49 protein-coding genes and 1 pseudogene (2 of these 50 running past the window's edge) are annotated in these 57,414 nt (G+C 73.2%); 29 read left to right on the forward strand and 21 right to left on the reverse strand.

Annotated features, from left to right (window positions below):
• On the reverse strand, positions 1-285 hold the 5' end (the start) of the coding sequence (locus tag AB0927_RS27165; RefSeq protein ID WP_366670391.1) for an FAD-linked oxidase C-terminal domain-containing protein. The gene continues 2,742 nt to the left of window position 1, outside the view; 285 of the gene's 3,027 nt are visible here — the first part of the coding sequence; its start codon is at positions 283-285; the stop codon falls past the left edge of the window.
• A gap of 194 nt (positions 286-479) precedes the next feature.
• Here AB0927_RS27165 and AB0927_RS27170 point away from each other — a divergent pair, with 194 nt between their 5' ends.
• Both AB0927_RS27170 and AB0927_RS27175 read left to right on the forward strand, forming a co-directional pair.
• Positions 480-917 carry a MarR family transcriptional regulator gene (locus AB0927_RS27170; protein ID WP_366670343.1) on the forward strand — a complete coding sequence of 146 codons (438 nt, stop codon included), beginning with the start codon at positions 480-482 and terminating at the stop codon, positions 915-917.
• Positions 918-1,031: 114 nt separating this feature from the next.
• Positions 1,032-1,616: an isochorismatase family protein gene (locus AB0927_RS27175; RefSeq protein WP_366670344.1), complete on the forward strand. Its 585-nt coding sequence runs from the start codon at positions 1,032-1,034 to the stop codon at positions 1,614-1,616.
• A 140-nt stretch (positions 1,617-1,756) separates the two neighbouring features.
• On the opposite strand, the gene AB0927_RS27180 is transcribed toward AB0927_RS27175, so the two are convergent.
• From AB0927_RS27180 to AB0927_RS27190, 3 genes are all read right to left on the reverse strand, one after another.
• Entirely contained in the window at positions 1,757-1,942 is a 186-nt protein-coding gene (locus tag AB0927_RS27180; protein WP_366670345.1) for a hypothetical protein, read from the reverse strand.
• 131 nt (positions 1,943-2,073) lie between these two features.
• On the reverse strand, positions 2,074-2,442 hold the full coding sequence (locus AB0927_RS27185) for a DUF6479 family protein (protein WP_366670346.1): 369 nt from the start codon (positions 2,440-2,442) through the stop codon (positions 2,074-2,076).
• A 67-nt stretch (positions 2,443-2,509) separates the two neighbouring features.
• Positions 2,510-2,797, reverse strand: coding sequence for a hypothetical protein (locus AB0927_RS27190; RefSeq protein WP_366670347.1), 288 nt, complete (start codon positions 2,795-2,797; stop codon positions 2,510-2,512).
• Positions 2,798-3,023: 226 nt separating this feature from the next.
• Here AB0927_RS27190 and lanKC point away from each other — a divergent pair, with 226 nt between their 5' ends.
• The 4 genes from lanKC (at position 3,024) to AB0927_RS27210 (ending at position 9,648) form a co-directional block, all read left to right on the forward strand.
• A complete protein-coding gene (gene lanKC / locus AB0927_RS27195; protein WP_366670348.1) occupies positions 3,024-5,696 on the forward strand; it encodes a class III lanthionine synthetase LanKC in 2,673 nt (890 codons plus the stop codon).
• 50 nt (positions 5,697-5,746) lie between these two features.
• A complete protein-coding gene (locus AB0927_RS27200; protein WP_366670349.1) occupies positions 5,747-5,863 on the forward strand; it encodes a SapB/AmfS family lanthipeptide in 117 nt (38 codons plus the stop codon).
• Positions 5,864-5,989: 126 nt separating this feature from the next.
• On the forward strand, positions 5,990-7,822 hold the full coding sequence (locus AB0927_RS27205) for an ABC transporter ATP-binding protein (protein WP_366670350.1): 1,833 nt from the start codon (positions 5,990-5,992) through the stop codon (positions 7,820-7,822).
• An 83-nt stretch (positions 7,823-7,905) separates the two neighbouring features.
• Positions 7,906-9,648 carry an ATP-binding cassette domain-containing protein gene (locus AB0927_RS27210; protein WP_366670392.1) on the forward strand — a complete coding sequence of 581 codons (1,743 nt, stop codon included), beginning with the start codon at positions 7,906-7,908 and terminating at the stop codon, positions 9,646-9,648.
• A gap of 122 nt (positions 9,649-9,770) precedes the next feature.
• On the opposite strand, the gene AB0927_RS27215 is transcribed toward AB0927_RS27210, so the two are convergent.
• Entirely contained in the window at positions 9,771-10,379 is a 609-nt protein-coding gene (locus AB0927_RS27215) for a response regulator transcription factor (protein ID WP_366670351.1), read from the reverse strand.
• Positions 10,380-11,140: 761 nt separating this feature from the next.
• On the opposite strand from AB0927_RS27215, the gene AB0927_RS27220 reads away from it, so the two are divergent.
• From AB0927_RS27220 to AB0927_RS27235, 4 genes are all read left to right on the forward strand, one after another.
• Positions 11,141-11,356, forward strand: coding sequence for a type A2 lantipeptide (locus tag AB0927_RS27220; protein ID WP_366670352.1), 216 nt, complete (start codon positions 11,141-11,143; stop codon positions 11,354-11,356).
• A 101-nt stretch (positions 11,357-11,457) separates the two neighbouring features.
• Positions 11,458-12,264: an HlyD family efflux transporter periplasmic adaptor subunit gene (locus AB0927_RS27225; RefSeq protein WP_366670353.1), complete on the forward strand. Its 807-nt coding sequence runs from the start codon at positions 11,458-11,460 to the stop codon at positions 12,262-12,264.
• Positions 12,261-14,486: an NHLP family bacteriocin export ABC transporter peptidase/permease/ATPase subunit gene (locus AB0927_RS27230; RefSeq protein ID WP_366670355.1), complete on the forward strand. Its 2,226-nt coding sequence runs from the start codon at positions 12,261-12,263 to the stop codon at positions 14,484-14,486. The genes AB0927_RS27225 and AB0927_RS27230 overlap by 4 nt, the downstream gene beginning before the upstream one ends.
• Complete coding sequence (locus AB0927_RS27235) at positions 14,486-17,311, forward strand: NHLP bacteriocin export ABC transporter permease/ATPase subunit (protein WP_366670356.1); 2,826 nt, start codon at positions 14,486-14,488, stop codon at positions 17,309-17,311. The genes AB0927_RS27230 and AB0927_RS27235 overlap by 1 nt, the downstream gene beginning before the upstream one ends.
• Before the next feature lie 18 nt (positions 17,312-17,329).
• Here the strand turns inward: AB0927_RS27235 and AB0927_RS27240 are convergent, their stop codons facing one another.
• The 4 genes from AB0927_RS27240 to AB0927_RS27255 form a co-directional block, all read right to left on the reverse strand.
• On the reverse strand, positions 17,330-18,160 hold the full coding sequence (locus AB0927_RS27240; protein WP_366670357.1) for a ribonuclease BN: 831 nt from the start codon (positions 18,158-18,160) through the stop codon (positions 17,330-17,332).
• Positions 18,161-18,358: 198 nt separating this feature from the next.
• The gene (locus tag AB0927_RS27245) at positions 18,359-19,120 is read right to left on the reverse strand and encodes a polysaccharide deacetylase family protein (RefSeq protein WP_366670358.1); all 762 of its coding nucleotides are present in this window, start codon (positions 19,118-19,120) and stop codon (positions 18,359-18,361) included.
• Complete coding sequence (locus AB0927_RS27250; RefSeq protein WP_366670359.1) at positions 19,113-20,024, reverse strand: DMT family transporter; 912 nt, start codon at positions 20,022-20,024, stop codon at positions 19,113-19,115. Before AB0927_RS27250 ends, AB0927_RS27245 begins: the two co-directional genes overlap by 8 nt.
• Before the next feature lie 6 nt (positions 20,025-20,030).
• Complete coding sequence (locus AB0927_RS27255; protein WP_366670360.1) at positions 20,031-20,882, reverse strand: SDR family NAD(P)-dependent oxidoreductase; 852 nt, start codon at positions 20,880-20,882, stop codon at positions 20,031-20,033.
• A gap of 232 nt (positions 20,883-21,114) precedes the next feature.
• On the opposite strand from AB0927_RS27255, the gene AB0927_RS27260 reads away from it, so the two are divergent.
• Genes AB0927_RS27260 through AB0927_RS27275 form a run of 4 tightly spaced genes read left to right on the forward strand, consistent with a single transcriptional unit; the run spans position 21,115 to position 23,242 of the window.
• Entirely contained in the window at positions 21,115-21,306 is a 192-nt protein-coding gene (locus AB0927_RS27260) for a hypothetical protein (RefSeq protein ID WP_366670361.1), read from the forward strand.
• A gap of 28 nt (positions 21,307-21,334) precedes the next feature.
• Positions 21,335-22,375: an iron-containing redox enzyme family protein gene (locus tag AB0927_RS27265; protein WP_366670362.1), complete on the forward strand. Its 1,041-nt coding sequence runs from the start codon at positions 21,335-21,337 to the stop codon at positions 22,373-22,375.
• A gap of 5 nt (positions 22,376-22,380) precedes the next feature.
• Positions 22,381-23,064, forward strand: coding sequence for a HemK2/MTQ2 family protein methyltransferase (locus tag AB0927_RS27270; protein ID WP_366670363.1), 684 nt, complete (start codon positions 22,381-22,383; stop codon positions 23,062-23,064).
• The gene (locus AB0927_RS27275; protein ID WP_366670364.1) at positions 23,045-23,242 is read left to right on the forward strand and encodes a CDGSH iron-sulfur domain-containing protein; all 198 of its coding nucleotides are present in this window, start codon (positions 23,045-23,047) and stop codon (positions 23,240-23,242) included. Before AB0927_RS27270 ends, AB0927_RS27275 begins: the two co-directional genes overlap by 20 nt.
• Before the next feature lie 235 nt (positions 23,243-23,477).
• Here the strand turns inward: AB0927_RS27275 and AB0927_RS27280 are convergent, their stop codons facing one another.
• On the reverse strand, positions 23,478-23,900 hold the full coding sequence (locus AB0927_RS27280; RefSeq protein ID WP_366670365.1) for a subtilase-type protease inhibitor: 423 nt from the start codon (positions 23,898-23,900) through the stop codon (positions 23,478-23,480).
• 424 nt (positions 23,901-24,324) lie between these two features.
• Positions 24,325-25,533, reverse strand: coding sequence for an MFS transporter (locus AB0927_RS27285; RefSeq protein ID WP_366670366.1), 1,209 nt, complete (start codon positions 25,531-25,533; stop codon positions 24,325-24,327).
• A gap of 94 nt (positions 25,534-25,627) precedes the next feature.
• Between AB0927_RS27285 and AB0927_RS27290 the strand changes: the two genes are divergently transcribed.
• From AB0927_RS27290 to AB0927_RS27315, 6 genes are all read left to right on the forward strand, one after another.
• Positions 25,628-26,470 (forward strand): helix-turn-helix transcriptional regulator, encoded by an 843-nt coding sequence (locus AB0927_RS27290; RefSeq protein WP_366670367.1) that lies wholly within the window; start codon positions 25,628-25,630, stop codon positions 26,468-26,470.
• A 354-nt stretch (positions 26,471-26,824) separates the two neighbouring features.
• Positions 26,825-28,165, forward strand: coding sequence for an NDP-sugar synthase (locus tag AB0927_RS27295; protein WP_366670368.1), 1,341 nt, complete (start codon positions 26,825-26,827; stop codon positions 28,163-28,165).
• 36 nt (positions 28,166-28,201) lie between these two features.
• Positions 28,202-28,918, forward strand: coding sequence for an SDR family oxidoreductase (locus AB0927_RS27300; RefSeq protein ID WP_366670369.1), 717 nt, complete (start codon positions 28,202-28,204; stop codon positions 28,916-28,918).
• Between the two features lie 59 nt (positions 28,919-28,977).
• Positions 28,978-31,083, forward strand: a complete 2,106-nt coding sequence (gene glgX, locus AB0927_RS27305; protein ID WP_366670370.1) for a glycogen debranching protein GlgX — start codon at positions 28,978-28,980, stop codon at positions 31,081-31,083.
• Positions 31,080-33,242 (forward strand): AGE family epimerase/isomerase, encoded by a 2,163-nt coding sequence (locus AB0927_RS27310; RefSeq protein ID WP_366670371.1) that lies wholly within the window; start codon positions 31,080-31,082, stop codon positions 33,240-33,242. The genes glgX and AB0927_RS27310 overlap by 4 nt, the downstream gene beginning before the upstream one ends.
• Positions 33,243-33,285: 43 nt before the next feature.
• Positions 33,286-34,479 (forward strand): transposase, encoded by a 1,194-nt coding sequence (locus AB0927_RS27315; protein ID WP_366670372.1) that lies wholly within the window; start codon positions 33,286-33,288, stop codon positions 34,477-34,479.
• Positions 34,480-34,543: 64 nt separating this feature from the next.
• On the opposite strand, the gene AB0927_RS27320 is transcribed toward AB0927_RS27315, so the two are convergent.
• Positions 34,544-36,199 (reverse strand): ABC transporter family substrate-binding protein, encoded by a 1,656-nt coding sequence (locus AB0927_RS27320; protein ID WP_366670373.1) that lies wholly within the window; start codon positions 36,197-36,199, stop codon positions 34,544-34,546.
• A 181-nt stretch (positions 36,200-36,380) separates the two neighbouring features.
• Between AB0927_RS27320 and AB0927_RS27325 the strand changes: the two genes are divergently transcribed.
• From AB0927_RS27325 to AB0927_RS27335, 3 genes are read left to right on the forward strand one after another with little or no spacing between them, the layout of a single operon-like run.
• Positions 36,381-37,361, forward strand: a complete 981-nt coding sequence (locus AB0927_RS27325) for an ABC transporter permease (protein ID WP_366670374.1) — start codon at positions 36,381-36,383, stop codon at positions 37,359-37,361.
• Positions 37,358-38,197 carry an ABC transporter permease gene (locus AB0927_RS27330; protein ID WP_366670375.1) on the forward strand — a complete coding sequence of 280 codons (840 nt, stop codon included), beginning with the start codon at positions 37,358-37,360 and terminating at the stop codon, positions 38,195-38,197. Before AB0927_RS27325 ends, AB0927_RS27330 begins: the two co-directional genes overlap by 4 nt.
• A complete protein-coding gene (locus AB0927_RS27335) occupies positions 38,194-40,272 on the forward strand; it encodes an ABC transporter ATP-binding protein (protein WP_366670376.1) in 2,079 nt (692 codons plus the stop codon). Before AB0927_RS27330 ends, AB0927_RS27335 begins: the two co-directional genes overlap by 4 nt.
• Positions 40,273-40,285: 13 nt before the next feature.
• Here AB0927_RS27335 and glgA read toward each other — a convergent pair whose 3' ends face one another.
• Both glgA and AB0927_RS27345 read right to left on the reverse strand, forming a co-directional pair.
• A complete protein-coding gene (glgA, locus tag AB0927_RS27340; RefSeq protein WP_366670377.1) occupies positions 40,286-41,470 on the reverse strand; it encodes a glycogen synthase in 1,185 nt (394 codons plus the stop codon).
• A 19-nt stretch (positions 41,471-41,489) separates the two neighbouring features.
• Positions 41,490-41,618: a hypothetical protein gene (locus AB0927_RS27345; RefSeq protein WP_366670378.1), complete on the reverse strand. Its 129-nt coding sequence runs from the start codon at positions 41,616-41,618 to the stop codon at positions 41,490-41,492.
• Between the two features lie 242 nt (positions 41,619-41,860).
• On the opposite strand from AB0927_RS27345, the gene AB0927_RS27350 reads away from it, so the two are divergent.
• Positions 41,861-43,210 (forward strand): helix-turn-helix transcriptional regulator, encoded by a 1,350-nt coding sequence (locus AB0927_RS27350; protein WP_366670379.1) that lies wholly within the window; start codon positions 41,861-41,863, stop codon positions 43,208-43,210.
• Here AB0927_RS27350 and manB read toward each other — a convergent pair.
• From manB to AB0927_RS27385, 7 genes and pseudogenes are all read right to left on the reverse strand, one after another.
• Positions 43,194-44,558: a phosphomannomutase/phosphoglucomutase gene (manB, locus tag AB0927_RS27355; protein WP_366670380.1), complete on the reverse strand. Its 1,365-nt coding sequence runs from the start codon at positions 44,556-44,558 to the stop codon at positions 43,194-43,196. The genes AB0927_RS27350 and manB overlap by 17 nt on opposite strands.
• Positions 44,548-46,782 carry a 1,4-alpha-glucan branching protein GlgB gene (gene glgB, locus AB0927_RS27360; protein ID WP_366670381.1) on the reverse strand — a complete coding sequence of 745 codons (2,235 nt, stop codon included), beginning with the start codon at positions 46,780-46,782 and terminating at the stop codon, positions 44,548-44,550. The genes manB and glgB overlap by 11 nt, the downstream gene beginning before the upstream one ends.
• Positions 46,783-46,928: 146 nt before the next feature.
• Positions 46,929-48,419 carry a hypothetical protein gene (locus AB0927_RS27365; protein ID WP_366670382.1) on the reverse strand — a complete coding sequence of 497 codons (1,491 nt, stop codon included), beginning with the start codon at positions 48,417-48,419 and terminating at the stop codon, positions 46,929-46,931.
• Positions 48,416-50,435: pseudogene (locus AB0927_RS27370) on the reverse strand (alpha-1,4-glucan--maltose-1-phosphate maltosyltransferase). Before AB0927_RS27370 ends, AB0927_RS27365 begins: the two are co-directional and overlap by 4 nt.
• Positions 50,432-51,064: a DJ-1/PfpI family protein gene (locus AB0927_RS27375; protein ID WP_366670383.1), complete on the reverse strand. Its 633-nt coding sequence runs from the start codon at positions 51,062-51,064 to the stop codon at positions 50,432-50,434. The pseudogene AB0927_RS27370 and the gene AB0927_RS27375 overlap by 4 nt, the downstream one beginning before the upstream one ends.
• A 3-nt stretch (positions 51,065-51,067) precedes the next feature.
• The gene (locus tag AB0927_RS27380; RefSeq protein WP_366670384.1) at positions 51,068-52,747 is read right to left on the reverse strand and encodes a thiamine pyrophosphate-binding protein; all 1,680 of its coding nucleotides are present in this window, start codon (positions 52,745-52,747) and stop codon (positions 51,068-51,070) included.
• A 49-nt stretch (positions 52,748-52,796) separates the two neighbouring features.
• Complete coding sequence (locus tag AB0927_RS27385) at positions 52,797-53,636, reverse strand: type 1 glutamine amidotransferase domain-containing protein (RefSeq protein WP_366670385.1); 840 nt, start codon at positions 53,634-53,636, stop codon at positions 52,797-52,799.
• Between the two features lie 309 nt (positions 53,637-53,945).
• On the opposite strand from AB0927_RS27385, the gene AB0927_RS27390 reads away from it, so the two are divergent.
• The 5 genes in view from AB0927_RS27390 to AB0927_RS27410 are tightly spaced (at most 53 nt apart) and all read left to right on the forward strand, a layout consistent with a single transcriptional unit that may run on beyond the window.
• Positions 53,946-54,368 (forward strand): nuclear transport factor 2 family protein, encoded by a 423-nt coding sequence (locus AB0927_RS27390; RefSeq protein ID WP_366670386.1) that lies wholly within the window; start codon positions 53,946-53,948, stop codon positions 54,366-54,368.
• Between the two features lie 22 nt (positions 54,369-54,390).
• Positions 54,391-55,977: a GMC family oxidoreductase N-terminal domain-containing protein gene (locus tag AB0927_RS27395; protein ID WP_366670387.1), complete on the forward strand. Its 1,587-nt coding sequence runs from the start codon at positions 54,391-54,393 to the stop codon at positions 55,975-55,977.
• Positions 55,964-56,785 carry an ester cyclase gene (locus AB0927_RS27400; protein WP_366670388.1) on the forward strand — a complete coding sequence of 274 codons (822 nt, stop codon included), beginning with the start codon at positions 55,964-55,966 and terminating at the stop codon, positions 56,783-56,785. The genes AB0927_RS27395 and AB0927_RS27400 overlap by 14 nt, the downstream gene beginning before the upstream one ends.
• 53 nt (positions 56,786-56,838) lie before the next feature.
• The gene (locus tag AB0927_RS27405; RefSeq protein WP_285561549.1) at positions 56,839-57,213 is read left to right on the forward strand and encodes a nuclear transport factor 2 family protein; all 375 of its coding nucleotides are present in this window, start codon (positions 56,839-56,841) and stop codon (positions 57,211-57,213) included.
• A 5-nt stretch (positions 57,214-57,218) separates the two neighbouring features.
• Positions 57,219-57,414, forward strand: the start of a protein-coding gene (locus tag AB0927_RS27410; protein ID WP_366670389.1) for a VOC family protein. It continues 248 nt past the right edge of the window; 196 of the gene's 444 nt are visible here — the first part of the coding sequence; its start codon is at positions 57,219-57,221; its stop codon lies beyond the right edge, outside the window.

Consider the following 57,414-nt stretch of genomic DNA (forward strand, 5'->3'; position numbering starts at 1 on the left):
CAGACCGGTGCAGTACTTGCTCCAGTCGATCACCACCGCGGTGTTGGTGGACTGCCCGGCCAGGCTGGTGCCGCCGCCCCGGGACAGGACGGGGACGGCGAAGCGCGCGCACACCGAGACCGCGCGGGCGCCCGCCTCCACGGTGCGGGGGACGACGACGCCGAGAGGTACCTGCCGGTAGTTGGAGCCGTCGGTGGAATAGGCGCCGCGGCTGCCCGCGTCGAAGCGGATCTCGCCGTCCACCTCCGCTCGCAGTGCCGCCGCCAGAGCGGCCAGGTCGGCCATGACGCCGACGCCGCCCACGTCACCAGGGATCATCCCGTGCTCCTCGTGTCCGCCGGACCGCCTTCCCGGACCGCCTGCCCGGGCGGGCCCTCCGGCTGCCTTCCGGGCCGCGTGCCGAGTACCCGCGAGTTGTTCAGGCAAAGCTGAACAGTTCCGGCTGGACAGTCGCTCCTGACGGACCTAGGGTGGCCGGCATGGAAGACATCTCCGACGCGGCCGTCCGGGCGGCGCGCGACCTGCGGGTGGCGTTCAGCCGGCTGCGGCGCCGCATCCGTGAGGTCGCCCAGGACGCGGACCTGACTCCGTCGCAGGAGTCGGCGCTGAGCCTGGTCGGCAAGCACGGCGCGGCCACCGCGAGCGCGCTGGCCGCCGCGGAGGGGGTGCGCCCGCAGTCCATGGCCACCACGCTGGCCGCCCTGGAGCAGCACGATCTGATCCGCCGCGCCCCCGACCCGGACGACGGCCGCCGCCAGCTGGTCACCCTCACCGACGCCGGCCGGGCCCGCGTCGAGGGCAACAAGCAGGTGCGCGAGGAGTGGCTGGCGCGCGCCTTCCAGGACCGGTACAGCGACGAGGAGCGGCAGACGATCCTGGTGGCGCTGGAGCTGATGCAGCGGCTGTCGCGGCCGTGACGGCGCGGCTCACCCCGTACCGCGCCCCCGCACGGCCGTTTCCCCGTCTCCCCTCTTCCGGCCGCCTCTCTCCTGAAAACCCCTGAACAACCCCTCGAAAGGCCTGACCGACTCATGTCGCTCACCACGCTCGACCCCCGTACCGCCCTCGTCGTCATCGACCTCCAGCACGGCATCGTGGGCTCCCCCACCCAGCCGCACTCGGGCGCCGACGTGCTGTCCCGCTCGGTGGAGCTGGCCGAGGCGTTCCGCGCCCGGAACCTGCCCGTCGTCCTGGTCCGGGTGTCCTTCGCCGCCGACTTCTCCGACGCGATGCCCGGCCGCACCGAGCAGCAGGGCGGCGGCGCGGCCTTCCCGGAGGGTTGGGACGTCATCGTCGACGAGCTGACCGGCCACCCCGGCGACATCCAGGTCACCAAGCACAACTGGAGCGCCCTGTTCGGCACCGATCTGGACGTGCAGCTGCGCCGCCGCGGCGTCACCCAGATCGTGCTGACCGGCATCGCCACCAGCATCGGCGTCGAGTCCACCGCGCGGGACGCCTACGCCATGGGCTACCACGTCACCCTGGCCACCGACGCGATGGCCGACCGTGACGCGGCGACGCACGCGCACAGCGTCGAGAAGATCTTCCCGAAGCTGGGCGAGACCGGCACGACGGCGGAGATCCTGGAACTGCTGGCCAAGACGCACGGCTGAGTACGGGGGCCGGTCATCGCGGCGGCCCGGTTCCCTCGCCTGTGCGAGGGGCCGGGCCGTTCCGGTTGTCCGGGGCGCGAGGCCGGTTTTCCGGGGCGCGCGAGGTCCGTTCCCGGGGGCGCGAGCCGGAGCCGTTCCGCTCAGTCCTCGCCGCGCACGATGATGTCCTCGGTGCGTTCCCCCCGCTCCCCCCGCTGCCGGGCCCCGGTGCGGTCCAGGACGGCGGGAAGGCAGGTACGCACCCCCCGGTCCCGTCGGCTGTGCGCCTGCGCCCACCCGGTCTCGGCCTCCGGTATGCCCGGTTTCCCGGTCGTCTGCGCGATCACGTCGTGTCCTCCACCCTCTGCTGGTGCGGTCGGCGGGACCATGGCCGCGGCCCCGCGGGCCTGCGGTGAACCATCCCGCCCTGATATCCGCCCGGCGCGGCCGTGAACCCGGCCGCCCGACGGCGGTCGGTTCAGGTGCGGCCGCCGCCCCCGCCGCCGAAGGACCCGCTGGAACCGGGCGACCAGCGCGGACGGCTCTGGTCGTCGGCGCGCCGGGAGCGGATGTTGCCGAGCTGGTGCGGGGTGAGCCGCTCGCTCTCCTCGGCGGCCCTCGGCACGTCGCGGGGTTCGCGCATCTCGCTGGTCTCGCGGACCGGGCCCGACGGCGGCAGCTTGGGCTGCTCCTCCGGGCGCGGCGGGGCGGGCTCGCGCTGGCGCACCTTGAAGCCCAGCCGGAACGCCCAGATCAGTCCGGCGACCAGGACGACCCCGGCGGCCAGGACGAGGACGTAACCGAAGACCTGCCTGCTGGTGGCCGCTTCGTACATGGCAGTGTTCATGGGCGCCGGGTACCCGGGACGAGCGGACGGATTCCCGCGCGGGAGTCCGGGTGCCGCCTCGGGCCCCTCAGCCCGCCGGCGGTCTCTCCTCCTGCCCCGCGGCGGCGCGCTCCACCTCGGCCTCGACGTCGGCGCGCGGGCGGCCCGTCTCCTTCGCGTACTCGTTCAGCGCGCTCTGCGCGTCGCGGGCGAGGTCGCGCCAGGCGCGCAGGGCGGTCTCGTAGGTGCCCGACTGGGCGCCGGTCATGCCGCGTTCGGCCGGCGGGCCATAGGTCTCGCGCAGGTCCTCGACCGTGGTGTGGGCCGCGTCGGCCGCCCGCTGCTTCTGCACCAGTTCTTCGAAGGTGTGTGCCACCCCATCGAATCTAGGCGCGGACCGGTCGGCGCGCCTGTCCAACCCGCAACCATGCCCTCCGACACGCCGGACGGCGCCCGACCGGTCCCTCCTGACTCGAAAGCCCCCGAACACAACTTCACCCATGCGTTCCGCACGGTGTTCTCGTGACAGACGTGACTGTCCGCGACCAGGTGACTCCTGCGAGTGTCTAGCCGTCACCCAGGAGGAGGGGCGGAACAGGCGCATGGACAAGCGGTACGAGGTGTACGCGCTCGCCGACGGGCACTTCTACGACACGCCCGACCGGCTCTCCGCGGCCGGCGCCGCGGCTCCGTCGCTGTTCGCGACGGCGTGTCGCACCGTCCCGGACGGCTGGCGCGCCGCGCGCAGCGGCGACTGGCTGACGCTGACCCCGCTCGGCACGGACGGCGCGCCGCTGCCGATGCCGGCCCAGGGCTGGAAGATCCACTCCTCGGCGACCGCGGCGAACGCGGAGGAGATCGCCGGCATCGTGTGGGACTACTGCGTGCCGCGCCACATCCCCTTCAAGTTCATACCCGGCCCGCATCTGCTGCACCTGCGCAACGCCAAGTACGCGGGCCGCGACAGCAGCGGCAAGTTCGTCACGATCTACCCCTCCGACGAGATACAACTCCAGGTGATCCTGGAGGAGTTGGGGGCGCTGCTGAAGGGCCGGCAGGGGCCGTACATCCTCACCGACCTGCGCTGGCACGAGGGCCCGCTCTACGTCCGCTACGGCGCGTTCACCCGCCGGTACGTCGTCGGCGAGCGCGGCACGCTGGTCCTGGCGGTGGCGGACGACACCGGCACGCTGGTCCCGGACCGCCGGGCGCCGTCCTTCCAGGTGCCGGCGTGGGTGACGCTGCCGGAGTTCCTGCGGCCGCATCTCCAGGCGCGCAACACGACGACGGTGGGCGAGCTGCCCTACCGCGTCGAGAAGGCGCTGCACTTCTCCAACGGCGGTGGCGTGTACGTGGGTTCGGACCTGCGGGACGGGCGCCGGGTGGTGCTGAAGGAGGCCCGTCCGCACGCGGGGCTGGCCGCCGACGGGGCGGACGCGGTGACCCGGCTGGAGCGGGAGAAGGCGGCGCTGGAGCAGGTCGCGGGGACCGGGGTGGTGCCCGAGGTGCGGGACTGGTGCACGCTCGGCGACCACCGGTTCCTGGTGATGGACTTCCTTCAGGGGCGGCCGCTCAACTCGTTCTTCGCCGAGCGGCATCCGCTGCTGACCGCCGATCCCGATCCGGCGAAGGTGGCCGCGTACACGGCGTGGGCGCTGCGGATGTACGCGGCGGTGGAGCGGGCGGTGGCGGCGGTGCACGCGCGCGGGCTGGTCTTCAACGACCTGCATGTCTTCAACATCATGGTGGCGCCGGACGAGGAGTCGGTGTTCCTCATCGACTTCGAGGCCGCCGCCCCGGCCGCGGAGAACGCCCGGCAGACCGTGGCCCACCCCGGCTTCTTCGCGCCGCCGGACCGGCGCGGCACGGACGTCGACCGCTACGCGCTGGCCTGTCTGCGGCTCGCCCTGTTCCTGCCGGTGACCACGCTGTTCGTGGTGGACCGGGGCAAGGCGGCACACCTGGCGGACGTGATCGCCGGAGAGTTCCCGGACGTGCCGCGCGCGTTCCTGGACGAGGCGGTCGCGGAGATCACCCGGGACATCGGGGAGCGGCCGGGGTCCGAGGTGACCGGGGAGATACCGGGGTCCGAGACGACCGGCGAGCGGCCGGTCCGCCGGAGCCGGCCGGCGCCGCCGGTGGTGCCGGGCGACTGGCCGGACAGCCGGGACTCGATGGTGAAGGCGTTGCTCGCGTCCGCCACGCCCGAGCGCGACGACCGGCTGTTCCCCGGTGACATCGCCCAGTTCTCGGACGGCGGCGGCCTCGGGCTCGCGCACGGCGCGGCCGGGGTGCTGTACGCCCTGCACGCCGCGGGCGTCGACCGCTACGAGGAGGGCGAGCGCTGGCTCCTCGACCACACCGCCCCGCCGCCGCCCGGCACGCCCCTCGGCCTGTACGACGGACTCGCGGGCGTGGCCCTGGTCCTGGACCGACTCGGGCACCGGCAGCGGGCGCTGGACCTGGTCGACGGCATCCTGCGGGAGAACTGGCAGGGCCTCTCCGCCGACCTGCACGGAGGTCTCGCGGGACTCGGCCTGGTCCTGGACCAGCTCGCCTCCACCACCGGCGAGCCGGAGCTGCGAAACCGCGCCGCCGAGGCCGCCGGCATCCTCGTACGACGCCTCGCCGAGCCGGTGCCCGAGACACCGCGCCGCCGGGCCGGGCTGCTGCGGGGCGCCACCGGGCCCGCGCTGTTCCTGCTGCGGCGCCATGAACTGACCGGAGACGAACAGACGTTGGCCTGTGCGGCGGAAGCGCTGCGCCGGGACCTGGCGATGTGCGTCCGCCAGGAGGCGACCGGCGGCCTTGAGGTCGACGAGGGCTGGCGGACACTGCCGTACCTCGGCGACGGCAGCGCGGGGATCGGCATGGTCCTCGACGACCTGATCGCCGCCCGGGCACCCGATCCGGAAGGCGGGTTCGAGCGCGCCCGGGACGGCATCATCGCCGCCGCCACCTCCCGCTTCTACGCCCAGCCCGGTCTCTTCCAGGGCCGCGCCGGTCTCATCCTGCATCTCGCCCGCAGCGGTGCCCCGGGGGCCACCCCCGAACGGCTGGCGGGGCAGATCGACGGGCTCGGCTGGTTCGCGATGAGCTATGCGGGCCAACTGGCCTTCCCCGGGCACCAGATGATGCGCCTGTCCATGGACCTCGCCACCGGGACGGCGGGCTGTCTGCTCGCCCTCGCGTCGGCCCTGGACGACGGCCGCACCGCGCACCTGCCCTTCCTCCCGCCGCCACCGGCGGCCCTCACACGCGGCTCCGCGAACTGACGGAGTCGTGACACAACCCCGTCCCCATATCAATGGAAAGGACCATCACCATGGCGCTTCTCGACCTTCAGGCCCTGGAGTCGGACGAGCACAACGACAGCGGCGGCGCGAGCACGCTGAGCCTGCTCTCCTGTGTCTCCGCGGCGAGCGTGCTGCTCTGCCTGTGACCGGGCGCTGAAACCACGGCTCCGGGCGACCTGCGCAGGCCGCCCGGAGCCTTCCCGTACGCGGCCTTCCGGTACGCGGCCTTCCGGTACGCGGCCATTCCGTACGAGCCAGTGAGGCGGCAGCTCATGACCTCCGATCTTCCCGACCGTCTGCCGCGTGCGGTGCTCCGCGACGGCGGGGCCCGTGCCGCCGCGCTGGGCCTGGTGAGCGCGGCGGCGACGGGCGCCGGTCTGCTGCTGCCGGCCGCGCTCGGCCACACCCTGGACCTGCTGCTCGCGCACGCCCCCGCCACCCGCTGGCTGCTGCGCTGTGCGGCCCTGGTGCTGCTGACCGCCGTCCTGGAGGCGGGCACGGAGGTGCTCGCGGGCACGCTCGGCGCGGCGTCCACGGCCTGGCTGCGCCGTCTGGTGACCACGCATGTGCTGGCGCTGGGACCGCGCGCCACGGCCCGGTTCGGCGCCGGGGACCTCGTGGCGCGGCTGGTCGGCGGCGCCGCGCAGGCCGGGACGGCGCCGGGCGCGGTGGCCGCGCTGCTCGCCGCGCTCGCCGGGCCCGTCGGGGGCGTGGTGGCGCTCGGCCTCATCGACCCGTGGGCGGCGGGCGTCCTGCTGGCCGGCGCGCCGGTGCTGGCGCTGCTGCTGCGCGCCTTCACGCGGGACACCTCGGCCTCCGCGGCCGAGTACCTGCGGGCGCAGGGCACGATCGCGACCGCGCTCGCGGAGGCGGTCGGCGGGCACCGTACGATCCGCGCCGCGGGTGCCGAGGACCGCGAGACCGGCCGGGTCCTCGCGCCGCTGCCCGGACTGTCCGCCGCGGGGCACCGGATGTGGCGGGTGCAGGGGCGGGCCGCGGCGCAGGCGGTGGCCGTGGCGCCGCTGCTGAACCTGGCCGTGCTGGCGGTGGCCGGGCTGCTGCTGGTCCGACACCGGCTGTCCGTCGGCGAGTTGCTGGCGGCCTCCCGGTACGCGGTGCTCGCCACCGGAGTCGGCGTCCTCGTCGGACAGTTGGCCACGCTCGGCCGGGCCCGCGCGGCGACCGGCCGGCTTGCCGAGGTGCTGTCCGAGCCCGCGCCCGCGCACGGCACGCGAGAGCTGCCGCCGGGCCCCGGCCGACTGGAGCTGCGGGGGGTACGGGCCGGACGCGGCGGGCGCACCGTGCTGGACGGGGTGGACCTCGTGGTGCCGGGCGGCACCGTCCTGGCCGTGGTCGGCCGGTCCGGCACGGGCAAGTCCCTGCTCGCGGAGGTGGCCGGGCGGCTCACCGACCCGGACGCGGGCGAGGTCCGCCTCGACGGCGTGCCGCTGCGCGACCTCAGCCGTTCCGCGCTGCGCCGCGCGGTGGGTTACGCCTTCGAACGCCCCGCGCTGCTCGGTACGACGATCGAGTCCGCGCTCGGCTTCGGCCTCGCCGCCCCCTCCCCCGCGGCCATCCGCACGGCCGCCCGCCACGCCTGCGCCGACGACTTCGTGCGCCGCCTCCCGGACGGCTACGCCACCCTCCTGTCCGACGCCCCCCGCTCCGGCGGCGAGTCCCAACGCCTCGGTCTGGCCCGCGCGTTCGCCGGCGGCGGCCGCCTGCTGATCCTCGACGACGCCCTCTCCAGCCTGGACACGGTCACCGAACACCGGATCACCCACTCGCTGCTCGCCGCCGACGGCCCGACCCGTCTGCTCATCGCCCACCGCGCGACGACCGCGGCGCGCGCGGACGTGGTGGCGTGGCTGGACGGGGGCCGGGTGCGGGCGGTGGGGCGGCACGAGGAGCTGTGGGGGAACGCGGAGTACCGGGCGGTGTTCGGGAGTGGAGAGGGCGCGGCGAAGGGGACGGGGGACACTCCGGAGCCGGAGCCGGGGCCGGAGGACGAGTCGGAAGACGGGCCGGCGGCGGGCCGGACCGCGACGGCGCGAGACGAGGGGAGACCGGGGCGCGTGACGAAGGCAAAGGCGCGACGGGCGTGAGCGGCGTGCGAGCGGGGCGCGCGGCGCCGTGGCCGGGGTCCTCGCGGGCCCGGTGGCCGGAGCTGTTACGGGTGCCGTGGACGGTGGCGGTCCGGCTCGCCGGATGGTCACTGCTGGAGGCCGGGCAGACCTTTCTGCTCGGGTACGCGCTGGCGCGGGCGTTGGATGCCGGGTTCCTGGCCGGGGACACCCGGGTGGGGCTGCTGTGGCTCGGGGGCGCGGGGCTCGCCGTGGCGGCCGGGGCGTACGGGACGGGCCGGGTGTACGGCGCGGTCGCGGCGCTCGTGGAGCCGGTGCGGGACCGGCTGGTGACGGCGGTGGTGGCGCGCGGGGTGCGCGAGGCCGACGCCGGGGCGTTGTCCGGGCTCACCCAGCAGGTGGAGCTGGCGCGGGACGCCCTCGCCGGGGTGGTGCTGGTGTCCCGGTCGTTCCTGTTCACCGCCGTCGGGGCGCTGATCGGCCTGTGCTCCCTCGACCCGCTGCTGCTGGCCGTCGTCGTACCCCCGCTGCTGGCCGGAACGGCCCTCTTCGCGGCGGCGCTGCGGCCGCTGGCCCGCCGTCAGGAGGCGTTCCTCGCGGCGGACGAGGCGCTGGCGGAGGAACTCGCCACGGTGTGCCCGGGGTTGCGGGACGTCACCGCGGCCGGGGCGGAGGCGCGCGTCGCCACGCGCGCCGGAGAGCTGATCGGGATCGAGCAGCGGGCCGCGCGGGCCCTGGCCCGGCAAGGCGTGGCCCGGGTGGCGGCGCTGGCGGTCGGCGGGCAGCTGCCGGTGGTGCTGCTGCTCGCCACCGCGCCCTGGCTGCTCGGCCACGGCGTCACCCCAGGCGCCCTGGTCGGCGCGCTCGCCTACGTCACCCAGTCCCTCCTGCCCGCCCTCCAGAACCTCGTCCACGGCCTCGGCACCAGCGGCTCCCGCCTGACGGTGGTGCTGCGCCGGCTGACGGCACCGGCGCGAGAGCACCGGTCGGGCGACCGGCCGACGGCGGCCTCGCCGACCGGACAGCCGCCCGGCGGGGGCGGCACCGGGCACCTCGGGGAAGGGCCCGGAGCGACGAGCCTGCCGTCGGAACCGGGGCGCCGGAACACCCGCCCCGGCGGCGAACACGCCCCCGCCCTCTCGCTGACCGCCCTCTCCTTCTCCTACGGCCCCGCGAGCGAGCCCATCCTCGACGGCTTCACCCTCGACGTGCCCGCGGGCGCGCACCTGGCCGTCGTAGGTCCCAGCGGTGTCGGCAAGTCGACCCTCGCCGCGCTGGTGGCCGGGCTGCTGCGGCCGGGCCGGGGCTCGATCCGGATGTACGGACACGACGTGCCGGGGCCCGGCGCGGCCGCGCTGCGCGTGCTCGTGCCGCAGGAGGCGTACGTCCACGGCGGCACCCTCGCCGAGAACCTGGCCCTGTACCGCGACACCCCGGCGCCCGAGGCGGAGTTGCTGGCGGCGGCCGAGGCCGTCGGGGCGGGGCCGTTGCTCCGCGCACTGGGCGGACCCGGTGCCCTGGTCGACCCGGCGGCCCTGTCGGCCGGTGAACGGCAGCTCATCGCGCTGACCCGGGCCTACCTCTCCGCCGCCCCGCTCGTCCTGCTGGACGAGGCGACCTGCCATCTCGACCCGGCGGCGGAGGCACGCGCCGAACACGCGTTCGCAGCACGCCCCGGCGGCACGCTGGTCGTCGTGGCCCACCGGATCAGCTCCGCCCGCCGCGCCGACCGGATCCTGGTCATGGACGGCGCGCACACCGCCTGCGGCACCCACGAGACCCTGCTGCGCACCTCCGCCCTCTACCGTGACCTGGTCGGCAACTGGACGGCGTCCCCGGCCCGCTGACCCCACGGCGCGCACGCCCCCTCGAAGGCCGGCGCGCCACCGCTACGGCGCCCGCGCGCCGGCGCTTTCGCCCCTACACCCACGCGCCACCGCGAAGGGCCCGCGCACCCGCCCGGAAGCCGTCACACCCACCCCTCCCCCCGCGATATCCGGATCGCGTCGACCCGGTTCCGCGCCCCCGTCTTCCTCGTGATCGACGCCATGTAGTTCCGCACCGTCCCGTGCGAGAGGTGCAGGCTCCCCGCGATCTCCGCGATCGACGCACCCCCCGCCGCCAGCGACAACACGCTCAGCTCCCGTCTCGTCAGCGGGATCTGCGCCGCCCTGAGGAAGCCGAAGCCCAGCGAGGAATCGACGAAACGTTCCCTCTCGGCGGCCGAGCGGATGGCGCGGACCAGGCGGTCCGGGGAGCCCGCCTGGTCGACGAAGCCGAGTGCGCCGGCGTCCGCGGCGCGTTTGAGTAACCCGGGTCGGTTGGCGTGGGCGAGGACGACCAGGGCCGGGGGACGGCCGCCGATGCCGGGCGGACAGAGATCGGTCAGCGGCGGCATCCCGTTGCCCTCGGCACAGTCGAGGTCGGCCGCGCAGACATCGGGGCACAGGGTCCGCACCCGGGCCGCGGCGCCGCGCCATGGTGTGTCCTCCACGTCCAGGCCGGGCTCCCGGCGCAGCCATTCCGCCAGGACTGATCGCACCAGACACGCATCGTGCACCAGTAAAACCCGGATCACTGTCCGCCCCCCTAGGCTCGCCGTCATTTCATCTGCACCGTGAAGATCCTGTGGCCGTTCCCCGGCTGTCGTGCGCGTGCCCCATTGTTGGCGGCTGTCACCCTTCGCGGGCGCGGAGAACCAGCCATCAGGTTGCGCGGGGGCGCACGCAAGGGGCTCGTACGCCGTCGCGCGCAACGGTTGCGGTGGCATGGCGGGGGTCGGCGGGGGTACTTGGCCGCGTTCACCGCCCGGCGGCTCCGGGAGCGCGCGTCGCGGTCCGCTCCTGTGCACGATCTGCTCGCCGCACCCGGGTCGCCGCACCGGAATGAATACGTTCAGTAATCGACCAACAGCGGTCGGTTTAGCACCCATGTCGGACGACATGCTTCAGCGGATCTACACATTGAATACTCAACCAGGTCACCGCAGTCAGCGCTTCTGCACATCCCCGCGCCCTCGGCCCGCCCCGGGCGGGCACCGTGGCGGCGGCGCCGCCCGAGGCAAGCCCGTGGTCGCGGCGATGCCGTGCCGCATGTGAAAAAGTCGCCGACAAGCCGTGCCCACGCCTGCACGGATACCCCCCGTCATGGATCAAGTTCCCTGGTGAGGGCCCTGGTTGATTGGAAGCCCGCCCGGCCCGCGTGCTTTGATCCTTCGCACCGCGGGGGGCCTGCGGGCCCCGGTCACGGAGCCCGCCGCCCGCGGCCGCGGCCGTCCGTCTGTTTACCGGAGGGGGCCGCTCCCCCCTTGTGAATATCCATATGAAGGGAAGTTCCATCATGAACTCCACCCCCCAGGTCGAGACCGCCGAGATCGCCGACGCCGAGCTGGACGCCGTCTCCGGCGGTCTTCAGCTGAACGCCCTCAACACCGTGACCGGCGCCGTCAACGGCATCGCCCCGGTTTCCGACCTGGCCAACACGGCCATCGGCACGGTCGAGGGTGTCACCGGCCTGAACGTGGCCCCGGTCACCGGCCTGGTCGCCGGTCTCTGACCGAGCCTCCTTGTACCCGTCGGTCCCGGAGCCTTCCCCGGCTCCGGGGCTCTCGGGCGTCCCGAAACACCAGCGACTCCCCCACAGGTGAGGGAAGTTCCGTGCAGTTCCGCCAACAGGCCCTCGCCAAGCTCCAGTCGCCCCAGGAGCTGGACCTCCCGGTGCGGCTCGCCCGCCCGCAGGGCCGGCTCGCCCTCGGCGTCACCCTCGCCGTCATGGCCGCGGCCTCCTTCTGGGCGGTGACCGGCTCGGTCGCCGCCACCGTGAACGCGAGCGCCATCCTCACCCACGGGCAGGGCAGTTACGTGCTCCAGAGCCCCGTGGCGGGGCAGGTGACGGCCGTCCTCGCCCGGCAGGGCCAACAGCTGCCCGCGAACGCCCCGGTGATCAAGGTCCTTACCCCGCAAGGGGATTCGGTCGTCCGCACGGTCGCCGCGGGCCGGATCACCACGCTCGCCGCCGCCATCGGACAGATCATCCGCACCGGCACCGACGTGGCCGCCGTCGAGAAGGTCGCCCACGCGGACGACCCGCTCTACGCGACCGTGTACGTGCCCGCCGAGAACGCCGCCGCCATCCCGGAACACGCCTCCGTGGACCTCACCGTCTCCTCCGTGCCGGCGCAGCGCTACGGCGTGCTGCGCGGCCAGGTGCGCTCGGTGGACCGGACCGCGCAGTCCGCCCAGTCGATCGCCGCCTTCCTCGGCGACAGCCAGCTCGGCCGGCAGTTCACCCACGGCGGCCGCCCGGTCGCCGTGACGGTCCGGCTGGACGGCTCGCGGGAGACCAGGAGCGGTTACCGGTGGTCGACCGCGGCGGGGCCGCCGTTCCGGCTGGACTCCATGACCCTCGCCTCCGCCTCGATCCGGCTGGCCGACCAGCACCCCGTCGATTGGCTGCTTTCGTGACGTCCGCTCCGCAGGAGACCCGCGGCCGCAGACGCGCCGCCCCCGCCCGGCGCCCGGCCCCCAAGTCCCGTACCGGCACGGTCCGTACGCCCACCGTGCTCCAGATGGAGGCCGTCGAGTGCGGCGCCGCCGCCCTCGCGATGGTCCTCGGCCACTACGGCCGTCACGTCCCGCTGGAGGAGCTGCGCATCGCCTGCGGTGTCTCCCGGGACGGTTCGCGCGCCAGCAACCTGCTGAAGGCGGCGCGCGGTTACGGCCTGACCGCCAAGGGCATGCAGATGGACCTGGCCGCCCTCGCCGAGGTGCGCGCCCCGGCCATCCTGTTCTGGGAGTTCAACCACTACGTCGTCTACGACGGCATGGGCCGCCGCCTCGGCAGGCGCGGCATCTACCTCAACGACCCCGCCAAGGGCCGCCGTTTCGTGCCCCTGGAGGAGTTCGACGGCAGCTTCACCGGTGTCGTCCTGGTGCTGGAGCCCGGCGAGCAGTTCACCCGGGGCGGGCGCCGGCCGGGCGTGCTCGGCGCCCTGCCGGCCCGGCTGCGCGGCACCGCGGGCACGCTGCCCGCCGCGGTGCTGGCCAGTCTGCTGCTGGTCGCGGTGGGCGCGGCCGTACCGGCGCTGAGCCGCACCTACATCGACACGTTCCTGATCGGCGGTCAGACCTCCCTGCTGGGCGTGCTGTTCGCCTCGATGGCCGCCTGTGTGCTGCTCACGCTGGCGCTGACCTGGCTCCAGCAGGCCAATCTGCTGCACGGACGGATCATCTCCTCCACCCTGACCAGCGCCCGCTTCCTGCGCCATCTGCTGCGGCTGCCGGTGACGTTCTTCGCCCAGCGCTCCCCCGCCGACCTCGTGCAGCGCCTCCAGTCCAACGACCAGGTGGCGGAGACGCTGGCCCGCGACCTCGCGGCGGCCGGCGTGGACGCGATCGTGGTCGTGCTGTACGCGGTGCTGCTCTACACCTACGACCCGCAGCTGACCTTCGTCGGCATCGGCGTGGCCCTGCTGAACATCGCCGCCATGCGACTGGTCGTGCGGCTGCGCGCGACGCGTACGGCCAAGCTGCGCGCGGACACCGCCCGGCTGACCAACACGGCCTACACCGGCCTTCAGTTGATCGAGACGATGAAGGCGACCGGCGGCGAGGACGGCTACTTCCGCAAGTGGGCCGGGCAGCACGCCGCCACGCTGGAGGAGCAGCAGCGGCTCGGGGTGCCGAGCGCGTGGCTCGGGGTGGTCGCCCCGGCGCTGGCCACGTTCAACAGCGCGCTGATCCTGTGGATCGGTGGTCTGCGCGCCGTCGAGGGACATATCTCGGTGGGTCTGCTGGTGGCCTTCCAGGCGCTGGTCACCCGCTTCACCGCGCCGCTGACCCGGCTCAACGGGGTGGCGGGCCGCATTCAGGACTTCGCGGCCGACGTGGCACGGCTGAAGGACGTGGAGAACTTCCAGGCCGACCCGCTCTACGCCCGGGGCGGCTCCGGTGACTCCACCCGCCGGCTGCACGGCCATGTCGAGCTGGAGAACGTCACGTTCGGTTACAGCCCGCTGGACAAGCCGCTGCTGACCGGCTTCGACCTGACCGTGGGCCCCGGACAGCAGGTGGCGCTGGTGGGCGGCTCGGGCAGCGGCAAGTCCACGGTGTCCAGGCTGATTTCGGGCCTGTACACCCCCTGGGACGGGGTGATCCGCATCGACGGCCGGCGCCTGGAGGACATCCCGCGCGGCGCGCTCGCCGCCTCCGTCTCCTTCGTGGACCAGGAGGTGTTCCTCTTCGAGGGCTCGGTCCGCGACAACGTCGCCCTGTGGGACCCGTCGATCCCGGACGAGGCGGTGGTCGAGGCACTGAAGGACGCCGCCCTGTACGAGGTGGTGGCGCGCCGGCCCGGCGGCATCCACGGCGAGGTGGCGCAGGACGGCCGCAACTTCTCCGGCGGCCAGCGCCAACGCCTGGAGATCGCACGGGCGTTGGTGCGCCGCCCCAGCATCCTGGTGCTGGACGAGGTGACCAGCGCGCTGGACGCGGAGACCGAGCTGGTGGTGATGGACAACCTGCGCCGGCGCGGCTGCGCCTGTGTGGTGATCGCGCACCGGCTGAGCACGGTCCGCGACAGCGACGAGATCGTCGTGCTCCAGCACGGCGCCGTGGTCGAACGCGGGCGGCACGAGGAGCTGGTGGCGCGCGGCGGCGCGTACGCGGCGCTGGTCAGGGAGCGTTGATGACGTCTGTTCAGGAGGGTTACGACGGGGACCTGGTGCTCGGCGCGCTGGGCGCGCTCGGCGCCCGGGTCGACTGCGCCGGGTTCACCCGCCTCGACCTGGAGGGGCCCCAGACGCTGTGGCTGGTGGCGGCCGGCGCCCTGGACCTGTTCGCGGTGGACGCCGCCGGGCAGGGCCACTGGCACCACCTGGGCCGCCTGGAGGCGGGCGCGCTGCTGCTCGGCCCGGTCGCGGGCCCCCAGCACACCCTGGTGGCCCGCCCGGTGCGGGACTGCGTGGTGCACCGGGTGAACCTGCGCGAGCTGTACCAGCCCGCGGGCACCCAGACCTGGTCGTACGACGAGTACGGGCGGCCGCAGTACGTGCCGCCGGCGTCCAGCCCGCTGGAGTACGCCCTCGCGCTCGGTGTCGGCCGCGGCCTGTCCGTCCTCTTCCAGGCGCCGCTGGCCGAGGAGCGTCCCGAAGTCCCCACGGACGACGACGTGTTCTGGATGCAGGTGCCGCCCGGAAGCGTCCAGTACGGCTCCCTGTACGGCGCCGAGGCCGCCGCCGATCTGCTGATGGACCCGGCGCTGTGGCAGTCGATGGTCGACCAGCAGTACCGGCTGCTCAGCGGGCTGGACCGCTGGATCGAGCAGTTGGAGCGCAGCCACGAGACCCGGACGGCCGCCGGGATCAAGGCGGGTGAGGCGGCGGGCGCCCAGGCGGACCGCACCCTGCTGGCCTCGATCGGCCGCCGCTCGGGGCGCCGTACGACGGCCGCCGACGCCGATGCCACCTACGCGGCCTGCGCGTTGGTCGCGCGGGCCGCCGGGATCACGCTCGCCGAACCCGCGCGGAGCGGTACGGAGAACGAACGCCTCGATCCGGTCGAGCGGGTGGCCCTTTCCTCCCGGGTGCGCACCCGTGCCGTACGCCTCGAAGGCCGGTGGTGGCGGGAGAACGTGGGCCCGCTGGTGGGGCGGCGGGCGCTGTCCGGGGCGCCGGTCGCCCTGCTGTGGCGGCGCGGCGGCTACGCGGCCGTCCATCCCGGCACCGGCCGGGAAACCTCCGTCGGCAAGGCGAACGCGCAGGAGTTCGAGCCGCGCGCGGTGATGTTCTACCGGCCGCTGCCCGACAAGGCCCTCTCCCCGCTCGGCCTGCTCCGGTTCACGCTGAGCGGCGCCCGCGGCGACCTCGCCGGCCTGCTGCTCGCGGGTCTGGTGACGGTGGCGATCGGCGCGCTGGTGCCCATCGCGACCGGCAAGGTGCTCGGCGAGTACGTGCCGAGGGCCGAGGAGGGCCTGATCGTCCAGGTGTGCCTGGCGGTGATGGTCAGCGGAGTGGTGTCCGCGGCGTTCACGCTGCTGGAGAACCTGTCGATCCTGCGCCTGGAGGGCCGGGTCGAGGCGGCGCTGCAACCGGCTGTCTGGGACCGGCTGCTGCGGCTGCCCACCCGGTTCTTCACCCAGCGCTCCACCGGCGAACTGGCCAGTGCGGCCATGGGGATCAGCGCGATGCGCCGGATGCTGGCGGGCGTCGGCCCGGTGGTCGCCCAGTCGGTGACGGTCGGCGCGATGAACCTCGGACTGCTGCTGTGGTACAGCGTGCCGATGGCACTCGCGGCGATCGGTGTGCTGGTCGTCATCGCGGCCGTGTTCCTGGGGCTCGGGCTGTGGCAGGTGCGCTGGCAGCGGCGCCTGGTGGTGCTCGGCAACCGGCTGAACAACCAGGCGTTCCAGACCCTGCGCGGGCTGCCCAAGCTGCGCGTCGCGGCCGCCGAGAACTACGCGTACGCCGCCTGGGCGCGGGAGTTCGCGCGCGGCCGGGAACTCCAGCAGCGCGCCGGGCGGATCAAGAACCTCACCGCGGTCCTCGGCGCGGTCTACCTGCCGGTGTGCTCGCTGCTGATGTTCATGCTGCTGGCGGGACCGGCGAGGGGCACGCTGTCGGCGGCGGACTTCCTCACCTTCAACACCTCGGTGACGATGGTGCTGACCTCGGTCACCCAGCTGACCGGCTCTCTGGTGTCGGCGGTGGCGGCGCTGCCGCTGTTCGAGGAGATCCGGCCGGTCCTGGAGGCCGCCCCGGAGGTCCGCGCCGCGAGCACCCGCCCCGGCCCGCTCTCCGGCGCGCTGGAGGCCCGCCGGCTGTCCTTCCGGTATACCGACGACGGCCCGCTCGTCCTGGACGACGTCTCCTTCGCGGTGCGGCCGGGCGAGTTCGTGGCGGTCGTCGGCCCGAGCGGCTGCGGCAAGTCCACGCTGCTGCGGCTGCTGATCGGCTTCGACCGGCCGGTCTCCGGCAGCGTCCTGTACGACGGCCAGGACCTCGCGGCACTGGACCAGTCGGCGGTGCGCCGCCAGTGCGGGGTGGTGCTCCAGCACGCCCAGCCGTTCACCGGCTCCCTCCTGGACGTCATCTGCGGCACCGAGCCGTACACCCCCGAGGAGGCGATGGCGGCGGCCGAGATGGCGGGCCTCGCGGAGGACATCAAGCGCATGCCGATGGGCCTGCACACCATCGTCTCCGGCAGCGGCTCGGTCTCCGGCGGGCAGCGCCAGCGGCTGATGATCGCCCAGGCGCTGATCCGCCGCCCCCGCGTCCTCTTCTTCGACGAGGCGACCAGCGCCCTGGACAACGACACCCAGCGCATCGTCATCGACAGCACCCGCAAGCTGAACGCCACCCGCGTCGTCATCGCCCACCGGCTGTCCACGGTGCTGGACGCGGACCGGGTGATCGTGATGGAGGAGGGCCGGGTGGTCCAGCAGGGCAGCCCGGCCGAACTGCTCGCGGACACCGCGGGACGCCTGCACGAACTGGTGCGACGGCAGCTGACCTAAGGTCTTCAGAGAGGTGCCCTAGGGAGGCTCGTCGTCCCCGTCGTCCCCGTCCTCCGCCGTGTGGAGGTGGACCGGCATCCAGTGGTGCTCGCAGAACCAGCGGCCGAACACCGCGCCGCCGTAGATGACGAAGCCGACGCCGATCAGCCAGGACTCCAGGACGAGGACGGTGCCGACCGCGCCGTAGCTGAGGGCGTTGTTCACGATGAGGGGCGTGAAGACGAGGTAGGAGAAGGCGCGCAGGCCCGCGAGGCCCACCATGGTGGCCAGCGCGCCCGGCAGCAGTTCCCGCCAGCGGACCTGGTCGCCCAGCAGGAAGTGCTGCCCCCACCAGAAGAACAGCACACCGCTGAGCCCGGACAGCAGGATCCGCTCGAAGCCGTGCAGCGCCGCCTTGGTCGCCACCTCCTGGTAGAGGTACCCGGTCAGCACGATCAGCCACGTGGCCTGGCGCCAGACCCGGTGCCAGGGCCCGGCGGCGAGGCCCCAGATGCGTTCGTAGGCGTTCTGCACGCTGCCGCCGAACGACACGCCGAAGACGGCGAGCAGGAGGGCGCTCCAGGCGCTGGTGGTGCCGATGACGTTGTGCGGCGGGCTGATGACGTCCGTGACCACGCGCGCCGACGGGCCGGACAGTCCCATGCCGTCGGTCAGCCAGGAGGCGAAACCGCCTTGCACCAGCGGGTCCGCGGCGGCGACCACGATCAGCAGCGGGGCCAGCGTCACCAGCGCCAGGGTGGCGAAGCCCATGGCCCGGTGCATCAGCTCCAGCTCCCGGCCGTGCTCGAACAGGGCCCCGACACGGATCCACTGCCAAGCGCGGTGCAGGCCGCGCCGCAACCGACTCACGGCACCTCCCGTACTCACCGCCGCGCGCGTGGGGGTCCGGCATGAACGCGCGCCTCCGCTTCACTCTGGCACGGACCGGGCGTGACGCCACGGAGAAGGGGCCAGTCGGGTCGGCCGACGCGGTGCGAACCGGCGCCGCGCGACCGTGACCGGCCGCCGGTCGTACGACCGGGCCGGCCGCTCCCCCGCCGCCCCCGGTCAGCGGAGCCCGTGCTCCCCCAGCGGCCCCACCGCCAGCCCCGCCGCCCGGCAGTCCCGGACGATGCCCGGCAGCGCGTCGAGGGCCGACCGCCAGCAGCCGGGCGCGGCCGACCGGTCCGAGTCGTGGAGCAGGACCGTGCCGCCGCCCCGCAGCCGCGTGGTGACCAGCGCGCGTACCGACTCGGGGGTGGCGTCCGCGCGCCAGTCCTCGCCCCAGGCGGACCAGAGGACCGGCAGGAGCCCGGCGCGGCGTGCGGCCAGCCAGCGGGCGGAGGTGAGGATGCCGTAGGGCGGGCGGTACCAGCGGGGACGGTGGCCGGTGAGGTCGCGTACCGCGCGGACGGTGCGGGCGACACCCTCGCTCTCGCGGGCGACGGCGGGGAGCCAGGGCCGGGCGTGGCTCCAGCCGTGCACCGCGAGCTCGTGCCCGCGCCGGGCGGTCTCGGCGACCAGCGCGGGATGGCGCGCCGCGTGCTCGCCGAGCACGAAGAAGGTGGCCCGCACGCCGAGCCCGTCCAGGGCGTCCAGGAAGCGCGGTGTGGCGACCGGGTCGGGGCCGTCGTCGAAGGTCAGGGCGACATGGTGGCGCGATCCGGTGCCGGCCAGCCGGGGGCACAACGGCAGCCGTACGGCCGGGAGCCAGGTGGCGGCGGGGCCGATGTGAGCGCCCGCGAGCCCGAGCGGCAGGAGAACGGCGGCCAGTCGAAGGGCGCGCGCGGACGGGGCGGACGGCCGCCGGGACGTCACGTGTTCACTCATGGCGCGTCCGGGTGCGTGTGCCGTCCCCTTCGGCGGGCGTGTCCCAGCCCTTGCCGACGGACGGCGCGTTCGCCAGTCCGATACTGCCCGCGCCGATCAGCGCGATGCCGATGGCCTCCGGGATCATCCGCAGGCCGAGCTGCACGGACTCCTCGAACAGCGCCCAGCCGAGCGCCACACTGGTGAGCGCGTCGCCCAGGGTGAGCGCGGGCTGGGACGCGGCCAGCGACCCCGCGCCGAGCGCGCTCTGCAACAGCAGGAAGGCGACAAGCCCGACGGCGGCGGTGGCGTACGGCGACCAGTGGGTGAACAGCACGCCGGGGCCCAGGCCCAGTCGTCCCACGGCCTCCTTGAGCAGCGCGGCGGTGGTCGCGAAGGACACGGCGGAGGCGAGGCCGAACAGCGCCGCACGGGCCGCCCCCCGTACCGCCCGGGCGGCCAGCACCAGCAGCACCACGACGCAGCAGGCCACCCCGCCCGCCATCAGCCACGCCCGGGAGGTCGCCTCGGTGCGGCCCGCGACAGGCGCGGCCGACAGCAGGAAGACGGCCAGCCCCGCCGCGAGGGCGACGAAGGCCGTCCAGGTACGGCGGTCCGGGCGGCGCCGGAAGATCAGGCTGCCCACGATCAGGGTGAACAGCAGCTCCGTGGCCAGCAGCGGCTGCACCAGCGACAGGCTGCCCACGCCCAGCGCCCAGCCCTGGAGCACGGCGGACAGCATCAGCAGGCCGACGCCCGCGAGCCAGTCCCGGCGCCGCACGAGCCGCCGCAAACCCCGCAGCATGGCGCCCGCCCCGCCCGATTCCGCCGGGGCGTCCACCGCGGCGGCCCGGCGTTGCAGCACCGAGGAGGCGGCGTTCGCCAGGGCCGAGCACAGGGCCAGTCCGACGGGCAGGGCGAGCACGGCCGCTCACCCGAAGTGGGCGGCGAGCCGCCGGTAGAGTCCCGGCGCGGCGCCGTGCACCCGAGCGGGCAGTCGCAGCCAGCCGGGGACGTACACCTCGTCCGTGCCGCGCCGTACTGCGGTGAGCACGGCGTCCGCGACCCGTTCGGGCGGCACCGGCCGGGGCCAGGAGCGCCGGTAGGGGACGCCCCGCCGGTCGAAGAAGGGCGTGTCGACCACCCCGGGGACCACATGGGTGACGCCGACGCCGGTGCCGCGCAGTTCGTAGCGCAGCGCGTCGGCGAACGCGGCCACGGCGGCCTTGACCGCGGAGTACACCGCCTCGCCGCGCACGCCCACGCTGCCCGCGACGGAGCCGAGCAGCACGATCCGCCCGGAGCCGGCCGCGACCATGTGGGGCAGCAGGCCGCGCACGAGGTGCAGCGTGGCCAGCAGATCGGTGCCGACCAGTTCCTCGATGCGGGCGCGGGGCATGCCGGCGAAGTCGCCCGCCCAGCCGACACCGGCGCCCGCCACCACCAGGTCCACCCGGCCCAGGTGGCCGAGGGCGGCCTCGGTCACCCGGCGGTCGGCACCCGGCCGGGTGAGGTCGGCGGCGACGGCCACGGCCGACGTCTCCCCGGCCACCTGCTCCAGACGGGTGAGGTCGCGGCCGTTGAGCACCAGCCGCCAGCCGCCCTCGGCGGCCAGCCGGCGGGCCACGGCCGCGCCGATGCCGGAGGAGGCGCCGGTCACCAGGGCCGTGCCGCGGGGGGCCGGCGGAGGGGCGGGCGGCGCGTCGTGGCCCGCCGCCGGGCCGGACTCCGTCACCGGCCGCGCGCGGTGCGACGGTCCTGCGGGGGGCGGGGCATGGGACATGGTGGCGACCTCACTGCGACGGCGTGCAGGGTCCGCGAGCTCCTGGGCCGAACCTTCGCGGTGTATCCAGGGCGCCACACCCGGAAACTCCGCGCATGTGGAAGCGCTCGCGCCGACCCGCGTCGGGCGTATGGAAAACATGCTTCTGCGGCCATATGCCCGTCCGCGCTTGGGGACGACCGGAGCGGGTAACCCGGAGCGGATCACGACGACACCGACGGAAGGAGACGCCATGTCCGGCGGGGACGACGGCAAGAAGCGGCCCGAGACGGCGCTGGAAGAGGTGCTGCACGAGGCCGAGGAGGCCGAGACGCGCGGCGAGAAGGGCCACGGCGAGGGCGAGGCGGCGGACGCCATCACCCCGAACACGGGGGCCCAGGAGCAGTCGCAGGGCGACCGGACGGCACCCGAACGGCGCCACTGACCTGCCCGGACGCGGGTACTCGGCCACCATGAACCCACGAGGACCCGAGCTGCCGGCCGCGCGCGGCCCGCTGTCCGCCGCGCTCATCGCTCACCTGCGCGGCGACGGCCCGCTCCCCGGACCCACCGGCACCGAGGACCCCTACGGCGACGACCCGCAGCTCGCCCTGTACCTCTGCTACGAGCTGCACTACCGCGGCTTCGCGGGCGTGCCCCCCGAAACCGAGTGGGACCCGGACCTGCTGCGCCTGCGAGCGGCGCTGGAGCGCGGGTTCCTGGCCGCGCTGCGCGCCGACACGCCGGTGCACGAGAGCCTCGACGACGCGCTCGGCGCGCTCCTGGTGGAACCGGCCGAGGGCACGGGGGTCAGCCATTTCCTGTGCGCCGAGGGCGAGTCGTGGCAACTGCGCGAGTACGCGGCACAGCGCTCCCTGTACCACCTGAAGGAGGCCGACCCGCACGCCTGGGTGCTGCCCCGGCTCTGGGGGCGGGCGAAGGCGGCGATGGCGGCGGTGGAGTACGACGAGTTCGGCGGCGGCCGGGCCGAGCGGGTGCACGCGCGCCTGTTCGCCGACCTGATGCGGGACCTGGACCTGGACCCCGCGTACGGCCGCTACCTGGACGCGGCCCCCGCCGAGATGCTGGCCGTCGTCAACCTGATGTCCCTGTTCGGCCTGCACCGCGCGCTGCGGGGCGCGTTGGTCGGCCACTTCGCGGAGGTGGAGATCACCTCCTCCCCCGGCTCCCGGCGGCTCGCCGAGGCGCTGCGCCGCACCGGCGCGGGAGCGGCCGCCCAGTTCTTCTACGACGAGCACGTGGAGGCGGACGCGGTGCACGAGCAGGTGGTGCGCCACGAGGTGATCGCCGGACTGCTGGAGGAGGAACCGGAGTTGGCGGCGGACATCGCCTTCGGCATCGACGCGACCGAGTATCTGGAGGACCGGCTCGCCCGGCGGCTGCTCGGCGCCTGGCACGCGGGCCGCTCGTCACTGCGCGTCCCCCTTGAACACGTCCCCCACGAGCACGTCCGCCATGAGCGCGTGCCCCTTGGCCAACCGAGCACGACATAAGTCATATGTCTGTCATATCGGGGTACTCGCGCACCGTGATCCCCTTGCTGCTTCCGGGCGTCTACGCCCCACAGGACGACACCGCGCTGCTGGCCGAGGCCCTGCGCGAGGAGACGGTGCCGGTCGGGGCACAGGTGCTCGACGTGGGCACCGGGAGCGGGGCGCTGGCCCTCGCGGCGGCCCGGCGCGGTGCCGAGGTGACCGCGGTGGACGTGTCCCGGCGGGCGGTGTGGACGGCCCGGCTGAACGCCTGGCTGTCCCGGCTGCCGGTACGGATCCGGCGCGGCGACCTCTTCGCCCCGGTGCGCGGGCGGTCGTACGACGTGATCCTCGCGAACCCGCCCTACGTCCCCGCGCCGCACTCCGGGCGCGGACCGCGCGGCCGGTCGCGGGCCTGGGACGCGGGCCACGACGGGCGGCTGCTGCTGGACCGGATCTGCCGGGGCGCGCCCGGGCTGCTGGCGCCGGGGGGCGTGCTGCTGATCGTGCAGTCCGCGCTGAGCGGCACCGAGCACACCCTGGGACTGCTGCGCGGCGCGGGTCTGAAGGCCGCGGTGGTGCGGCGGCGGTGGATCGATCTCGGGCCGGTGCTGCGCTCACGGGAGGAGTGGCTGCGCCGGCGCGGGCTGCTCGCGCCGCACGAGAGAACGGAAGAACTGGTGGTGATCCGTGCCGAACGAACCCGCTGACCGCGCCCGCCGGATCACCGTGCGACGGCGGGGCCCGCTACTCGTGGAGGGTCCGGTCGAGGTCGAACTGGAGGACGGTACGACGGTGTCCTCGGACCGTTTCCGTGTCGCTCTGTGCACCTGCCGGCGCAGTCGCCGCTACCCCTGGTGCGACACGAGCCATCGACGCAAGACCTGAGCACCGTTCGTTTTTCGCCGCTCCCCGGTAGGCCCCCCACGAGCCTGCCCGGGGAGCGGCTTTGTGCCGGCAAGCCGGCGGGCGACCCCACTTCGCCCGACGGCCCGGCGCGAGATCACGGGTTCCCCGTTCCGAGAGGGCCGCACTCCCCAGTCACGGTCCTTTTCCGGTGTCCACGGAGAACCCTGCGATCCCGGTCCTTGCAGCTTTCGCCAGGGCCTCTCGCAGAAAGGCCCTAGAACGCGAAGAGGCTGCCTCCCACGGCGTCCCGCTCGCAGGAGTTGCCGAAGGTGCGCCCGTAGGTGACCCGCTGCCCCTGCCACACGCCCTGGGCGGTGACGACCACGGGGTCGTACGACTTGTCGCACCACACGTCCCCCGACGCCTTGAGGGCGTCGAAGTCGCCGCCGACCCCGCGCAGTTCGGCGCAGGCCTCGGCGGCGGCCGGGTGGGTGCCGGAGGCGGTCGGGGCGCAGCTCAGGGTGACGGCGCGTTCGGGGGTCGCGGTGGCCGCGTCACCACCGTGGCCGATGGTCAGCACCAGCGCCGAGGGCGCGTAGAGCGAGGCCGGGGCGGCGACGGCGGCCCCGGTCAGGGGTCCGCAGACGGCGGCGGCGGCGAGACCGAGGGCCGCTGCCCAGCGTGCGGTGTTCCGCATGGTGCGCATCCTTCCGCTCGAACTAGACGGGTGCCGGCTCCGTTTCCGGTGGGACGTCGGAGCGGCGAGCGCCACTCTGCCGAGTCCCCCGCCGAAACACACATCGACCCCACAGGTTTCGGTAACCTTTTGTGTTGAAGTAGTGGCGTGAAGTCACGGAATTCGAACGACGGGACCCCGGAACTGGGCGGCGGCCGCCCCTGAGAAGTCGTCAATTGGCTGAAAATCAGCGGTTATTTAATCGTCCGGAAACATTCCGACGCGACCGGCCGGAACCCCCTTCATGACTCCCTGTGTTCACTTCTTGATCACCGCCCCGGCCGGCGGAGGCAGCACGCGCGAAAGCCGGCACCCGGCAGTTTCCTGCCGGGCGCCGGCTCGGACGCCGGTGAGACGGTTCGATCACCGGGCCGTTCCCCGGGGTTCAGGACTCCGGGGCCGGGCGGGGGATCAGGGCGTGCACGGCGGCGGCCGCGAGGGCGATGCCGACGCCGGTCAGGCACAGCGCGCGGGCGGTCACACCGTGGTCGACCAGGATGCCGCCGAGGGCCGCGCCGAGGGCCTGACCCAGGTAGATGCCGGAGGAGTTGAAGGAGATCACGACGCTGGGCAGGGTCGGCGCGAGCGCGGTCAGCCGGTGGTTGTTCGGCGTGGCCACCGCCCAGCCCGCGGCTCCGTTGAGCACCATGACGACGATCACGACGACCATCGAGGTGCTGACCGTGAGCGCCGCGAGGGTGACGACCAGCAGGGCGATGGCGATGGTGAGGGTGCGCCCGGCGCCCAGCCGGTCGGTGAGCCAGCCGCTGCCGAAGGAGCCGAAGATGCCGCCGACACCCCAGGCGAGCAGCGCGGTGGCGAGGCCGGTGCCGTGGATGTGCGCGATCTGTCCGAGCACGGTGGCGGTGTAGGTGTAGACCATGATGCTGGCGCCGCTTGCCAGGAGCATGAAGGCGACGATGGCCACGACCTTGCGATTGGCCAGGACGGCGAACCGCTGCGCGAGCGGGATCGCCGGCGGGATCGGCAGACCGGGCAGCACCGTCAGGACGCCGAGCAGGGCCAGCGCGCCGACGGCCGCGACGAAGACGAGGCTGGCCTCCCAGGACAGGTGCTGGCCGATGGCGGTGCCGACGGGGACACCGAAGACGGTGCCGACGGTCAGACCGCCCAGGATCACCGACAGCGCGCGGCCACGGCGGGCGGGCCCGGCGAGCGCGGCCGCGGCGGCGGAGGCGTTCGGGGTGTACAGGGCCGCCCCGAGGCCCGCGACGACGCGCGCCGTGAGCAGCAGGGGCAGGTTGGGCGCGGCGGCGGAGGCGAGGTTGGCGAGGACGAACAGGGCGAGCGCGACCGCGAGCAGGGGCTTGCGGGGCAGCCGGCTGGTCAGCGCGGCCAGGAAGGGCGCGGCAAGGCCGTAGGTCAGGGCGAACGCCGTGATGGTCTGCCCGGCGGCGCCGGTGGAGATGTGCAGACCGTGGGCGATCTGCGGGAGGATGCCGGCCAGCACGAACGAGTCGGTGCCCATGGCGAACGAGCCGAGGGCGAGGACGGCGACGGGCCTTCCCCAAGCGGGCGAAGACGTGGCGGGGGCGGGGCTGTTGGTACCCGCGGTGGTGGATGACGTGGTCACATGAACAGAGTGCGGCGCCTCGGGAAGCGGGTACAGAGGGGCAGTCATGCTGGTGTAATGACCACCAGGACAGGGCCGTTGGGGAGGTGCTTGTATGACGGGCATGCAGCGTGAGCTTCTTGCGGCGTTCCTGCGGTCCCGGCGGGAGGCGCTCGCCCCCGAGCAGGCGGGGCTGACCCCCGGACGGCGGCGCCGCACCCCGGGGCTGCGCCGCGAGGAGGTCGCCCAGCTCTCCGGGGTGAGCCTGACCTGGTACACCTGGCTGGAGCAGGGCCGGGACATCCGGGTGAGCCGGCAGGTCCTGGAGGCGCTCGCCCAGGCACTCCAGTTGACTCCGGCCGAGCGCCGGCACCTGTTCACGCTGGCGGAGACCGCGCTGCCGGCCGAGCCGCCCGAGCCGGTGGCGGTGAACCCGACCCTGCGCAAGCTGGTGGAGACCCTGGACCCGTTCCCGGCGCACGTGATCAACGACTCATGGGACCTGCTGGCCGCGAACCGCGCGTACGCGTCCCTGGTCGGCGGCCTGGAAGAGCTGCCGCAGGAGGAGCGCAACAGCATCTGGCTGCTGTTCACCCGACCGCAGATGCAGTCGCTGCTGGTCGACTGGCAGCGTGAAGTCCGCGACATCCTGGGCCAGTTCAGGATCTCGGTGGGCCGGCACCCCGACGATCCGCGGACCACGGCGCTCATCGACACCCTGACCAGGTCCAGCAGCCAGTTCCGCGCGCTGTGGTCCGAGCACCCCGTGCAGGCGTTCCGGCCGACCCTGAAGCGTTTCAGTCATCCGACGGCCGGGCGACTGGACCTCAACTACACCAAGCTGGACGTCGCGGAGACGCCGGGCCAGCACCTGGTGGTGTTCATGCCCGCCTCCGAGGAGGACGAGCGGTCGCTGGCGCGGCTGGTCTCCGAGTCCGGCCAAGCGGCGCTTCTGTAACCTCGGCCGACCCTTCCGTCACGCCGGCCGGCGCTTCCGCAACACCGGCCGGCGCTTCCGCCGCGCCCGGCGCCCGAGCGGCGAGCGGTCACGCACCGCCCCCTCGGCACACCTCCCTCGCCCCGTGACAAGGCCGCCGCGAGGCGTTCCGCGGCATGGCCTCCACAGCGACGAGCGCCCCGCCGTCGTGCGCTCCATCGCCCGCCCATGCCCTGCCTCCGCCGCCTCAACGGGATCTCACTTGACTGCCCATCACCCCTCCAACCTGCGCAAATTACAGGACAGTTGACTCCACATGACTGATACTGTTGAATCAATTTCATCGACAAGTCGGCCTGGAGGGCGGGACAAGCGATGGGGGACGACAGCACAGTCGGCATCATCCTGGCCGGCGGCCGGGGGGAACGGGCGAAGCCCATCACCCTCCAGTCGGCCGACTACATCCGCAGCAAGGCGCTCATTCCGTTCGCCGGCAGGCCGCTCATCGAGTGGATCATCGAGGCCTGCCGTGACCAGGGCATACGTCGCTTCTACGTAGTGGCGCAGGGCATGGAGAACCGCAGTCAGATCAAGCTGGTCCTCGGACACGGCGAACGCCACGGAGTGGAGATCGACTACTCACGGGCCCGCTTCGACCCGTACAACGTCGGCTCGGGCGCGGCCACCCTGCACAATCTGGAGCAGTGGAACCTGACCGGGACCGCGCTCGTACTCCCCGTCGACTCGCTGTTCGAGTTCTCGCTGGACAGGCTGCTCGCCGCCCAGCGGAACGCCGACGCGGTGGTCACCGTGGCCGCCGTCTCCCGCACCCCGGAGGAGATCGCCGGCAAGTACGGCGTCATGCGCACCACGTCCGAGCACCTGGTCTGCGGCTTCCTGGAGAAGCCCAAGTTATCCGTGATCGAGCGGGAGTTCCCCGAGATCACCCGGCCGCAGAGGCCGCGCACCCTGGCCACCAACGCCGGGATGTACCTCATCGACTGCGCCCGGCTCCGGCTCGCCGCGCGCACCCCCGAACTCATCCGGCTCGCCCAGCAGCGCCTCGACTGGGGCAACGACCTGCTGCCCCGGCTCGTCGGCCTCGGCCACCCCGTGGCCGTCGAACCCATCGCCCGCCTGGGCGACCTGGGCAACATCCACGACTACCTGGACACGCTCGGCGACGCGCTCAACGGCCTGTACCCGCAGCTGGACCGCGCTCTCGGCACCCCGGTGAGCACCAACCCGCGGTACTGGATCCACGAGTCCAGCCTGCGCTCCAAGGACCACATCACCGGCACCACACTCGCCCAGAAGATCGCCGAGGGCAGCGTCGTCATCGGCCCCGGCGTGCGCATCGGCCGGCACGTGGAGGTCGGCGCCGGCGTCCGGCTGCGCGCCACCGACATCGGGGACGGCGTCGACCTGCACGAAGGGGCCCAGGTCGAGGGCAGTGTGCTCGGCGACTCCGCCGTCATCGGGGCGTACGCGCACATCAGCGACTCCTACGTGGGCCCGATGGTGCAGGTGCGCTCGGACGCCCGCGCACCGGTACGGCTCGAAGCGCTGTCCGCCGTCGGTGATGGTGCCCAGCTCTGGTCGGGTACCCGGCTGTCGGGCGTCAGCGTCTATCCGCGGCTGCGCGTGCCGGCCGTCTCCGGCGTGCCCAGCGGCACCCAGCTCACCAGCTCGGACGACGTCTTGCGGTGGGTGTGAGACCCACACCCCTGTATCCCCTTGAGGAGAGCGCACGTGAACACTGCCATCGCCGTGATAGGCGGCACCGGCCGGGTCGGCCGGATCGTCACCCGCAAGCTGCTCGACCGCGGTGAGACGGTCCGCGTCATCGGCCGCAGCACCCAGCGCGCCCAGCGCCATCTGCCGCCCCGCGCCCGGTTCTTCCTCGGTGACGTACGTGACCCGCAGTCCCTGTCCGTGCCGTTGCGCGACTGCTCGGCCGTCGTCTACACCGTGGAACCCGGTACCGACCCCACGGGACCCGACAGCCCGCAGAGCACCCTGCACTCCGGTGTGCTCAACACCCTGGACGCGCTGCTGCGCCAGGACGGTTTCGGGCACGCCCAGTTCGTGCTCGTCAGCCAGCGGCACGTGACCCGGCCCGAGCACCCCATGAACGCCTACGGGCGCATGCTGGACTGGCGGCTGGCCGGTGAGAACGCGGTCCGCGCCTCCGGCCTCGACTACACCATCATCCGCCCCGGCTGGCTGACCGACCGGACCGAGCTGGCCGACGACGGCCGCGTCCACCTGGAACAGGGCGACCGCCGGGACGGCTACGTCGCCCTCCAGGACGTCGCCGAGGCCTGCGTCCAGGCGCTGTACTGCCCGTCCGCGAAGGGCCTGACCTTCGAGATGCGCAACGGCGCGGGCAACGCCCCGAGCGACTGGGAGGAGCTGTTCGCCGGGCTCAGCGCCGACGAGTCCGTGCCGGCGCGCGCCCTGGCCTGAGCCCCCACCGTCCTCACCTCGACCCCCGCACACCCCTTGTCGTGAAATCGGAGACCACCATGACCGAGACGCCGCAGATCTCGGCGGGACGCCCCCAGCCCCTGGGTTCCACCGTCGTCGACGGCGGAGTCAACTTCTCCGTCTTCTCCGAGCACGCCACCCGCGTCGACCTGCTGCTCTTCGACAAGTGCGACGACCCGCAGCCGTCCCAGACCATCCACCTCCACCCGGACAAGCACCGCAGCTTCCACTTCTGGCACTGCCATGTCGCCGGGATCGGCGCCGGACAGGTCTACGCGTACCGGATGGACGGACCGCGCGATCCCAAGCGGTCCGGCACCCGCTTCGACCACCGCAAGGTGCTGCTCGACCCGTACGCCCGCGCCAACATCAACTCCCGCTGGAACCGCACGCTCGCGATCGGCCTCCAGGACAACGTCGAGACCTGCATGCGCAGCCTCGTCGTGGACCTGGACGACTACGACTGGGAGGGCGACCAGCCGCTGCGCACGCCCATGCAGGACACGATCATCTACGAGATGCACGTGCGCGGCATGACGGCGTCCCCCACCTCACGGACCGCGCACCCGGGGACGTTCTCCGCGGTCGTCGAGAAGATCCCGCACCTCAAGCGGCTCGGCGTCACCGCCGTCGAACTGCTCCCCGTCTTCGACTTCGACGAGACCCAGGTGCTGCGCACCGGCCCGGACGGCGTCCCCCTGCACAACTACTGGGGCTACGACCCCTACGGCTTCTTCGCGCCGCACACCGGCTACTGCACCTCGCCCCATCTGAACACGCACATCGCGGAGTTCAGGGACATGGTCAAGGCGCTGCACCAAGCCGGCATCGAGGTGATCCTCGACGTCGTCTTCAACCACACCAGCGAGGGCAACGAGTTCGGCCCGACCATCAGCTTCCGCGGCCAGGCCAACGAGGCGTACTACCACCTGTGGCCGCAGGACCGCAGCCACTACATGGACTTCACCGGCTGCGGCAACGCGGTCAACGCCAACCACCCCTTCGTCGCCAAGTTCATCATCGAGTCCCTGGAGTACTGGGTCACCGAGCACCACATCGACGGCTTCCGCTTCGACCTGGCCTCCGAGCTGTCACGCGGCGACCAGGGTTACGAGATGGCGGTGCCGCCGGTGCTGTGGGCGATCGAGCTGTCCAAGGTGCTCGCCGAGACGAAGATCATCGCCGAGCCGTGGGACGGCGGCGGCCTCTACCAGGTGGGCCGCTTCCCCGGGAAGCGCTGGGCCCAGTGGAACGGGCCGTTCCGGGACGACGTGCGGCGCTTCGTGCGGGGGGACGCCGGGGTGGTCGGCGATCTCGCCAAGCGGCTCGGCGGCTCCGAGGACCTGTTCGGACCGCAGAAGGAACTGCCCACCAACAGCATCAACTTCGTCACCTGTCACGACGGCTTCACCCTCAACGACCTGGTGAGCTACGACCACAAGCACAACTACGCCAACGGCGAGGCCGACACCGACGGGGCGCAGGAGAACTTCAGCTGGAACTGCGGGGCCGAGGGCCCCAGCGACGACTCCGCCGTGGAGCGGCTGCGGGTACGGCAGATCAAGAACCTGCTGTCGATCATGATGCTCAGCAGGGGCGTGCCGATGCTGCTCGCGGGCGACGAGTTCCGCAACAGCCAGAACGGCAACAACAACGCGTACTGCCAGGACAACCCGACGTCCTGGCTGGACTGGGAACAGGCCGAGAAGGAGGAGGAGACCTTCGAGTTCACCCGGCGCCTGATCGAGCTGCGCCGCCGCTACCGCACCTTCCGCGCACCCCACTTCTACACCGGGCACCTCAACTCCAGGCAATTGCCGGACATCACGTGGCACGGCACCCGACTGGAGCAGCCCGGATGGGAGGACACCAACGCCCGAGTCCTGGCCTGCACGCTCGGCGGGTTCCACGGCGATCCCGACCTGCATCTGATTCTGAACATGTATCACCTGGGACTGGACTTCGAGCTGCCGAGGGTCCGCGGTCACCGCTGGCACCGCGTCCTCGACACCGCTCAGGCCGGCCCCCGCGACCTCCTTCCGGCCGGCCAGGAAGAGCGCCACGACGACGACACCTTCCACGCCCAGGGCCGCAGCGTCGTGCTGCTCGCGGCCCTGCCTGAAGCGAAGGACACCCCCCGATGAGTGGAACCGCAGCACGTCGCCGCACGTTCTCCGACACTCTCGCCGGTTACGTCACGTACTTCAGCCCCACCGGCCGCCGCTTCGGCCTGCGCACCTCGGACGACCGGGAGTTCACCGTCCACCTGTCGCGCAACGTCGCCTCGCGCATCGTGCGCAACCTCGGCGATCCCTACCGCGACACCACCGACGCCACCGTGGACATGCTCGCCGAGGGCCGCTACCTGTTCGCGTACGGCATCCACTACGAGTGGGAGGACGGCGAGCGGTTCGAGGCGAAGGAGATCACCTTCCCCGAGGAGCGCCGCGGCAGTTACGTCTTCGAGCACCCGGCCTGGTGGGTCCAGCAGGCCGCCGCCGTCGCCGACTTCTACCTGCGCGGCCACTTCCCCGACGGCACGTACGACTGGCGCAACTTCCGCACGCAGCTCACGCTGCACGGCACGCACCTGCCCGACTTCGCCGGCGCGGACGTGCGCCAGGAGACCGACACCATCTCCCGGCTCGTGTACGGCCTGTCGACCGCGTACCTGCTGACCGGCGAGGACCGCTTCCTGGACGCGGCCGAGTCGGGCACCGAGTACCTGCGCGAACACATGCGGGTCGCCGACGAGCAGGACGGGTTCGTCTACTGGTACCACGGCATCGACGTCACGCCGAGCGGACAACGCAAGGTCTACGCCTCGGAGTTCGGCGACGACGTCGACGCCATCCCGATGTACGAGCAGATCTACGCGCTGGCCGGGCCCACCCAGACGTACCGGATCACCGGCGATCCGCGGATCCTCAAGGACATCGACGGCACGGTCGCCCTGTTCGAGCGGTTCTTCCGGGACCGGGAGCGGGGCGGGTTCTTCTCGCACCTCGACCCCATCACGCTCGACCCGAACGCCGACTCGCTCGGCCCCAACCGCTCGCGCAAGAACTGGAACTCGATCGGCGACCACGCCCCGGCGTACCTGATCAACGCGTATCTGGCCACCGGGCGCCAGGACTTCGCGCACCTCCTGGAGGAGACCGCGGACACCATCGTCGAGCGCTTCCCCGACGAGCCCAACAGCCCGTTCGTGCAGGAGCGGTTCCACGCCGACTGGTCCCCGGACCGCACCTGGGGCTGGCAGCAGGACCGGGCCGTCGTCGGCCACAACCTGAAGATCGCCTGGAACCTGACCCGCATCAGGTCCCTGACGGACAAGGACGGCTACGCCAGGCTCGCCGAGCGCATCGCCGAGATCATGCCCGCCGCCGGCAGCGACCAGATGCGCGGCGGCTGGTACGACGTGGTGGAGCGCAAGGCCGACCCGGACAGCGGCATGCACCGCATGGTGTGGCACGACCGCAAGGCCTGGTGGCAGCAGGAACAGGCGATCCTCGCCTATCTGATCCTCGCGGGCACCACCAACGACCCCGAGCACCTTCGTCTCGCGCGCGAGGCGGCCTCGTTCCACAACGCCTTCTTCCTCGACTACGACGACGGCGGCGTGTACTTCAACGTGCAGGCCAACGGCATCCCGTACCTGCTCGGCACCGAGCGGCTCAAGGGCAGCCACTCCATGGCCGGCTACCACTCCCTGGAGCTGTGCTACCTGGCCGCCGCCTACACCGGCCTGCTGATCAGCAACGACACGCTCACCCTGCACTTCAGGCCGCGCCCGAACGACCTGCCGGAGCGCACCCTGCGCGTCGCGCCCGACCTGCTGCCCGCCGGTTCGGTGGAGCTGACCGGGGTGTGGGTGGACGGGCGGCCGTACCACCACTTCGACGCCAAGGAACTCACCGTCCGGCTGCCCGAGGGCAGCGAACCGGTGCGGGTGCGCGTGGAGTTGGAGGCCGCGCAGATGCGGCTGCGGATGCGCACCGAGTTCGACGGCGGCACCGCGCACGTGCGCTGCGCCGGCGTCATCGACACCTCGGAGCTGGAGAAGTTCCGGCGGATCCTCGGCGAGGTGATGGCGGCCGAGCCGCAGCGCGTGGAGTTCCATCTGTGCGAGGTCACCGCGATGAGCCGGCCCGCCATCAACGAACTCCTCTTCCAGCGCACCAAGGCCGGGCTCGACGTCGACTTCGTCATCGTCGGCTGCGCCCTGCCCGACGTCGCCGACGCGCTGCTCGCCACCGACGCCTTCCTCCTGGAGGGCGAGGACGCGTGCGCCCATGACTGAATCCCCGTTCACGCCCTTAGATCCGCACCGCCTTGGGAGCACTGTGTCCTCTCCGACTCCCCCCTCCGCCCCGTCCTTCCAGTCCTACTGCGGCGACCTGTTCCGTGAGCTGGCCCGCTCCGACCAGCGGCGCTGGGGCGAGGTCTATCTGCGCGGCCTGCTGTCCGTGCCGGGCCGCAAGACGCCGACCCGGATCTCCGCGCATGTGCTCGGACGGCCCGCCGTACAGCAGTTACAGCAGTTCGTGCACCAGAGCCCCTGGGAGTGCGGCCCGGTGCGCAGGCAGACGGCGCTGCGCCTGGCCCGGGCCTTCGCGATGGAGGCCTGGTCGGTGGACGAGGTCGTCTTCGTCAAGAACGGCGACCGCTCGGTGGGCGTGGCACGCCAGTACGCCCCGTCCCAGGAGCGCACCGTCAACTGCCAGCTCGCCTGCGCCGTCTCCCTGGTGGGCGCCGGCGGGGGCCTGCCGGTGAACTGGCGGCTGCTGCTGCCGCCCCGCTGGGACCGGGACGAGCAACTGCGCCGGGCCGCGCACCTGCCCGCGCACGAGCAGTCCAGACCCCGCTGGCAGGCCGTCATCGAGGCGATCGACGAGATGACGGAGGAGTGGCTGCTGGATCCGCGTCCGGTGCTCGCGGACTGGCGCCACGAGCCGGAGGCCGATCCGCTGCTGTGCGCGCTGGAGGCACGCGGCCTCGGCTATCTCGTCCAGGTGTCGCCGCGCACCGCCGTCACCATGCCCCGGCCGCACTCGGCGCTGCCCGCGGTGCGCGGCACCGTCGCCGACCTGGCCGCGCACGTGGCCCGGCGCACCGAGCGCACTCCGGTGAGCTGGAACGACCGGGTGACCGAGCGCAGGCACCGCTCGCAGTTCCTGTCCACGCCCGCGCTGCTGTGCGCGCAGCCGGCGGCCGGCCGGGCCACCCCGGCGCACCGGCCGACCCCCCGGTACCTGGTCACGGACTGGCCGTTCGGGCGGCCCGAGCCGCGCGCGTACTGGCTGACGAACCTGCCGGCCAGGCGGCTGGCCGAGGCGCTGCCGCTGGCCCATCTGCGGTCCCTGGCCGGTGCGGGGCTGCGCCGGCTGCACGAGGACTTCGGGCTCGGTGACTTCGAGGGCCGTTCGTTCCGCGGCTGGCACCACCACGTCACGCTCGCGTCGGCCGCGCTCGGCTACGCCGCGCTGCGTGCCGCGGCGCCGCTGCCCGAACGGGTGCTCAGCGGCACCGCGGTCTGAACCGCCAGGGCGCGCCTGTCCGTTCCCCCGGGACAGGCGCGCCTGTGGCATGGCCGCCACGTCGCTACTTCGGTGGCGTCCTCGTCCAGCCGACCTTCGTCCAGTCGATGTCGCCGAGCCCCGGGATCCCGTAGTTGGCGAGCCCTTCGCGGACCGCCATCAACTGCGGGCGCTGGTACAGCTCGATGTCGTGGCCGAGGCGCCAGATCTCGGTGTCCGCCTGGTTGTAGAGCGCGGTGGCGCGCTTCGTGTCGAGGGTGCCGGCCGCCTGGCGCAGCAGCTCGTCGACGGTCGCGTCGCCGACCCGGCCGTAGTTGAGGAACGACTGGTCGCCGTGCGGCCGTTCGTAGATCGACGTGATCTCGCTGGGGTAGGTGAAGTCGACGAAGCGGAAGATGGCCAGGTCGAAGTCGCCCTGGTGCAGGTACTTCGCGACGTAGTCGTTGGCGGGCACCTTCGCGATGTCGACCTTGATGCCGGCCCGGCCGAGCATCGACTGGACGAGCTGGGAGAGGTCGAGGCCGAGGCGGTTGGTGGCCGCGCTGATGACGAACCTGAGCCGCAGCGTCCTGCCGTCCTTGGTACGCGGCCCGCCGTCCGCCGGCTGCCGCCACCCCGCCTGGTCCAGGAGGCGGCGCGCCTCGGCGAGGTCGTACGTGCCCCAGGAGGCGGAATGGTCGACGTAGCCGGGCTGGTTGGCCATGAAGATGTGGTTGCCGAGCAGGGGCACCCCGACGGGCAGTCCCTTGGCCGCGACGTCCGCCAGCGCCTGCCGGTCGACGGCCTTCTGGACGGCGTGTCTGACGTCGATGTCCGCCAGCGGCCCGGCCGCGCCGTTGAGCGCGATGTGCACCTCGTCCCAGGCGGAGCCGCACCGCATGGTGCTGTTCTCGGCGCCCTTCAGCTGTGCGTAGTCCTCGGTGGTGCCGGCGCTGACGGCGTCGATCTCCCCGTTGCGGTAGGCCTGGAGGGCGGCGTTGGGCAGCAGGGTGCGCAGCACCACCCGGTCGAGCCGGGGCCGGGCGCCCCACCAGCCGGGGTCGCGGACGACGGTGGCGGTCTCGGTGGTGCTGTCGAGCGATTCGACCTTGAACGGCCCCGCGCTGACCGGGACCCGGCCGATCCACCCCTTGTTGAACTGCGCGGGGGTGGCGAACGCGGACGCCGGGTACAGCGGCGTGAACAGCCGCTGCCAGTCGGTGTAAGGGGTGCGGAAGACGACCTTCACCTCGTGCGGGCCGGGTCCCTCGGTCACCGAGACGATCTGGTCGTAGCCGGTCGGGTTGGCGACGCGGTAGCGGTCGTCACCGCGGCCGATGGCCCGCCACTGGGCGGCGAAGTCCGCTGCGCCGACGGGCCGTCCGTCGGACCAGTGGGCCTTGGGATTGAGCCGGTAGACCACGGTCTGCGGCGCGGCGCGGGTGACCTTCGCCGACAGGAGGTAGTCGGGGTCGGGATGCGGTACTCCCCTGGCGTCGCGCAGGAAGAGGACGGGCTCCACCAGTTGCACGAGCTGTGAGACCTCGTCGGTGGCGCCGTCGACCTGGTGGGCGTTGAGCTGGGTGGGCCAGGCGGAGATGCCGAGGGTGAGGGTGCCCCCGTCGCGGAGCTGACCGACGGGCTCCGCGCCCATGCCCTGGGAGCCGTACTTCTCCGCCGCGGTGGTGCGCTGCGCGTCCGGGGGGCCGCCGGAGCCGCTGCATCCCACGAGCACTGTCATGAGCAACAGTCCGAGAACGGCTCCGACGCCACGTAATCGGCTCACAGTTTTCCCCCGACGGGTAGTTGAGAGAGATCACCGAAAATGCGAACTGACTTACGACTTAACCAGGTTGAATCTACCATTGGCATGTATCTCGCTCATGAACTCCGCGTGCCGCCCCCACCCACCGAGGAGAGCCATGGCCGGCCGTGCGCTGCCGCGCATCACCCGCAGTATCGCGCTCCTCCTGGTGTCGGTCCTCGTGTCGTACGTGGTCGCCTCGGTGGCCCTGTGTCCGCGCGCCCATTTCGAGGACCGCACCCCCAGGCCGCCCGCCTCCGCGGTCGACCACGAGCTGGCCGCGGTCGGCCTCGACGACCGCACCCCGCTCCTCGACCGGTTCGGGCACTGGTCGTGGCGGGCGCTGCACGGCGACCTCGGACGCACCATCGACGGCGGCTCGGTCAACGCGGAACTCGGCCGGCGCATCGGTGTCTCGGTGCGCCTCCTCCTGGTCGGGACCGTGGTGGGGACCGGCCTCGGGGTGCTGGCGGGGGTGTGGGCTGCGGTGCGCCAGGGCCGCCTGCCGGACCACGCGATGACGGTCTTCTCCTTCCTCGTCCTGTCCGTCCCCACGTTCGTGCTCGCGCTGCTCCTCAAGGACGGCGCGCTCTCCTTCAACCACTGTGTGGGCCACACGCTCATCCGCTACACGGGCGAGTCCACCCCGGACCAGCGGGGCCCCTGGTCGTCCCGGCTGGCCGACAGGTCCTCGCACCTGGTGCTGCCGGCCGCCACGGTGGCGCTCGGCGCGATCGCCTCCTACAGCCGCTACCAGCGCGCCGCGACGCTCGACCTGCTCGCCGCCGACCATCTGCGCACGGCGCAAGCGAAGGGCCTCACGCCCGGCCGGGCGCTGCTCCGCCACGGCCTGCGGGTCTCCCTCGTCCCGATGACGACGTTCTTCTCCTTCGGCTTCCTGGCCCTGTTCACCGGTTCGGTCTTCGCGGAGCAGATCTTCGGCTGGCCCGGCATGGGCAGCTGGTTCCTTCAGGCGGCGCAGGAGGGCGACGTCAACTCGGTGGTCGCGGTCTGTCTGTTCTCGGCCGTCACGGTGCTGCTCGCGGGGCTGCTCGCCGACGGGCTGCTGCTGGTGCTCGACCCGCGGGTACGCCGGTGAGACGCGTGCTGCCGCGCCCGCCGGGCGCGCTGGTGGGCCTCGTCCTGATCACGCTGCTGCTCCTGTACGCGGCGCTCGGCCCGTACGTCTCCCCGTGCACGCCCACCGACATCGACTACCGGGCACTCGGCGTGCCGCCGGGCGCGGGGCACTGGTTCGGCACCAACCGGATCGGTCAGGACGTGTTCGCGCAGACCGCGCGGGGGCTGCGCAAGTCGCTCCTGATCGGCCTGTTCGTGGCGCTGGCCGGCACGGCGTTCGCCGCCCTGGTCGGCATCTGCGCCGGGTACTTCGGCGGCTGGACCGACCGGGCCCTGACCTTCGTGGTGGACCTGTTCCTCGTGGTGCCCGGTTTCCTCGTGCTCGTCATGGTGGCGCCCGCGCTGCGCGAGGCGGGCTGGGTGGCGTACGCGGGCGCGTTCGCCGCGCTCGGCTGGATGCTCACCGCGCGGGCGGTGCGCGCGACGGCGCTCTCCTTGCGCGAGCGCCCCTATGTGGCGGCGGCCCGGCACATGGGCGTGCGCCCGCTGCGCATCGTCCGCCGCCACATCCTGCCCCACATGTCCTCCTTCCTGATCACACACGCGACGATCGCCACGGCCGGTGCGGTGATCAGCGAGGCGGGCCTGTCCTACTTCGGCTTCGGCGTCCAGCCGCCCGACGTGTCCCTGGGCACCCTGATCGCGGACAGCACGGAGGTGGCGCTCACCTACCCGTGGATGTTCTTCTTCCCCACCGGCATGCTCCTCTGCTTCGTCCTCGCGGTGAACCTGGTCGGTGAGGCGCTGCGCCGCGCGCTCGACCCGACGGCCGTCCGGGCGGAGGTCCCCGCATGAGCACGGTCCTCGAACTGCGCGACCTGCACGTGGAGTTCGGGCCGGAGCCCGCCACGGTGCGCGGCGTCGACCTGGTCCTGCGCCGCGGCGAGGTGCTCGGTCTCGTCGGCGAGTCGGGCGCCGGCAAGACCCTCACCGCGCTCGCCGCGCTCGGTCTGCTGCCCAGCCGGGCGACCGTGCGCGGCTCGGTGCGGCTGCTCGGCACGGAGCTGGTCGGCCTGCCCGCGCGCGACCTCGCGCGGCTGCGCGGGCGCCGGATCGCCATGGTCTTCCAGGACCCGCTGGCCGCGTTCACCCCGGTGCACCGGATCGGCGACCAGATCGGCGAGGTGCTGCGCATCCACGAACGGCCGCGGCCCAGCCGCCGCACGGCGCGGCAGCGGGCCGTCGAGCTGCTCACCGAGTTGCGGGTGCCCGAGCCGGAGCGGGTGTCGGGCGCCTATCCGCACGAACTCTCCGGGGGCCTGCGCCAGCGTGCCATGATCGCGATGGCGGTCGCGGGCCGGCCGGACGTCATCGTCGCCGACGAGCCCACCAGTTGCCTCGATGCCACCACGCAGGCGGAGATCCTCGCCGCCCTGGAGGACGCGCGGGCGGCGACCGGGGCGGCGCTGCTGCTGGTCAGCCACGACCTCGGGGTGGTCGCGGGCGCCGCGGACCGGGTGGCGGTGATGTACGCCGGCCGCATCGTGGAGACGGCCCCGGCCGGCGAGCTGTTCCGCAATCCCCGGATGCCGTACACCATGGGTCTGCTCGCCGCGGCGCCCCGTCTGGAGGAGTCCCACGCCCTGTCCCAGATGCCGGGAGCGCCGCCGGCGCCGGGGGAACCGGCGGAGGGCTGCGCGTTCGCGCCGCGCTGCCCGCTGGCGCGCTCCGAGTGCGTGAGCGACGTGCCCGGGCTGACGCCGGCCGACGCCGGGCCGGCGGCCGACGGGGCGCGGGGGATCGCGCCGGCGTCCGGCTCGCTCCCGGTGGTGGCCGTCAGCGGGCATCTGGTGGCCTGTCTGCACCCCGAGGTCACGGCCACCCGCACGGCGGCGGACCTCTACCCCGTCTCGATGCCGCCGGTTTCCCGGCCGCTCCCCGCGCGGACGGCCCTGCGCGTCACCGCCCTGCGGGCCTCCTACCGGGGCCACCGCGCCGTCCACCACGCCGACCTCCGGGTCCGGCGCAGCGAGACCGTCGCGCTGGTCGGCGAGTCGGGCGCGGGCAAGTCGACCACGCTGGACCGGATCATCGCGCTCGGCGCACCGGAGTCGGGCCGGATCGAGGTCCTGGGGCGGGACACCGCGTGCCTGGGCCGGTCCGAGGCGCGCCGGCTGCGCGGCCGCGTCCAGATAGTGCTCCAGGACTCCTCGGCGACGCTGGATCCGCGCATGACGATCGCGCGCATCATCGCCGAGCCGCTGGAGGCCCAGCGCGCACCGCGTGACCGTACGGCCGCCCGCGTCCGTGAGCTGCTGGACGAGGTGGAGCTGGACCAGGGGACCGCCGGACGGCGCCCGCACCAGCTCTCCGGCGGCCAGCGCCAGCGCGTCGCCCTGGCCCGCGCCCTCGCGGTCCGCCCCGAACTGCTCCTGCTCGACGAGCCGGTCTCGGCGCTCGACGTCTCGGTGCAGGCCCAGATCATCGCCCTGCTGCGCCGGCTGATGTCCGCGCCGCAGAGCCCGGCCTGTCTGCTGGTCTCGCACGACCTCGCGGTGGTGCGGCAGCTCGCGGACCGGGTGGTGGTGATGCACGGCGGGCGCACCGTGGAATCCGGCAGCGTGGACGCGGTGTTCGGCCGGCCGCGGCACCCGTACACCCGGGTGCTGCTGTCCGCCGTGCCGGCCCTGGGGCGTCCCCGGCCCGCGGGGCCGAGCGTCTCCTTCGAGGAGGTCGTCACGTCCACCGGCTGCGCGTTCCGTGGACGCTGCCCGGTCTACCGCGAACTTCCGCCGGAGCACCGGCTGTTGTGCGAGCGCGACCTGCCCGCGCCCGCGGTGGACGGCGCGGCCTGCCATTTCCCGTACCCGGACGAGCAGATGCCCCTTCGTGGCCGCCCGGCCTCGAAGGGGCATCCCCCGGCACAATGATCCACCCGGGTGGTCAGCGCGCGGCCATGGCCCGCGCGTAGACCTCCATGGTGCGCTCGGCCGCCCGGTCCCACGAGAAGTGCGTCACGGCCCGCTCCCGTCCGGCCGCGCCCCATCGCTCGGCACGGGCCGGGTCCTCGATCAACTCGGAGATGGCCTGACCGAGTTGCTCGGAGAACTTCTCCGGGTCGGCCGGCTCGCCCGTGGCGTCGGGCACCGCCTCGAAGCCGACCAGGGTGCCGGTGGTGCCGTCGGCGACGACCTCGGGGATGCCCCCGACGGCCGACGCCACCACCGCGGTGCCGCACGCCATCGCCTCCAGGTTCACGATGCCCATCGGCTCGTACACCGAGGGACACACGAACACGGTGGCGTGGGTGAGGAGTTGACGCAGTGATGTGAGATCGAGCATCGCGTCGATGCGGAACACCCCGTCGCGGGCGGTGCGCAGTTCCTCGACGAGCGCCGCCACCTCGGCGGCGATCTGCGGGGTGTCCGGCTGCCCGCAGCACAGCACGAGCTGTGTCCCGGGCGGCAGGCCGAACGCCGCGCGCAGCAGGTGCGGCAGGCCTTTCTGGCGGGTGACCCGGCCGACGAAGAGCGCGTACGGCCGCCGCGGGTCGATGCCGTGACGGTGCAGCGCGTCGGTCCGGGGATCGGGCCGGTAGACGTCCGGGTCGATCCCGTTGTGGATCACGTGCACCCGCTCCGGCGCGACCTGCGGGTAGACGCGCAGGATGTCCTCGCGCATCGCGGCGGACACGGCGACGATCCGGTCCGCCGCGCCGACGGCCGCGCGTTCCATCCAGCTCGACAGCGTGTAGCCGCCGCCCAGTTGCTCGGCCTTCCACGGCCGCAGCGGTTCCAGGCTGTGCATCGTCATCACATGGGCCGCCCCGTGCAGGGTGCGGGCGAGGTGGCCGGCCATGTTGGCGTACCAGGTGTGGCTGTGCACGACCGCCGCGCCCGCGCAGTCGCGGGCCATCGCCAGGTCCGCGCCGAGGAACCCCAACGCCGCGTCCGCGGCGGCGAGTTCCGTGTCCACGGGGTAGGCGGTGACGTTCTCCTCCTGCCTGGGCTCCCCCAGGCAGCGCACTCGTACGTCCGTGAGCCGCCGCAGGCTGCGGGACAGCTCGGCTACGTGGACTCCCGCGCCGCCGTAGACCTCGGGCGGGTATTCGCGGGTGAGCAGGTCCACGCGGGGAGAGGCACCGTGGTCAGCAGCAGGCGCCAAGGCTGTCACCCTCCTGCTTGCTGACCGGCACCGCGCGGCCGGGGTCGGCCGACTCGATGTACCAACCGACCACCGCGGTCGCTCCCACGCACAGGACCAGAAGGAACGCCATCAGGCTCCTCCGCATGTCGTAGCCCCCCAATCGTCACGCACTCATGTGAGTTGACAGCATGAGTCAAGCGCTAGTCACTTTTACAGTCAAGTGGCTACACGGCAAAGCCTGACGTCCGGTACGGGTATCTACCGACTCGCGCCAAATAAGGGACACTTCGGCCACCCCTCTGGGATTCGAAGAGTCACGCTGGTAACTTTGAGTTGTCACATGACCAGTCATGAGCTCCGGAAGGAGTCCCCATGGAGCACACCAAGGCGGAACCGGCAGAGGGCCTTGGGGGCCGCGTAAGGACCCTTCGGATACGGCGCGGGCTCAAGCAGCAGGACCTGGCCTCGGCGGACGTCTCGACGAGCTACATCTCCCTGATCGAGTCGGGCAAGCGGATGCCGTCCACCCCGGTGCTCTCCTCCCTCGCGGAGAAGCTCGACACCTCCCCCGACTACCTGTTGACCGGTATCGACGACCACCGCGCCGAGGAGAACCGGCTGAAGCTGGCCTTCGCCGAGATGGCGCTGCGCAACGGGGACAACGGCGAGGCCCTCCAGTCCTTCGGCGAACTCCTCGCGAACCGCGCGGCACTCGACGAGCCGATGATCCGGCGCGCCCTCATCGGCCAGGCCACCGCGCTGGAGAAGACGGGCCGCCTCGAAGCCGCCATCTCCGTCCTCGACGCCCTGCACCGCGATCCCGCGATCGCCGTCGGCTCCGACGAGTGGTGCCGCGTCGCGGTCGCCCTGTGCCGCTGTTACCGCAACGCGGGGGACATCGCGCTGAGCATCGACATAGGCGAGCGCGCGGTGGGGCGCCTCGACGGGCTCGGTCTGGAGACCACGATGGACCACATCCAGCTCGGCGTCACCCTCATGGGTTCCTACCACATGCGGGGCGACCTGACCCGCGCCCAGCTCCTCGGGGAACGGCTGCTGCCCGCGGCCGAGACCCAGGGCTCGCACGGGGCGCGGGGCGCCGTCTACTGGAACGCGGGGCTCGTCGCCGCCTCCCAGGGGCGGCTCAGCGAGGCGATCGCGCTGACCGAGCGGGCCCTGGCGATGATGGCCGAGGGCGACAACACCCGCCACGCGGCCATGCTCAGGATGAACTACGGCTCGCTGCTCCTCCAGCTGGACCCGCCGGCGCCCGAACGCGCCTTGGAGCTGCTGGAGTCCGCACAGGAGGCGCTGGCCGAGGTCGGCACCGCCAGCGAGCTGTCCCGGTGCGAGCTGAACCTGGCCAACGCCGAGAAGCAGCTGGGCCATTGGGATGCTGCCGCCGCCCACGCCGAGCGGGCTCTGGGGCTGCTCGGCACCGACGCCATGGTGCTGTCGGCGCGGGCCCGGGCCTACCTCGCCGAGATCTGCCTCCTGCGCAACGCCCCGGAGGCGGCCGAACAGCATCTCCACTCGGCAGCCCGGCAGTTGCGGCAGCTTTCGCCGTCACAGGACTCCGCGCACGCCTGGCGCCACATCGGCGACCTGTGGCGCCGCTTCAAGAGCCACGACGAGGCCCTCAAGGCCTACGACATGGCGCTCACCGCCGCCGGTCTGGCCCGCACCCGCGTCCCGGAGGCCGCCCTCAGCAACCGTCGCTGAGCACCACGTCCAGCACCCGGTCCCGCAGCCGCCCCATCGCCGCGACCGTCCCCGCCTCCACGTTCACCCGGACGACGGGGCCGGTCCCCGGGGCACGCACGTTGAACCAGGAGCCGTCTGCCAGCTCGCCGGTCACTCCGTCGAGGTGGTCGAGCGCCGTGCCGGCCGCGGCGAAGTGCCGTACCACGCGCTGCAGGGCGGCCGGCGGGTCGGGCACCGGGACGTCGATGGTGCCGGAACCGGCGTACCGGTCGTGCCGGGCGGCCAGCTCCGACAACTCCTGCCCCGAGTCGCCGAGTTCGGCCAGCAGGTGCAGCGCGGCCAGCATGCCCGTGTCGGCGTACCAGAAGTCGCGGAAGTAGTAGTGGCCGCAGTGCGCGCCGCCGAACGCCGCGTCCTGCTCGGCCATCAGCGCCTTGATGGCGGCCGGGCCGACGCGGGAGCGCACGGGAATGCCGCCCGCCTCCTTGATCGCGTCGATCGCCGAGGTGGCGGTGACCAGGTCGTGGACCACGGCGGCGCCCGGACGGCGGGCCAGCTCCCGCCCGGCCACCAGCGCGATCACCGCGGCTGGCGGCACCTCCGCGCCGCGCTCGTCCACCGCGCGCAGCCGGTCGCCGTCGCCGTCGAAGGCGAGGCCCACGTCGGCCCCCGACTCCCGCACCGCCTCCCGCAGCCCGCTCACGTCGGCCAGGTCCGGCCCGCGGTACGGGAAGGTGCCGTCCAACTCGAAGTGGAGCGGCACCAGTTCGATCGACGGATGGCCGAGGACCAGCGGCGCCGTCAGCCCCGCCATCCCGTTGCCCGCGTCCACGACGACCTTCAGGGGACGGATGTCGGAGAGGTCGGCCAGGGCGCGCAGGTGCTCGGCGTAGTCGGCGAGGAGGCGGGCGGGCAGGACCGAGCCCGGGCGGTCGGCCAGCGGCGGGCGCGGCCCCCGCAGCCGGCGGCGCAGCAGCTCCATGCCGGTGCCCTCGTCCACGTCCACCGCGCCCGCGCGGCACAGCCGGATCCCGTTGTACGGGGCGGGGGCGCGGCCCGCCGTGATCATGGCGCCGGGGACGTCCAGGCGGCCCGAGACGTAGTGCAGGTAGTCGGTGGAGCCCAGGCCCGCGTCGACGACGTCGGCGCCCTGGTCGAGGACGCCCTGGCCGAAGGCGTCCGCGAGCGGGGGCGAGGACGTGCGCGCGTCGTGCGCGACGGCGATCGCGCCCGCCCCGGTCAGCTCGGTGAACGCGGCGCCGGCCCGGTAGGCGAGGCCGAGATCGAGTTCGACGCGGTAGCGGCCCCGGATGTCGTACGGGGTCACGAGCCGGTCGTACAGGTCGCCCTCGGGTTCAGTGCTCATCGAGGTCGTCCTCCTCAGGGTCGGGGGCGGGGCCGTCGGCGGGCTCCAGCCACACCACCGCGAGCGGGGGCAGGGTGAGGGCGGCGCTGTACGCGCGCCCGTGCCAGCAGGTCCGCTCGGCCCGGATCACCCGGTCGTTGCGCACCCCGCCGCCGCCGTACCCGACGGCGTCGGTGTTCACCACCTCCCGCCAGGCGGGGGCGTCCGGCAGACCGACGCGATAGCCGGTGCGCACGACCGGCGAGAAGTTGGCGACCACGACCAGCGGACGTCCTTCGCTGTCCCGGCGGACGAAGGACAGGACGTTCGCCTCGGCGTGCGAGGCGTCGATCCAGGAGAAACCGGCCGGGTCCGCGTCCAGCTCCCACAGGGCCGGGGTGGCGCGGTAGCGGGCGTTGAGGTCGCCGACCAGGGCGCGGATGCCGCGGTGGTCCGCGTGTCCCGGCCAGTCCTCCTCCAACACCCACCACTGCGGCCCGGCGTCGTGGTCGAACTCCTCCCCCTGGCCGAACTCCTGGCCCATGAAGAGGAGTTGCTTGCCGGGATGGGCCCACATGAAGGCGTACAGCGCCCGCAGGGTGGCGCGCCGCTGCCACCAGTCGCCCGGCAGCTTCGTCACCAGGGCGCCCTTGCCGTGCACGACCTCGTCGTGGGACAGCGGCAGCAGGTAGTGCTCGCTGTACGCGTAGACCATGGCGAAGGTGATCTCGTCGTGGTGCCAGGCGCGGTGCACCGGGTCGCGGGCGAGGTAGCCGAGCGTGTCGTGCATCCAGCCCAGGTTCCACTTGAGGTCGAAGCCGAGGCCGCCGAAGCCGTCGTCGCCGGTCTCGTAGGTGGGCCGGGTCACGCCCGGCCAGGCCGTGGACTCCTCGGCCATGGTCAGGGCGCCGGGCGCGGCGCGCCGGACGGTGTCGGTCAGCTCCTGGAGGAAGGCGACCGCGTCCAGGTTCTGGTGCCCGCCGTGCTCGTTGGGGCTCCAGTCGCCGTTCGGGCGCGAGTAGTCGAGGTAGAGCATGGAGGCGACGGCGTCCACCCGCAGCGCGTCCACGTGGAACTCCGTGCACCAGTAGACCGCGCTGGCGACGAGGAAGTTGCGCACCTCGCGGCGCCCGTGGTCGAACTCCAGGGTGCCCCAGTCCGGGTGGTGCGCGCGGCGCGGGTCGGACGGTTCGTACAGCGGCTCGCCGTCGAAGCGGGCCAGCGCGAACTCGTCCTTCGGGAAGTGCGCGGGGACCCAGTCCAGGATGACGCCGATGCCCGCCGCGTGCAGCGAGTCGATCAGGTACCGCAGGTCGTCGGGGTCGCCCAGGCGGGCGGTCGGCGCGAAGAAGCCGGTGACCTGGTAGCCCCAGGAGGCGCCGTAGGGGTGCTCCATGACGGGCATGAACTCGACGTGCGTGAAGCCGAGTCCGGCGACGTACTCGGGCAGCTCGGCGGCGAGTCGGCGGTAGCCGAGGCCGGGCCGCCAGGACGGCAGATGCACCTCGTACACCGACAGGGGGCGGGCGTGGCAGTCCGCGCCGCCGCGGCTCGCCATCCAGTCGGCGTCGCGCCAGGCGTAGGCCGAGGTGTGCACGACGGAGGCGGTGGCGGGCGGGGTCTCGGTGGCGCGGGCCAGCGGGTCGGCCTTGTGCAGCAGGCGGCCGTCGCGGGTGTGGATCTCGTACTTGTAGCGGGTGCCCGCGCCGACGCCGGGCACGAACAGTTCCCACACGCCGCTGGAGCCGAGCGAGCGCATGGGATGGGCGGTGCCGTGCCAGCCGTTGAAGTCGCCCATGACGCGCACGCCCTGGGCGTTGGGCGCCCAGACCGCGAAGGAGGTGCCGGTGACACCGTCGAGGGTGCGCACATGGGAGCCGAGGACGCGCCACAGGAGTTCGTGGCGGCCCTCGGAGATCAGGTGCAGGTCGATGCCGCCGAGGGTGGGCGGGAAGCGGTAACCGTCCTGGTGCAGTTGCTCGACGCCGTCCTCGTACGTGACCAGGAGGTGGTGGTCCGCGCCGGCACCGGGGAGCGTGCCGGTGAACAACCCGTCGCGCACATGGGCCAGTTCGGTCCGCTCGCCCGTGGGGCGGACCGCCACGACGGAGCGGGCCAGGGGCTTCAGGGCGCGCACGACGGTGTGCCCGTCGCCGGTGGGGTGGGCGCCGAGGAAGCTGTGCGGGTCGTGGTGGGCGCCGGCGAGGAGGCGGTCCAGGTCGACGTCCGTGGGGGGAGTGATCACGGGCAACGTTGCGGTCCTCTCGGGCTGGGTGCACGCCCTTCGCCGGGGGAGACGGTCCGTCGTGGGCGAGTGCGGGTCGTGTGCGGGTGCGGGTCGTGGTGGGGGCCGGCTCGGTTCCCGCCGGGTGCGGTACGCCGGGCCGGCCGTCAGGTACGGGCGAGGCGGTGGACCGCCGCCAGCGGGATGGGCAGCCAGTCCGGGCGGTGCCGGGACTCGTAGACGGCCTCGTAGACCGCCTTGTCCGCCTCGAAGGCCCGCAGCGGCAGGGGATGGCAGTGCGGGTCCGTGCCCCCGGTGTCCGCGTAACCGGCGATGAAGGCGCGGCGGTTGCGCACCGCCCACGCGTGCGCGCGGCGTGCACGGCGCAGCCGGACGCCCGGCGCGTCGTCGGGGGCGCGTTCCCGCAGCGCCCGCAGGCCCGCCTGGGCGGCGTAGTCGAAGGAGCGGAGCATGCCGGCCACGTCCTTCAGCACCGGCTGGGCGGCGGCGCGTTCGGCGGCCGGCCGGGCCGGTTCGCCCTCGAAGTCGATCAGCCGCCAGCCGGCCGGCGTGGGCAGCGCCTGGCCCAGGTGCAGATCGCCGTGGACCCGCTGGGCGAGCACCGGACAACCGCGCGCGCCGGCCCGGGCGTAGTCGTCGTAGAGCCGGGTGATCCCGACCCGGTGCCGGGCCAGCGCCGGCACCTCGCGCGCCGCCAGGGCGAGACGCTCGGTCATCCGGGCGGCCTCCAGCGCGATGCCGTCCGGGGTGAGCCGCACGGGCGCGAAGGCGCCGGCCAGCGCGGTGTGCACCTCGGCGATGGCCGTGCCCAGGGCGCGGGCGTGCGCGGTGAAGCCGCCGGTCGCCGGGACCGTCGTACACGCGCCGTCCACGCAGTCGGCGACCTGGCGCACGGCGGCCTGCCAGCCGTCGCCCTCGGCCGGCAGGAGGTCCTCCATGAGCCCGAGGACCAGGGTGCCGTCACCGCTGAGCAGGGTGCCGTGCAGCCGGGGGGTGCGGGAGCAGCGCGCCCCGGTGAGCGCGCGCAGCGTCTCGACCTCCAGGTTCGGGCCCGGTTCGGGCCGCCGGTAGATCTTGAGCAGCAGCCGGTCGCCGTACCCGACGGCGCTGTTGCTCTGGTCGGCGGTCAGCGGCCGGGCGACGAGGCTCACCGGCAGCGGCGTCGCGGTGGTGCGCTCCAGGCGCAGCCCGCCGCGCGCGCCGCGCACGAGGTGATGCAGGAGCACGCCCATGAGCACGGCGTCCTCCGTGGCCTCGTACAGCGTCCAGCCGCGCCAGTCCCCCTCCCTCACCTGTCCGATGGCCGCGCCCGCGAGCCGGCCGGGCAGTTCGGGGCGCAGGCCGAGCAGGACCTGGTACAGCCGGCCGGTTCCGGTGCGCAGCACGGCGTGCAGCAGGACGGGCGCCTCGTGCCGTACGACGTCGGCCACGACCGGGGTGAGCACCTCGGCCCCCGCCGCCCCGGCCGCGCCCGACCCGGCCGCGCCCGACCCGGCGGCGCCCGACCCGGCGGCGCCCGACCCGGCGGCGCCCGACCCGGCCGCGTACCAGCGGCGGGTGCGCAGCCAGGGTTCGAGCAACGGCAGCAGTGGCGCGAGGAGTTGCCGCGGCCCGGCCTGTGTCGCCACGGTCGTCATGTGCCCTCCCCCAGGGGGACCAGGAGGTGGGCCGGGGCACGGCCCGGTTCCAGGCGGAAGTACGTCTGCGAACGCCAGGCGTGGATCTCGCCGGTGAGTTCGTCGCGCATCTTCAGCGAGCCGTCGTCGGGCAGGCCGAGCGCGGCCAGGTCGAAGGTGACGGTGCCCTCGGCCGGGTGGTGCGGATCGAGGTTGACGACGGCGAGGACGGTGTCCACCGAGCCGTCGGGCAGCCGCACCTGCTTCGAGTAGGCGATGACCTGGGGGTGCGGCACGCCGTGGAAGCGGAGGTTGCGCAGCTCCTGGAGGGCCGGGTGGGCGCGGCGCAGCTCGTTGAGACGGCTGATCAGCGGGGCGATGGAGCGGCCCGCGGCCTCGGCGGCGGCCCAGTCGCGCGGGCGCAGCTCGTACTTCTCGGAGTTCCGGTAGTCCTCGGTGCCCGGCTCCAGGGCCTCGTTCTCGCACAGTTCGTACCCCGCGTACACGCCCCAGGCCGGGGCGAGCGTGGCGGCGAGCACGGCGCGCGTCTCGAAGGCGGGGCGGTCGCCGTCCTGGAGGTAGGCGTGCAGGATGTCCGGGGTGTTCACGAAGAGGTTGGGCCGCAGGAAGTCCGCGCTCTCGTGGGCGAGTTCGCTCGCGTACTCGGTCAGTTCCTCCTTCTCGTTCTTTCCAGGTGAAGTACGTGTACGACTGCTGGAAGCCGGCCTGCGCCAGGGCGTGCACCATGGCGCGCCGGGTGAACGCCTCGGCGAGGAACACCACGTCGGGGTCGCGGTCGTTGATCTGCGCGATCACCTGCTGCCAGAAGCCGACGGGCTTGGTGTGCGGGTTGTCGACGCGGAAGATCCGCACCCCCTGCTCCATCCAGAACCGCAGCAGCCGCACGCTCTCGGCGACGAGTCCCTCGAAGTCGCGGTCGAAGGCGAGGGGATGGATGTCCTCGTACTTCTTGGGCGGGTTCTCGGCGGGGGCGACGGAGCCGTCGGCGCGCTGGGTGAACCACTCGGGGTGCTCGGTCAGCCACGGGTGGTCGGGCGAGCACTGGAGGGCGAAGTCCAGCGCCACCGCCAGGCCCGACTCGCCCGCCGCGGCGACGAACCGGCGGAAGTCCTCCAGGGTGCCCAGGTCCGGGTGGACGGCGTCGTGGCCGCCCTCGGCCGAGCCGATCGCCCACGGCGAGCCCACGTCGTGCTCGCCGGCGACGAGCGCGTTGTCCCGCCCCTTGCGGTGGGTGACCCCGATGGGGTGGATCGGCGGCAGGTACACCACGTCGAAGCCCATCGCGGCGATCGCGGGCAGCCGCTCGGCCGCCGTCGCGAAGGTGCCGCTGACCGGCGGCGCGCCCTCGGTCAGCCGGGCGCCCTCCGAGCGCGGGAACATCTCGTACCAGGCGCCGACCAGGGCCCGGCGGCCCTCCACGAGGAGGGGCAATGGCCAGGAGGAGGTGACCAGTTCGCGCAGCGGGTGCCGTTCCAGGGCGGCGACCGCCTCGGGGGCGGCGGCCGCGGCGAGCCGCCAGGAGACGGGGCTCGCCGCATCGCGCAGGGCGCGCGCCACCGCGTGCACCGCCTCCCGGCGGGCGGTGTCCGGGATCCCGAAGGCGGCCCGCTCGTACAGCAGCGCGCCCTCGGCGAGCGTCAGCTCGACGTCGACCCCGGCCGGGATCTTCAGCTCGGCGTCGTGACGCCAGGTGGCGACGGGATCGGCCCACGCCTCCACGCTGTACGTCCATCTGCCGGGCTCGCCGGCCACGACGGTGGCCTCCCACCGGTCGCTGTCGGGGTCGACCAGGGTCATCGGGGTCCAGGTTCCGGGCCGCCCCCGCGGATCCCGCAGCACGACGTTGGCGCCGATGCGTCCCGGGCCCTCGCGGAACACCGTGGCGCCGATGGTGAGGGTCTCGCCGGTGACGGCCTTCACCGGCACGGCGCCGCCCCGCACCTGGGGGCGCACGTCGCGGATCGGTATGCGGTCGCCGACGGGCACGCGGGCGCCGGGGTCCATGACGGCGGTCATCGCGCGCCGCCCAGGGCCGCGGCGCGGGTGACGCCGCGCGCCCGTGCCGCCCGCTCCCGGTCCCGGAGGGCGATCAGGTCGATGATCGTCCGGGCGAAGAGATGGCAGTGCGCGCCGGTGCGCGCGGTGACCAGGTCCTCGTCCACGACCACGTCCTCGTCGACGTACAGACCGCCCATGTTGCGCAGGTCGCCGAGCAGGTTGTTGTGGACGACGGCACGGCGCCCGCGCACCAGGTGCGGCACCGGCGCGGTCAGCCACATGCCGTGGCAGATGATGCCCTTGACGATGGCCGGGTCCTGGAAGGCCCGCCTCAGGAAGTGCGCGGCGGGCGGGAGTTCGGCCGGGTCCTCGGTGTAGCGCAGCCGGTCGGAGACCATCCCGGAGGGGACGATCACCGCGGAGAACTCCTTGAGCGCGAACTCGTCGATGTCCTCGAAGGACTCGCGCACCACGAACGGCATCCGGTGCTCGTGCCCCTGGAAGGTGATCTCCTCCTGGCCCCACATCCGGGACAGGAAGTGCACCTCGGCGCCTTCCTCGGGGAAGCGGTGCTGGTAGTAGAGGATCTCGGGTTCGTAGAAGTCGCTCTCCAGCAGTATCGCGATCTTGTGCCCCGTCAGTCGCACGGCTCACTCCTCTCTTCCTCGCCCGGTGACCAGGTCGATCAGGAAGGGGCCCGGGGTGCCGAGCGCCTGCTCGACGGCCGCCTCGGCCTGCTCGGGTTTCTCGACGCGGACGCCCGGGACCCCCAGGGAGCGCGCGAGCGTCACGAAGTCGATGGCCGGCGTGGACAGATCGAAGATCCGCGGCTGCTCGTGCGCGGCGACGCCCACGCTCCTCCAGTACTCCTCGATGTTGAGTTCGAGGAGCCGGTAGCTGCTGTTGTTGCAGATGACGAACTTGGCGCCGATGCCGTAGCGGGCCGCCGTCCACAGTGCCTGGATGGTGTACATGGACCCGCCGTCGCCCGTGAAGCCGACCACCGTGCGCTCGGGATGGGCGAGTCGCGCGGCGATCGCGCCCGGGATGCCGACGCCGAGGGAGCCGCCGCGGGTCTGGTGCCAGTGGCCGGGGCGGGTCGGCGGCAGATGGCGGGTGAGGTCCGGGGACGCGGTGAGCGCCTCGTCGAACACCACGGCGTCGTCCGGGAGTTGCCGCGCGAGTTCCTGGAGGAAGGCCGTGGTGGGCAGGGCGTCCGCGTCGAGCGCGGACCCGTCCGGCCGCGCGGCCGCGGCGCGTTCGCCGGCGCGCCGCGCCGAGCGCTCCTCGGTCCACTCGGCCGCCCGCGCCCGGCTGCGCGGGCTCATCCGCCGCTCCAGCGCGCGGGCGAGGCCGTCCAGCGCGCGCCGCGGGTCGGCGGCGATGCCCAGGTCCACGGGGAAGTTCTTGGCGATGGCGTCGGTGTCCAGGTCGATGTGGACCACGGGGGCGCCGGGGGCGAAGACGCCGTCGAGGGCCGGGTAGACCTCCGGGAGGGCGTAGGTGCCGACGATCAGGACGGCGTCCGCGGCGCCGGTGACCCGCCGGCTGCTTTCCCCGAACATGTGGCCCAACTGGCCGGCGTAGGCGGGGTGTTCGACGGACAGGTTGACCTCCGCCCAGTCCGCCCCCCACACCTCGGCGCCCCAGGCCGAGGCGAGCCGCCCCAGCTCCTCCTGGGCGCCGGCGAAGTGCACCCCGTCGCCCGCGATCACGATCGGCCGCTCGGCGCCCGCCAGCAGCGCGGCCGCCCGGTCGAGCACCTCGGCGTCGGGCGTGGCCGCGAAGCCGACGTACGAGGTGGGCACGGCGGGCTCGGTGGTGTCCTGGTCCATGACATCGGCGGGCAGCACCACGAGGACCGGGCCGTACGGCGGGGTCGCGGCCACCTTGAAGGCCCGGCGCAGCACCCGCAGCGTCGAGCCGGGGTCCACCACCCGGGTCGCCCACTTGGTGACGGGCTCGGCCATGGCGACCAGGTCCACGGCCATCTGGGCGTCCATGGCGTCGTAGCGCAGGCCCGCCTCGCCGGCGATGGCCACCAGCGGGGCGTGGCCGCGCTTCGCCTGGTAGAGCATGCCGACCGCGTTGCCGACGCCGACGCCGGTGTGCAACTGCATCACGGCCGGGGTGCGGGTGGCCCGCGCGTAGCCGTCGGCGAGGCCGACGACACTGGCCTCCTGGAGCGCGAGGATGTACTCGATGTCCGGGAAGTTGCGCAATTCGTCGAGGAAACCCTGCTCGACCGTGCCGGGGTTGCCGAACATGTGACGCACCCCGTCGGCGCGCAGTTGTTCGAGGATCGCGACCCGCGCGGGCCTGCTGACCATGACGTGCACCTTTCTGCGAAGGCTTACGTGACGGGTGGGCCGGCGAGGGTCAGTCGGTAACCTTGAAGCCCCACTGGCGCAGGCCCTCCTCCAGGACCTCGACGAGCTTCTGGCCCGTCAGGTAGGAGTCGGGGGTCGAACGGCCCGTGATGAAGGGGTAGTCGACGATGACGGACGTCTCCTTGCCGAAGTTGCCGTGGAAGGCGCCGCCGGGCGCGGTCGCGTCGCGCAGGATGTACTCCAGCGGGTAGGGCGGCGGGCCGATCACGAAGTCGGTGCCCATGAAGCCGGTGCCGTCCTTGTAGTCGTACTCGATGCAGTGGCCGGTGACGTGCTTGCCCCGGATGATCGAGACGCGGTCCTCCTGGTCGCGGGCGAAGGCCAGCGGCGCGACGCCGTAGCACTCGGCGGCGATCGGCAGGTCCAGGGCGTGGAAGGCGAGGATCAGGTCGTGCACCCGCCAGTTGTTGGCGAGGTCCACGATGGGCCCGGAGCCGCCGACGATGAGCAGGGCGTCGTAGCGGTCGGCGATCTGCTCGCGGATCTGCTCCAGGCGGGTGTTGTAGGCCTCCCAGTCGCGCAGGAAGTACGGCTTGGAGCGGTAGGGCCGGTCGGGCAGCCAGGACGACAGGTCGAGCGGGCCGTCCAGGCGCGGGGAGTTGTCGATCGCCCGGACCTTGTCGGCCATCTCGGGCGTGGTGACGGAGCGGCCGAGCGGCGGGTCGACGTAGTCGGGGTCCATGCTCGGCGGCAGGGCGACCGGGCGCTTGCCGGTGGGCGTGGCGAAGGTGACCTGGTAGCCGGCCTTGTCGAAGGTCTCCAGGGGGCCGATCAACTCCTCGCCCCAGTAACCGTATTCGGACAGGACGACGAGGATGCGCTTACTCATGGGTTGTCCTCTCGTGCGACGCGGGTCGAACGGGACCGGTCGAACTCATGTCTACGTTCCGCACGCCGGGCCGCACAGCGGTGGCCCCGCCGGTGGTGCCATATCCCCAAGTGCCCGTCTGTACTACGGCATTTCGCCGATCGACGTCGGCAAGCACGCCGCCCGACCTCACGCAATGCGACCGCCGGGCGCCCCGGGGCGGGCCGGGGCGTGGGCGGCCGTGGCGCAATCGTCCGGGACCCGTCCGGGGGACACCGGACACGACACCGGTCACGACACCGGACACTCCTTCAGCGAGGAGGACTTGGCATGACGACCGCACAGAGCCCGCGGACGCGGCCCGGCCAGGAGGCCGCCGCGTTCGTCCAGCACTGGTACGACATCCTGAGCAGCCACGAGCCGGTCGAGGACCTGCTGCCGTTCGTGATCGACGACGGCCTGGAAATGGTCTTCCCCGAGCGCACCCTGCGCGGCCACGCGGACTTCCGCGAGTGGTACGCGGCGGTGGGCGAGAGCTTCGGGCCGCAGAGCCACATCGTGGAGAAGCTGCGCACCGACGAGCACGAGGGTCACGTCGACATCGAGGTGACCGTGGTGTGGACCGCCAAGAACCTGCCCGACGGCAACGTCTCGGCCCTGCGCATCGACCAGACCTGGCAGTTGGTGCGGGATCCCGCCGACGGGTCGCTGCGGATCCGCACCTACCGCGTCGGCGACCTGAACCCGGCCTGAGCGACCGATGCGGGAGGTTCCCATGTCGTACGACTACGTCGTCGTCGGCGCCGGCAGCGCGGGCTGTGCCGTGGCGAGCCGGCTCAGCGAGGACCCGGACATCAGTGTGCTGCTCCTGGAGGCGGGGGGCTGGGACGAGCGGCCCGAGATCCACCGCACCGACGCGGCCTCCCTCCTCGCCCTGCTGACCAGCGAGTGGAGTCCCACGATCGACTGGGGGTACGCGACCGAGCCGGAGGCCGCGCTCGACGGCCGGCGCATCCCGGTGGCCCGCGGCAAGGTGGCGGGCGGCTGCAGTTCCGTCAACGCCCTGATGTGGGTGCGCGGCAGCCGTCACGACTACGACGGCTGGGCGGCGGCGGGCAACCCCGGCTGGTCCTACGAGGAGGTGCTGCCCGCGTTCCGCCGCGCCGAGGACTACGACCGCGGCGGCGACGCGCTGCGCGGCAAGGGCGGCCCGGTGCGGGTGCGCGACCACACCGATCCGACGCCCGTCGCGCAGGCGTTCGTCGCGGCCACCCGGCACCTCGGCTTCGACGCGCCCGGCGACGACTACAACGGCGAGCGCCAGGACGGCTACGGCTTCCTGTACCAGACCACCCGCGCCGACGACGGCACCCGCGCCTCGACGGCGACCGCCTATCTGCGCCCGGCGCTCGACCGGCCGAACCTGACCGTGGCCACCGGGGCGCACGCCACCCGGCTGCTGCTCGACGGGACCCGGGTCACCGGCGTCGAGTACGTCCAGGGCGGTCAGCGGCAGCGGGCGTGGGCGGACGCGGAGGTGGTGGTCAGCGCGGGCGCCTTCGAGACGCCGAAGCTGCTCATGCTCTCCGGCATCGGCCCGGCCGCGCACCTGCGCGCGCACGGCATCGCCGTCGTCCAGCACCTGCCCGGTGTCGGCGGCAACCTCCAGGACCATCTGTTCGTGCCGGTGTGCTACCAGTCCCGCGAGGAGCATCCCGAGGGGGCGATGCTCTCCGAGTCCGGTCTGTTCACGCACACCCGGGGCGACTCCGAGGGCCGGGCACCCGATCTCCAGTTCACGTTCGGGCCGGTCAAGTTCCTCGCCCCGGACGCCCCCGCCGGGCAGCAGGCGGGGCCCGGCTTCACGTTCGCGCCGATCGCGCTGCTGCCCGAGAGCCGCGGCCGGGTGCGGCTGCGCTCCACCGACCCGACGGCCCCCGCGGTCGTCCAGGCGGGTTATCTCACCGCGGCGGCCGACATGGACGTCCTGGTCCACGGGGTGCTGCTGGCCCGGGAGTTGGCGCACACCACTGCCTTCGACCGGCTGCGCGGCGAGGAACTCGGGCCCGGCGCGAGCGTCCACGACGCCCGGGAGCTGCGCGCCTACGTCGCCGCGCGCGCGACCACCCTGTGGCACCCGGCCGGCACCTGCCGCATGGGCACGGGAGCGGACGCGGTCACCGACCACGAACTGCGCGTGCACGGCGTCGCCGGGCTCCGCGTGGCCGACGCCTCCGTGATGCCGACGATCGTCGCGGGCAACACCAACGCCCCCAGCGTGATGATCGGCGAGCGCGCGGCCGAGCTGATCAGGGACTCACACCACCGACGGACCGAGGGGACCCACCATGCCCACGTCTGACAGCAGCTCCGCGAGCGTCGCGCTGTACCGGCGCTTCCTCGACGCCTTCAACGCCGCCGACTACGACACCGTCACCCAGGTCATCGGCGCGGACTTCACCGACCACCACCCCGGCTTCGAGATCAAGGGCCGGGAGGACTACCTCGCCGCGCTGCGCGACGCGCATGCGACGTTCGCCCTCAAGGGCGAGCTGGAGGAGGCCATCCCCGTCGGCGGCGCGGACGACAAGGTCGTCACGCGGGTGCGGCTGACGGGGACGCACCGCGACACCGTCTTCGGCTTCCCGGCGACCGGGCGCGCCCTGGAGTGGACCACCACCGAGATCTGGCGCGTCGAGGACGGCCGGTTCGTGGAGCGCTGGGCCCAGGACGACCTGCTCGGGCTGCGGGACCAGGTCTCCACGGACGCGGCGAACCTGGCGACCGTGCAGGCGGTCAGCGACGCCGTGAACGAGCGCCGCTACGACGACCTGGACGAGCTGTTCGGCCCGACCTTCCGAGACAACAACCCGGCGTGGGACGTGTCGAGCCTGGACGAGCTGAAGGTCATCATCAAGGCCGCGCACGACGCCCTCGACTTCACCGTGCACCTGGACGCCCTGTACCCGGCCTCGCCGGACAAGGTGATCATGCACATCACCTTCCACGGCAAGCACATCGCCCCGTTCTTCGGCCAGGAGCCCGACGGCCGCGAGGTCTCCTGGACCAGTCTGGAGGTGTACCGCCTGGAGGACGCCAAGGTGGTCGAGCGCTGGGTGCAGGCCGACACCGCGGGCCTGATGCGCCAGCTCGACGTGCCGCTGCCCTGACCCCGCCGCCCCGACCCCGTGATCCGCCGACCCCGTGCGCCCAGGAGGCCGCGATGAACACCCGAGAGATCGTCGACACCTACTACCGGCTCGCCAACTCCGGTGACTGGGACCCCTGGTGCGATCTGTTCGCCGTCGACCAGACGATGGACGAGCAGCTCGCCGGGCATGTGGAGGGCCGCGAGACGCTGCGGGACATGATGAAGGGGTTCCCGCAGATGTACGCGTCCTTCTCCAACGTCCCCGTGCACACCGTCATCGAGGGCGACCAGGCCGCCGTCGTCTCGCACATCTCCGCCCGCACCCCTAAGGGCGAGTCCGTCGAGGCGGACGTGTGCAACTACTTCCGGATCGCCGACGGGCTGATCGTCTACATGACGAACGTGCACGACACGGTCCCCTTCGCCCCCGTCACCGGCGGGGCGTGAGGCCCATGTCCGCACCCGTGCAGGCCCGTTGGTCGCATGTCGGCCTCAACTGCCGTGACCAGCGGGTCACGGAGGAGTTCTACCGACGCTGGTTCGGCTTCGAGCGCGCCCGCGTGGTCGAGGCCGACGGGAGCCGGGTCGTCTTCCTCAAGAGCGGCCCGGTCTACCTCGAACTCTTCCCCACCACGGCCGAGCCCGCCT

Source organism: Streptomyces sp. NPDC048106 (assembly GCF_040706415.1).
Lineage (GTDB): Bacteria > Actinomycetota > Actinomycetes > Streptomycetales > Streptomycetaceae > Streptomyces.

Excerpts from the sequence above, each read along its gene's own strand:
- AB0927_RS27170 (WP_366670343.1), top strand. The coding sequence starts at position 480 with ATGGAAGACATCTCCGACGCGGCCGTCCGGGCGGCGCGCGACCTGCGG.
- AB0927_RS27175 (WP_366670344.1), top strand. The coding sequence starts at position 1,032 with ATGTCGCTCACCACGCTCGACCCCCGTACCGCCCTCGTCGTCATCGAC.
- AB0927_RS27185 (WP_366670346.1), bottom strand. The coding sequence starts at position 2,442 with ATGAACACTGCCATGTACGAAGCGGCCACCAGCAGGCAGGTCTTCGGT.
- lanKC (WP_366670348.1), top strand. The coding sequence starts at position 3,024 with ATGGACAAGCGGTACGAGGTGTACGCGCTCGCCGACGGGCACTTCTAC.
- AB0927_RS27200 (WP_366670349.1), top strand. The coding sequence starts at position 5,747 with ATGGCGCTTCTCGACCTTCAGGCCCTGGAGTCGGACGAGCACAACGAC.
- AB0927_RS27205 (WP_366670350.1), top strand. The coding sequence starts at position 5,990 with ATGACCTCCGATCTTCCCGACCGTCTGCCGCGTGCGGTGCTCCGCGAC.
- AB0927_RS27220 (WP_366670352.1), top strand. The coding sequence starts at position 11,141 with ATGAACTCCACCCCCCAGGTCGAGACCGCCGAGATCGCCGACGCCGAG.
- AB0927_RS27235 (WP_366670356.1), top strand. The coding sequence starts at position 14,486 with ATGACGTCTGTTCAGGAGGGTTACGACGGGGACCTGGTGCTCGGCGCG.
- AB0927_RS27245 (WP_366670358.1), bottom strand. The coding sequence starts at position 19,120 with ATGAGTGAACACGTGACGTCCCGGCGGCCGTCCGCCCCGTCCGCGCGC.
- AB0927_RS27255 (WP_366670360.1), bottom strand. The coding sequence starts at position 20,882 with ATGTCCCATGCCCCGCCCCCCGCAGGACCGTCGCACCGCGCGCGGCCG.
- AB0927_RS27260 (WP_366670361.1), top strand. The coding sequence starts at position 21,115 with ATGTCCGGCGGGGACGACGGCAAGAAGCGGCCCGAGACGGCGCTGGAA.
- AB0927_RS27265 (WP_366670362.1), top strand. The coding sequence starts at position 21,335 with ATGAACCCACGAGGACCCGAGCTGCCGGCCGCGCGCGGCCCGCTGTCC.
- AB0927_RS27270 (WP_366670363.1), top strand. The coding sequence starts at position 22,381 with ATGTCTGTCATATCGGGGTACTCGCGCACCGTGATCCCCTTGCTGCTT.
- AB0927_RS27280 (WP_366670365.1), bottom strand. The coding sequence starts at position 23,900 with ATGCGGAACACCGCACGCTGGGCAGCGGCCCTCGGTCTCGCCGCCGCC.
- AB0927_RS27290 (WP_366670367.1), top strand. The coding sequence starts at position 25,628 with ATGACGGGCATGCAGCGTGAGCTTCTTGCGGCGTTCCTGCGGTCCCGG.
- AB0927_RS27295 (WP_366670368.1), top strand. The coding sequence starts at position 26,825 with ATGGGGGACGACAGCACAGTCGGCATCATCCTGGCCGGCGGCCGGGGG.
- glgX (WP_366670370.1), top strand. The coding sequence starts at position 28,978 with ATGACCGAGACGCCGCAGATCTCGGCGGGACGCCCCCAGCCCCTGGGT.
- AB0927_RS27310 (WP_366670371.1), top strand. The coding sequence starts at position 31,080 with ATGAGTGGAACCGCAGCACGTCGCCGCACGTTCTCCGACACTCTCGCC.
- AB0927_RS27320 (WP_366670373.1), bottom strand. The coding sequence starts at position 36,199 with ATGACAGTGCTCGTGGGATGCAGCGGCTCCGGCGGCCCCCCGGACGCG.
- AB0927_RS27325 (WP_366670374.1), top strand. The coding sequence starts at position 36,381 with ATGGCCGGCCGTGCGCTGCCGCGCATCACCCGCAGTATCGCGCTCCTC.
- AB0927_RS27335 (WP_366670376.1), top strand. The coding sequence starts at position 38,194 with ATGAGCACGGTCCTCGAACTGCGCGACCTGCACGTGGAGTTCGGGCCG.
- AB0927_RS27345 (WP_366670378.1), bottom strand. The coding sequence starts at position 41,618 with ATGGCGTTCCTTCTGGTCCTGTGCGTGGGAGCGACCGCGGTGGTCGGT.
- AB0927_RS27350 (WP_366670379.1), top strand. The coding sequence starts at position 41,861 with ATGGAGCACACCAAGGCGGAACCGGCAGAGGGCCTTGGGGGCCGCGTA.
- manB (WP_366670380.1), bottom strand. The coding sequence starts at position 44,558 with ATGAGCACTGAACCCGAGGGCGACCTGTACGACCGGCTCGTGACCCCG.
- AB0927_RS27365 (WP_366670382.1), bottom strand. The coding sequence starts at position 48,419 with ATGACGACCGTGGCGACACAGGCCGGGCCGCGGCAACTCCTCGCGCCA.
- AB0927_RS27380 (WP_366670384.1), bottom strand. The coding sequence starts at position 52,747 with ATGGTCAGCAGGCCCGCGCGGGTCGCGATCCTCGAACAACTGCGCGCC.
- AB0927_RS27385 (WP_366670385.1), bottom strand. The coding sequence starts at position 53,636 with ATGAGTAAGCGCATCCTCGTCGTCCTGTCCGAATACGGTTACTGGGGC.
- AB0927_RS27390 (WP_366670386.1), top strand. The coding sequence starts at position 53,946 with ATGACGACCGCACAGAGCCCGCGGACGCGGCCCGGCCAGGAGGCCGCC.
- AB0927_RS27395 (WP_366670387.1), top strand. The coding sequence starts at position 54,391 with ATGTCGTACGACTACGTCGTCGTCGGCGCCGGCAGCGCGGGCTGTGCC.
- AB0927_RS27400 (WP_366670388.1), top strand. The coding sequence starts at position 55,964 with ATGCCCACGTCTGACAGCAGCTCCGCGAGCGTCGCGCTGTACCGGCGC.
- AB0927_RS27405 (WP_285561549.1), top strand. The coding sequence starts at position 56,839 with ATGAACACCCGAGAGATCGTCGACACCTACTACCGGCTCGCCAACTCC.